Source organism: Pantoea sp. BAV 3049, from assembly GCF_009765445.1.
In the GTDB taxonomy this organism is placed as follows: Bacteria; Pseudomonadota; Gammaproteobacteria; order Enterobacterales; family Enterobacteriaceae; genus Erwinia.
This window is the reverse complement of record NZ_WHOY01000031.1, coordinates 1,287,645-1,345,315: the sequence shown is the minus strand read 5'-3', so window position 1 is coordinate 1,345,315 and position 57,671 is coordinate 1,287,645. Positions and strand designations below refer to the sequence as shown.

47 protein-coding genes and 1 riboswitch (2 of these 48 cut by a window edge) are annotated in these 57,671 nt (G+C 55.7%); of the genes, 28 read left to right on the top strand and 19 right to left on the bottom strand.

The genetic code is table 11. From position 1 onward, the window contains the following. The 3 genes from carA to GSQ70_RS06970 all read left to right on the top strand — a co-directional run. Positions 1-1,139, top strand: the 3' portion of a protein-coding gene (gene carA, locus GSQ70_RS06980; protein ID WP_158781878.1) for a glutamine-hydrolyzing carbamoyl-phosphate synthase small subunit. It extends 10 nt beyond the left edge of the window; the window shows 1,139 of its 1,149 coding nt (coding positions 11-1,149); its start codon lies beyond the left edge, outside the window; its stop codon occupies positions 1,137-1,139. Between the two features lie 14 nt (positions 1,140-1,153). Further along, on the top strand, positions 1,154-4,378 hold the full coding sequence (carB, locus tag GSQ70_RS06975; RefSeq protein ID WP_158781877.1) for a carbamoyl-phosphate synthase large subunit: 3,225 nt from the start codon (positions 1,154-1,156) through the stop codon (positions 4,376-4,378). 189 nt (positions 4,379-4,567) lie between these two features. Beyond that, on the top strand, positions 4,568-5,308 hold the full coding sequence (locus GSQ70_RS06970; protein ID WP_158781876.1) for a phosphatase PAP2 family protein: 741 nt from the start codon (positions 4,568-4,570) through the stop codon (positions 5,306-5,308). A 60-nt stretch (positions 5,309-5,368) separates the two neighbouring features. Here the strand turns inward: GSQ70_RS06970 and GSQ70_RS06965 are convergent, their stop codons facing one another. Further along, a complete protein-coding gene (locus GSQ70_RS06965) occupies positions 5,369-5,983 on the bottom strand; it encodes a LysE family transporter (RefSeq protein WP_158781875.1) in 615 nt (204 codons plus the stop codon). A 189-nt stretch (positions 5,984-6,172) separates the two neighbouring features. Here GSQ70_RS06965 and folA point away from each other — a divergent pair, with 189 nt between their 5' ends. Further along, positions 6,173-6,658, top strand: coding sequence for a type 3 dihydrofolate reductase (folA, locus tag GSQ70_RS06960; protein WP_158781874.1), 486 nt, complete (start codon positions 6,173-6,175; stop codon positions 6,656-6,658). A 59-nt stretch (positions 6,659-6,717) separates the two neighbouring features. Here the strand turns inward: folA and apaH are convergent, their stop codons facing one another. Genes apaH through lptD form a run of 6 tightly spaced genes read right to left on the bottom strand, consistent with a single transcriptional unit; the run spans position 6,718 to position 13,532 of the window. Continuing rightward, on the bottom strand, positions 6,718-7,548 hold the full coding sequence (apaH, locus tag GSQ70_RS06955) for a bis(5'-nucleosyl)-tetraphosphatase (symmetrical) ApaH (protein ID WP_158781873.1): 831 nt from the start codon (positions 7,546-7,548) through the stop codon (positions 6,718-6,720). A 54-nt stretch (positions 7,549-7,602) separates the two neighbouring features. Beyond that, a complete protein-coding gene (gene apaG, locus GSQ70_RS06950; protein WP_158781872.1) occupies positions 7,603-7,980 on the bottom strand; it encodes a Co2+/Mg2+ efflux protein ApaG in 378 nt (125 codons plus the stop codon). Positions 7,981-7,983: 3 nt separating this feature from the next. Beyond that, positions 7,984-8,805 (bottom strand): 16S rRNA (adenine(1518)-N(6)/adenine(1519)-N(6))-dimethyltransferase RsmA, encoded by an 822-nt coding sequence (rsmA, locus tag GSQ70_RS06945; RefSeq protein WP_158781871.1) that lies wholly within the window; start codon positions 8,803-8,805, stop codon positions 7,984-7,986. Beyond that, positions 8,798-9,790, bottom strand: coding sequence for a 4-hydroxythreonine-4-phosphate dehydrogenase PdxA (gene pdxA, locus GSQ70_RS06940; protein ID WP_158781870.1), 993 nt, complete (start codon positions 9,788-9,790; stop codon positions 8,798-8,800). The genes rsmA and pdxA overlap by 8 nt, the downstream gene beginning before the upstream one ends. Beyond that, positions 9,780-11,075: a peptidylprolyl isomerase SurA gene (gene surA / locus GSQ70_RS06935; protein ID WP_158781869.1), complete on the bottom strand. Its 1,296-nt coding sequence runs from the start codon at positions 11,073-11,075 to the stop codon at positions 9,780-9,782. Before surA ends, pdxA begins: the two co-directional genes overlap by 11 nt. A 54-nt stretch (positions 11,076-11,129) precedes the next feature. After that, the gene (gene lptD, locus GSQ70_RS06930) at positions 11,130-13,532 is read right to left on the bottom strand and encodes an LPS assembly protein LptD (RefSeq protein ID WP_158781868.1); all 2,403 of its coding nucleotides are present in this window, start codon (positions 13,530-13,532) and stop codon (positions 11,130-11,132) included. A gap of 192 nt (positions 13,533-13,724) precedes the next feature. Here lptD and djlA point away from each other — a divergent pair, with 192 nt between their 5' ends. The 5 genes from djlA (at position 13,725) to GSQ70_RS06905 (ending at position 18,813) form a co-directional block, all read left to right on the top strand. Beyond that, positions 13,725-14,552 (top strand): co-chaperone DjlA, encoded by an 828-nt coding sequence (gene djlA / locus GSQ70_RS06925; protein ID WP_158781867.1) that lies wholly within the window; start codon positions 13,725-13,727, stop codon positions 14,550-14,552. A 263-nt stretch (positions 14,553-14,815) separates the two neighbouring features. Next, positions 14,816-15,184, top strand: a complete 369-nt coding sequence (locus tag GSQ70_RS06920; protein ID WP_158781866.1) for a multidrug efflux SMR transporter — start codon at positions 14,816-14,818, stop codon at positions 15,182-15,184. Beyond that, positions 15,181-15,510, top strand: a complete 330-nt coding sequence (locus tag GSQ70_RS06915; protein ID WP_158781865.1) for a multidrug efflux SMR transporter — start codon at positions 15,181-15,183, stop codon at positions 15,508-15,510. Before GSQ70_RS06920 ends, GSQ70_RS06915 begins: the two co-directional genes overlap by 4 nt. After that, positions 15,507-17,897 (top strand): choline trimethylamine-lyase, encoded by a 2,391-nt coding sequence (gene cutC / locus GSQ70_RS06910; protein WP_158781864.1) that lies wholly within the window; start codon positions 15,507-15,509, stop codon positions 17,895-17,897. The genes GSQ70_RS06915 and cutC overlap by 4 nt, the downstream gene beginning before the upstream one ends. Before the next feature lie 7 nt (positions 17,898-17,904). After that, a complete protein-coding gene (locus tag GSQ70_RS06905) occupies positions 17,905-18,813 on the top strand; it encodes a glycyl-radical enzyme activating protein (protein WP_158781863.1) in 909 nt (302 codons plus the stop codon). Positions 18,814-18,825: 12 nt separating this feature from the next. Here GSQ70_RS06905 and rluA read toward each other — a convergent pair whose 3' ends face one another. The 3 genes from rluA to polB form a co-directional block, all read right to left on the bottom strand. Then, positions 18,826-19,479 (bottom strand): bifunctional tRNA pseudouridine(32) synthase/23S rRNA pseudouridine(746) synthase RluA, encoded by a 654-nt coding sequence (rluA, locus tag GSQ70_RS06900; protein ID WP_158781862.1) that lies wholly within the window; start codon positions 19,477-19,479, stop codon positions 18,826-18,828. A 41-nt stretch (positions 19,480-19,520) separates the two neighbouring features. Beyond that, positions 19,521-22,427, bottom strand: coding sequence for an RNA polymerase-associated protein RapA (rapA, locus tag GSQ70_RS06895; RefSeq protein WP_158781861.1), 2,907 nt, complete (start codon positions 22,425-22,427; stop codon positions 19,521-19,523). Between the two features lie 133 nt (positions 22,428-22,560). Then, positions 22,561-24,921: a DNA polymerase II gene (gene polB, locus GSQ70_RS06890; protein ID WP_158781860.1), complete on the bottom strand. Its 2,361-nt coding sequence runs from the start codon at positions 24,919-24,921 to the stop codon at positions 22,561-22,563. Between the two features lie 177 nt (positions 24,922-25,098). Here polB and GSQ70_RS06885 point away from each other — a divergent pair, with 177 nt between their 5' ends. Then, on the top strand, positions 25,099-25,866 hold the full coding sequence (locus GSQ70_RS06885) for a DedA family protein (RefSeq protein ID WP_158785249.1): 768 nt from the start codon (positions 25,099-25,101) through the stop codon (positions 25,864-25,866). On the opposite strand, the gene thiQ is transcribed toward GSQ70_RS06885, so the two are convergent. The 4 genes from thiQ to sgrR all read right to left on the bottom strand — a co-directional run bounded on the left by thiQ (position 25,853) and on the right by sgrR (position 30,959). After that, a complete protein-coding gene (gene thiQ, locus GSQ70_RS06880) occupies positions 25,853-26,554 on the bottom strand; it encodes a thiamine ABC transporter ATP-binding protein ThiQ (RefSeq protein ID WP_158781859.1) in 702 nt (233 codons plus the stop codon). The genes GSQ70_RS06885 and thiQ overlap by 14 nt on opposite strands. Continuing rightward, positions 26,538-28,148 (bottom strand): thiamine/thiamine pyrophosphate ABC transporter permease ThiP, encoded by a 1,611-nt coding sequence (gene thiP, locus GSQ70_RS06875; RefSeq protein WP_158781858.1) that lies wholly within the window; start codon positions 28,146-28,148, stop codon positions 26,538-26,540. The genes thiQ and thiP overlap by 17 nt, the downstream gene beginning before the upstream one ends. After that, entirely contained in the window at positions 28,124-29,110 is a 987-nt protein-coding gene (gene thiB, locus GSQ70_RS06870) for a thiamine ABC transporter substrate binding subunit (RefSeq protein ID WP_158781857.1), read from the bottom strand. Before thiB ends, thiP begins: the two co-directional genes overlap by 25 nt. Before the next feature lie 45 nt (positions 29,111-29,155). Continuing rightward, positions 29,156-29,262, bottom strand: a riboswitch (TPP riboswitch). Between the two features lie 35 nt (positions 29,263-29,297). After that, entirely contained in the window at positions 29,298-30,959 is a 1,662-nt protein-coding gene (gene sgrR, locus GSQ70_RS06865) for an HTH-type transcriptional regulator SgrR (RefSeq protein WP_158781856.1), read from the bottom strand. Between the two features lie 257 nt (positions 30,960-31,216). Between sgrR and GSQ70_RS06860 the strand changes: the two genes are divergently transcribed. Then, positions 31,217-32,395 carry a sugar efflux transporter gene (locus GSQ70_RS06860; protein ID WP_158781855.1) on the top strand — a complete coding sequence of 393 codons (1,179 nt, stop codon included), beginning with the start codon at positions 31,217-31,219 and terminating at the stop codon, positions 32,393-32,395. Positions 32,396-32,714: 319 nt separating this feature from the next. Here GSQ70_RS06860 and leuD read toward each other — a convergent pair whose 3' ends face one another. The 5 genes from leuD to leuL all read right to left on the bottom strand — a co-directional run bounded on the left by leuD (position 32,715) and on the right by leuL (position 37,594). Then, positions 32,715-33,320 carry a 3-isopropylmalate dehydratase small subunit gene (gene leuD, locus GSQ70_RS06855; protein WP_158781854.1) on the bottom strand — a complete coding sequence of 202 codons (606 nt, stop codon included), beginning with the start codon at positions 33,318-33,320 and terminating at the stop codon, positions 32,715-32,717. 9 nt (positions 33,321-33,329) lie between these two features. Further along, entirely contained in the window at positions 33,330-34,760 is a 1,431-nt protein-coding gene (gene leuC / locus GSQ70_RS06850; protein ID WP_158781853.1) for a 3-isopropylmalate dehydratase large subunit, read from the bottom strand. Positions 34,761-34,762: 2 nt separating this feature from the next. Beyond that, positions 34,763-35,851, bottom strand: coding sequence for a 3-isopropylmalate dehydrogenase (leuB, locus tag GSQ70_RS06845; protein ID WP_158781852.1), 1,089 nt, complete (start codon positions 35,849-35,851; stop codon positions 34,763-34,765). Then, positions 35,851-37,419 carry a 2-isopropylmalate synthase gene (gene leuA, locus GSQ70_RS06840; protein WP_158781851.1) on the bottom strand — a complete coding sequence of 523 codons (1,569 nt, stop codon included), beginning with the start codon at positions 37,417-37,419 and terminating at the stop codon, positions 35,851-35,853. Before leuA ends, leuB begins: the two co-directional genes overlap by 1 nt. Positions 37,420-37,510: 91 nt before the next feature. Beyond that, positions 37,511-37,594: a leu operon leader peptide gene (leuL, locus tag GSQ70_RS26350; RefSeq protein WP_158785248.1), complete on the bottom strand. Its 84-nt coding sequence runs from the start codon at positions 37,592-37,594 to the stop codon at positions 37,511-37,513. Positions 37,595-38,317: 723 nt separating this feature from the next. Between leuL and ilvI the strand changes: the two genes are divergently transcribed. The 17 genes from ilvI to ftsA all read left to right on the top strand — a co-directional run. Beyond that, complete coding sequence (gene ilvI / locus GSQ70_RS06830; protein WP_158781850.1) at positions 38,318-40,042, top strand: acetolactate synthase 3 large subunit; 1,725 nt, start codon at positions 38,318-38,320, stop codon at positions 40,040-40,042. Positions 40,043-40,044: 2 nt separating this feature from the next. After that, positions 40,045-40,536: an acetolactate synthase small subunit gene (ilvN, locus tag GSQ70_RS06825; protein ID WP_158781849.1), complete on the top strand. Its 492-nt coding sequence runs from the start codon at positions 40,045-40,047 to the stop codon at positions 40,534-40,536. Between the two features lie 194 nt (positions 40,537-40,730). Next, on the top strand, positions 40,731-41,741 hold the full coding sequence (gene cra / locus GSQ70_RS06820; RefSeq protein ID WP_158781848.1) for a catabolite repressor/activator: 1,011 nt from the start codon (positions 40,731-40,733) through the stop codon (positions 41,739-41,741). Between the two features lie 536 nt (positions 41,742-42,277). Then, positions 42,278-42,736 carry a division/cell wall cluster transcriptional repressor MraZ gene (mraZ, locus tag GSQ70_RS06815; RefSeq protein WP_158781847.1) on the top strand — a complete coding sequence of 153 codons (459 nt, stop codon included), beginning with the start codon at positions 42,278-42,280 and terminating at the stop codon, positions 42,734-42,736. 2 nt (positions 42,737-42,738) lie between these two features. After that, the gene (gene rsmH / locus GSQ70_RS06810; protein ID WP_158781846.1) at positions 42,739-43,680 is read left to right on the top strand and encodes a 16S rRNA (cytosine(1402)-N(4))-methyltransferase RsmH; all 942 of its coding nucleotides are present in this window, start codon (positions 42,739-42,741) and stop codon (positions 43,678-43,680) included. Beyond that, positions 43,677-43,997: a cell division protein FtsL gene (ftsL, locus tag GSQ70_RS06805; RefSeq protein WP_158781845.1), complete on the top strand. Its 321-nt coding sequence runs from the start codon at positions 43,677-43,679 to the stop codon at positions 43,995-43,997. Before rsmH ends, ftsL begins: the two co-directional genes overlap by 4 nt. An 8-nt stretch (positions 43,998-44,005) precedes the next feature. Further along, complete coding sequence (locus tag GSQ70_RS06800) at positions 44,006-45,775, top strand: peptidoglycan glycosyltransferase FtsI (RefSeq protein WP_158781844.1); 1,770 nt, start codon at positions 44,006-44,008, stop codon at positions 45,773-45,775. After that, positions 45,762-47,249: a UDP-N-acetylmuramoyl-L-alanyl-D-glutamate--2,6-diaminopimelate ligase gene (gene murE / locus GSQ70_RS06795; protein WP_158781843.1), complete on the top strand. Its 1,488-nt coding sequence runs from the start codon at positions 45,762-45,764 to the stop codon at positions 47,247-47,249. Before GSQ70_RS06800 ends, murE begins: the two co-directional genes overlap by 14 nt. Then, entirely contained in the window at positions 47,246-48,607 is a 1,362-nt protein-coding gene (gene murF, locus GSQ70_RS06790; RefSeq protein ID WP_158781842.1) for a UDP-N-acetylmuramoyl-tripeptide--D-alanyl-D-alanine ligase, read from the top strand. The genes murE and murF overlap by 4 nt, the downstream gene beginning before the upstream one ends. Beyond that, positions 48,601-49,683: a phospho-N-acetylmuramoyl-pentapeptide-transferase gene (gene mraY / locus GSQ70_RS06785; RefSeq protein ID WP_158781841.1), complete on the top strand. Its 1,083-nt coding sequence runs from the start codon at positions 48,601-48,603 to the stop codon at positions 49,681-49,683. Before murF ends, mraY begins: the two co-directional genes overlap by 7 nt. 2 nt (positions 49,684-49,685) lie before the next feature. Then, positions 49,686-51,002, top strand: a complete 1,317-nt coding sequence (gene murD / locus GSQ70_RS06780; protein WP_158781840.1) for a UDP-N-acetylmuramoyl-L-alanine--D-glutamate ligase — start codon at positions 49,686-49,688, stop codon at positions 51,000-51,002. Continuing rightward, the gene (gene ftsW, locus GSQ70_RS06775; protein ID WP_158781839.1) at positions 51,002-52,216 is read left to right on the top strand and encodes a cell division protein FtsW; all 1,215 of its coding nucleotides are present in this window, start codon (positions 51,002-51,004) and stop codon (positions 52,214-52,216) included. The genes murD and ftsW overlap by 1 nt, the downstream gene beginning before the upstream one ends. Continuing rightward, on the top strand, positions 52,213-53,271 hold the full coding sequence (murG, locus tag GSQ70_RS06770; protein WP_158781838.1) for an undecaprenyldiphospho-muramoylpentapeptide beta-N-acetylglucosaminyltransferase: 1,059 nt from the start codon (positions 52,213-52,215) through the stop codon (positions 53,269-53,271). Before ftsW ends, murG begins: the two co-directional genes overlap by 4 nt. Before the next feature lie 72 nt (positions 53,272-53,343). Continuing rightward, positions 53,344-54,819 carry a UDP-N-acetylmuramate--L-alanine ligase gene (gene murC, locus GSQ70_RS06765; protein ID WP_158781837.1) on the top strand — a complete coding sequence of 492 codons (1,476 nt, stop codon included), beginning with the start codon at positions 53,344-53,346 and terminating at the stop codon, positions 54,817-54,819. Next, positions 54,812-55,732, top strand: coding sequence for a D-alanine--D-alanine ligase (locus GSQ70_RS06760; RefSeq protein ID WP_158781836.1), 921 nt, complete (start codon positions 54,812-54,814; stop codon positions 55,730-55,732). Before murC ends, GSQ70_RS06760 begins: the two co-directional genes overlap by 8 nt. A 1-nt stretch (position 55,733) precedes the next feature. Continuing rightward, positions 55,734-56,573 carry a cell division protein FtsQ gene (ftsQ, locus tag GSQ70_RS06755; protein ID WP_158781835.1) on the top strand — a complete coding sequence of 280 codons (840 nt, stop codon included), beginning with the start codon at positions 55,734-55,736 and terminating at the stop codon, positions 56,571-56,573. Next, positions 56,570-57,671, top strand: partial view of a cell division protein FtsA gene (ftsA, locus tag GSQ70_RS06750; protein ID WP_158781834.1) — the 5' portion only. 155 nt of this gene lie beyond the right edge of the window; 1,102 of the gene's 1,257 nt are visible here — the first part of the coding sequence; it begins with the start codon at positions 56,570-56,572; the stop codon falls past the right edge of the window. The genes ftsQ and ftsA overlap by 4 nt, the downstream gene beginning before the upstream one ends.

Genomic DNA, 57,671 nt, shown 5'->3' with positions numbered 1-57,671 from the left:
CAGCGCTATTGGTTCTGGAAGACGGAACCCAATTCCACGGTCGGGCCATCGGGGCAACAGGATCGGCAGTGGGGGAAGTTGTTTTCAACACTTCGATGACCGGTTATCAAGAAATCCTCACTGATCCTTCCTATTCCCGCCAGATCGTTACTCTTACTTATCCTCATATCGGCAATGTCGGCACCAACTCCGCTGATGAAGAATCCTCTCAGGTACACGCACAGGGTCTGGTTATCCGCGATCTGCCGCTGATTGCCAGTAACTTCCGTAATGAAGAAGGGCTGTCGGCTTACCTGAAGCGCCACAATATTGTCGCTATTGCCGATATCGATACACGTAAGCTGACTCGTCTGCTGCGAGAAAAAGGGGCACAGAACGGCTGCATCATCGCCGGTGACGCACCCGATGCCGCACTGGCACTGCAGAAAGCACAGGCGTTCCCTGGCCTGAAAGGCATGGACCTGGCAAAAGAAGTGACCACTGAGGAAACCTACAGCTGGCTGCAGGGGAGCTGGACGCTGGATGGCGGCCTGCCCGCACCGAAAACCGAAGCCGAACTGCCTTTCCACGTGGTGGCTTACGATTACGGCGTGAAGCGGAATATCCTGCGTATGCTGGTGGATCGCGGCTGTCGCCTGACCATCGTTCCGGCGCAGACGCCAGCGGAAGATGTGCTCGCGCTTAATCCGGACGGGATTTTCCTGTCAAACGGACCGGGTGACCCGGAGCCTTGCGACTACGCTATCGCGGCTATAAAACGCTTCCTGGAAACTGATGTGCCGGTTTTCGGCATCTGTCTGGGTCACCAGCTGCTTGCCCTGGCCAGCGGAGCGAAAACCGTCAAGATGAAGCTGGGCCATCACGGCGGTAACCACCCGGTGAAAGATCTGGATAATAATACCGTGATGATCACTGCACAGAACCATGGTTTCGCCGTCGATGACAGCAACTTACCGGCGAATCTGCGGGTGACACACACCTCGCTGTTTGACCACACGGTGCAGGGTATCCATCGTACCGACAAGGCCGCGTTCAGCTTCCAGGGACACCCTGAAGCCAGCCCAGGCCCGCACGATGCTGCACCGCTGTTCGATCACTTTATCGAACTGATTGAAGCTTACCGTTCTACCGCAAAATAATCAGGAGCGAGAAAATGCCAAAACGTACCGACATAAAAAGTATCCTGATCCTTGGTGCTGGCCCGATTGTGATCGGTCAGGCCTGCGAATTCGACTACTCTGGTGCCCAGGCCTGTAAGGCGCTGCGCGAAGAGGGTTACCGCGTTATCCTGGTGAACTCCAACCCGGCCACCATCATGACCGATCCGGAAATGGCCGATGCCACCTACATCGAACCGATTCACTGGGAAGTGGTGCGCAAAATTATTGAGAAAGAGCGTCCGGATGCCGTACTGCCAACCATGGGCGGCCAGACTGCACTGAACTGTGCGCTGGAACTGGAACGTCAGGGCGTGCTGGAAGAGTTCGGCGTTACCATGATCGGTGCCACCGCAGACGCAATTGATAAGGCTGAAGATCGCCGCCGTTTCGACGTGGCAATGAAGAAAATCGGTCTGGAAACCGCGCGTTCTGGTATCGCACACAATATGGAAGAAGCGCTGGCGGTTGCAGCTGATGTTGGCTTCCCATGCATTATCCGTCCTTCCTTTACCATGGGCGGCACCGGCGGCGGTATTGCTTACAACCGCGAAGAGTTTGAAGAGATTTGTGAGCGCGGGCTGGACCTGTCGCCAACCAACGAGCTGCTGATTGATGAATCGCTGATCGGCTGGAAAGAGTATGAGATGGAAGTGGTGCGTGACAAAAACGACAACTGCATCATTGTCTGCTCGATCGAAAACTTCGACGCCATGGGTATCCATACCGGTGACTCGATCACCGTAGCGCCAGCCCAGACCCTTACCGATAAAGAATATCAGGTGATGCGTAACGCTTCGATGGCGGTGCTGCGTGAAATCGGCGTGGAAACCGGCGGGTCTAACGTGCAGTTCTCTGTTAACCCGGCGAACGGCCGTCTGATTATCATCGAGATGAACCCACGTGTTTCCCGCTCTTCCGCTCTGGCATCGAAAGCGACCGGTTTCCCGATTGCCAAAATCGCTGCCAAGCTGGCGGTAGGCTACACGCTGGATGAACTGATGAACGACATCACCGGCGGCCGCACTCCAGCGTCATTCGAGCCTTCCATCGACTACGTTGTGACGAAAATCCCTCGCTTCAACTTCGAGAAATTTTCCGGTGCTAACGACCGCCTGACCACCCAGATGAAATCTGTCGGTGAAGTGATGGCTATTGGCCGTACCCTGCAGGAATCAATGCAGAAAGCGCTGCGCGGCCTGGAAGTGGGTGCTCACGGGTTTGACCCGAAAGTGGACCTGAACGATGCGGAAGCGCTGACCACCATCCGCCGTGAACTGAAAGATGCCGGTTCAGACCGTATCTGGTACGTAGCCGATGCCTTCCGTGCAGGGATGTCGGTAGATGGCGTCTTCAACCTGACTAACATCGACCGCTGGTTCCTGGTGCAGATTGAAGAGCTGGTTCGTCTGGAAGAACAGGTAGCCCGCGAAGGTATCAACGGCCTGACGGCTGACTTCCTGCGTACCCTGAAGCGTAAGGGCTTCGCCGATGCGCGCCTGGCTGTGCTGGCGGGTGTTGCCGAATCTGAAGTGCGCAAGCTCCGTGAGCAGTACAATCTGCATCCGGTTTACAAACGTGTGGATACCTGTGCGGCTGAATTTTCCACCGACACGGCATATATGTACTCAACCTATGAAGAAGAGTGCGAAGCGAATCCGAACAGCGACCGTGAAAAAATTATGGTACTGGGCGGTGGCCCGAACCGTATCGGCCAGGGTATCGAATTTGACTACTGCTGTGTGCACGCCGCTCTGGCGCTGCGCGAAGACGGTTACGAGACCATCATGGTCAACTGTAACCCTGAGACGGTTTCTACTGATTATGACACTTCCGACCGCCTGTACTTCGAGCCGGTCACGCTGGAAGACGTGCTGGAAATCGTCCGTATTGAGAAGCCTAAAGGCGTGATCGTTCAGTACGGCGGACAAACTCCGCTGAAACTGGCCCGCGAACTGGAAGCCGCCGGCGTGCCGGTTATCGGCACCAGCCCGGATGCGATTGACCGTGCGGAAGATCGCGAACGCTTCCAGCAGGCGGTGGACCGCCTGGGCCTGAAGCAGCCAGAAAACGCCACCGTGACCGCGCTGGATCAGGCCGTTGAGCGTGCAACCAAAATCGGTTATCCGCTGGTGGTGCGTCCGTCTTACGTCCTGGGCGGCCGCGCGATGGAAATCGTTTACGATGAAATCGACCTGAAGCGTTACTTCCAGACTGCGGTTTCCGTTTCAAACGATGCTCCGGTGCTGCTGGATCGCTTCCTGGATGACGCGGTGGAAGTGGACGTTGATGCAATCTGCGACGGTGAGCGCGTGCTGATTGGCGGCATCATGGAACACATCGAGCAGGCTGGCGTTCACTCCGGTGACTCCGCTTGTTCTCTGCCAGCTTACACGCTGAGCAAAGAGATCCAGAACGTGATGCGTCAGCAGGTTGAGAAGCTCGCTTTCGAACTCTGCGTACGCGGCCTGATGAACGTGCAGTTCGCGGTGAAGGATAACGAAGTTTACCTGATTGAGGTGAACCCACGTGCTGCCCGTACCGTCCCGTTTGTTTCCAAGGCGACCGGTGTAGCGCTGGCTAAAGTGGCTGCCCGCGTGATGGCTGGTAAAACACTGGCCGAACAGGGGGTGACTGAAGAAGTTATCCCGCCATATTACTCGGTGAAAGAGGTTGTTCTGCCGTTTAACAAGTTCCAGGGCGTTGACCCCATCCTGGGTCCGGAAATGCGTTCTACCGGTGAAGTGATGGGCGTGGGCCGCACCTTCGCAGAAGCCTTTGCTAAAGCGATGCTGGGCGCGCAGAGCAACATGAAGAAAACAGGTCGTGCGCTGCTGTCAGTGCGTGAAGGTGATAAGAAGCGCATTGTGGATCTGGCAGCCAAGCTACAGAAACTGGGCTTTGAGCTGGACGCCACTCACGGTACCGCTGTGGTGCTGGGTGAGGCGGGAATCAATCCTCGCCTGGTGAACAAGGTGCATGAAGGTCGTCCGCACATTCAGGACCGGCTGAAAAACGGAGAGTATGCCTATATTGTTAACACCACGGCAGGTCGTCAGGCGATTGAGGACTCCAAACTGATTCGCCGCAGTGCGCTGCAGTACAAAGTGCACTATGACACCACCCTGAACGGCGGTTTTGCTACCGCGATGTCGCTCAATGCTGACCCGACCGAGAAAGTGATCTCCGTGCAGGAAATGCATGCGCAGATTAACGGCTAAGTCAGCCTGAAAAATTATCCCCGCTCCGGCGGGGATTTTTTTTGGCGCGGCGGCCATCCGGCTGAAAGATATGTGACCTTAACGGCAGAGTGTACAGAAACAATCCCTTACTATTCAGCCTGGTAACAGAGTTTACCTGCTGAGCGCGGACTAATTTGCGCACTGTTTATAATGATAAGGGAACGAATAATGAAAAAAATCTTACTGGTCACGCTGACCTGTGCGGTTGTCTGGCCTGCTTTTGCCACACCTGATGTCACCACCAATCCTGATGTCTTCTTCCTGAAAGAATCCCAGTCATTCGACAGTCTCGCCTTACTTCCCCCCCCACCGGCGGGCGACAGCATCGATTTTCTCAATGACAAAGCTCAATATGACGCGGCTAAATTAATGCGGGATACGCCGCGCGGTAAGCAAGCGTGGAAAGATGCGCACGTGGCAGGCGACGGCGTTGCAGAAGCTTTCTCAGAAGCTTTCGGGCATGCCATCACCAAAGAAAAAACGCCGGAAATTTATCGCCTGGTAAAAAAAATGCGTGAGGATGCAGGCGATCTGGCGACCCGAAGTGCAAAGCAACACTATATGCGTATCCGGCCCTTCGCTTATTACAATGAACCTACCTGCCGCTCTGATGAGGAGGCTACCCTCTCTAAAAATGGCTCATATCCTTCCGGGCATACCACGATAGGTTGGGCAACCGCGCTGGTGCTGGCGGAGATCAACCCGGCCAGGCAGGATACGATCCTCAAACGGGGTTACGATCTGGGGCAGAGCAGGGTGATCTGCGGTTATCACTGGCAGAGTGATGTCACGGCGGCACGGATTGTGGGCGGTGCTATTGTGGCCCGCTTGCATGCCGATGAAGGTTTTACTCAGCAGCTGCAGAAAGCCAAAGAGGAGTTTAAAAAGCTGCCAGCCACCTCGTCATAACGCATTGATAAAGGAGGCTTTCTGGCCGCCCCGGGTTTTGTGTCCGGGGCGACATGAGGATCAGGAGAGGGCGACTTTGATCCCCAGTGCAATCAGCACGCCGCCGAGCAGTTTGTCGATCAGCTTCTGGGCTTTCGCCAGGCCGCGACGCACAGGGGCGCTCTGGATCAGGAACACCAGCATCGGCCACCACAGGGATGAGAGGCCAAGAATAATTCCGGCATACCAGATTTTTTCTCCCAGACCAGAGTTGACGTTCAGCACCTGGGTAAACATCGCCAGGAAAAACAGCGTTGCTTTCGGGTTCAGCAAGTTGCACAGGTATCCCTGCATGAAAGCCTTCTTCAGTGAGGTGGATTCTGGCTCAACAGCGCTGAGATTCATTTTGCTGTTACCGCGTGACAGTAGCGCCTGCACGCCAACATAGATCAGATAGGCCGCACCGGCATATTTCAGCAGCATAAACAGCCACGGCGTGGTGGTGATCACCACCGCGAGGCCCGCCACGCAATATGCCATATGGGTAGCCACGGCGCAGTTCACGCCAAGTGCCGTCATCAGGGCCGCGCTCCGGCGATAGCGAGCGGCGTTTTTGATGATCAGAAAGAAGTCGGGCCCGGGCGAAAGCATCCCCAGGGCCGCGATGGTAGCGACGAATAAACTGGTTTCTAACATGGTATTTTCTGTATCAACTAAAATAGGGAAATTTAGCAGGAAGCTGTGTTTATTTTAGCGTGAAGTGCAGACAAAAGACATGTAAACACGCGCCTTAAGAACCTTTACGCTTTTCCGGAGCTTTGCTATCGACGAAACTTTCACCTTTCCGTATGATGGCGCCAATTTTACACCTGTTGAGTATTTCAGATGATAAGCCTTATTGCGGCGATGGCCGCCGACCGCGTTATTGGGATGGAAAATGCCATGCCGTGGCACCTGCCAGCCGACCTTGCCTGGTTTAAACGCCAGACGCTGAACAAGCCAGTCGTCATGGGCCGCCGCACTTTTGAATCGATCGGTCGCCCGTTACCGGGCCGTCTGAATATCGTGATCAGCAGCCAGAAAGGCGAAGCTGAGGGGGTGACCTGGGTGACCTCGATTGATGATGCCCTGCGCGCTGCGGGAGAGGTTGAAGAGATTATGGTGATTGGCGGTGGACGCATCTATGAACAGCTGTTGCCGCGTGCTGACCGGCTGTATCTGACCCACATTGATGTGGAAGTGGAAGGGGATACGACCTTTCCCGATTACGAGCCTGACGAGTGGCAGTCAACCTTCAGTGAATTCCGCGATGCGGATGAAAAGAACAGCCACAGCTGCTTCTGGGAAATCCTGGACCGCCGCGAGGCATAAAAAAACGGTACCTCAACTGACTGACCTCTTGAGGTGCCGTTCGTTATCTTGCCCACTGATTACTCTTCGACTGACCGTTCCCGGTTAGAGGGCTGAACAAACCACGCTTTATCTTCCCAGCGCAGCATGGTCATCGACCCTCCCCAGCAGCACCCCGTATCCAGCCCGAGAATGCCTTCCGGCGTCCCTTTGCCTTCCAGCGAGGCCCAGTGCCCGAATACGATAGTGTATTCACGGGAAACCGGTCCGGGAATGGTGAACCACGGCTTCAACGGCGGTGGCGCAGACTCCGGCGTATCTTTACAAATCATATCCAGCTGACCGTTGGGGAAGCAGTAGCGCATTCTGGTTAGTGCATTGGTACTGAAGCGCAGGCGAGCCAAGCCGCTGAGTTCAGGAGTCCAGTTGCTGGGCATATCGCCGTACATGGCATCCAGAAACAGAGGATAAGTATCGCTGGACAGCACGGCTTCCACTTCACGGGCGCAGGCCTGTGCCGTGTCCAGATCCCACTGTGGCGTGATCCCGGCATGGGCCATCACCAGCTTTTTCTCTTCATCAACCTGCAGCAAAGGCTGGCGACGGAGCCAGTTAATCAGCTCGTCAGCATCTTCAGCTTCAAGCAGCGTGGTCAGGCGATCTTTCGGTTTATTACGGCTGATCCCCGCAAAGACGGCCAGCAGATGCAGATCGTGATTACCCAGAACGATCTTCACCGCCTCGCCGAGTGAGCGAACAAAACGCAGGACTTCCAGTGAGCCAGGCCCGCGTGCGACCAGGTCGCCAGTCAGCCACAGCGTATCCTGCTCAGGATCGAAATCAACCTGCTTCAGCAGGGACTGCAGTTCATCGTAGCAACCATGAATGTCGCCAATCAGATAAGTACTCATCAATCTGTCCGGAGCTGAGCTGCAAGGCCGCAAAGGGCCAGCCGCTGGAGATAATTAGTGGATATGGCTGGCGATAGCCAGCCTGAACACCGGGATCTCAACCTGGAAGGTTTTTCCCTCGCTGTCGATCATTTCGTAATGACCCTGCATGGTGCCCATCGGCGTCTCGATCACCGCGCCGCTGGTGTACTGAAATTCGCCGCCGGGCTGGATGAGGGGCTGTTCGCCGACCACACCTTCTCCCTGCACTTCGGTTTCACGGCCGTTGCCGTTAGTGATCAGCCAGTAACGGCCCAGCAGCTGCACGGCGGTACGCCCCAGATTGCGGATTGTGATGGTGTAGGCAAAAACGTAGCGGTCTTCTTCCGGAACAGACTGTGACGGAATCCAGGCACTCTGCACCTGTACACAAACACGGGGCGTATCAATCATTCGTTAGTTCTCCTGCGGCTGTGGATGCGCAGTCAGCCAGTTAGCCAGCTGGCAGTATTGTGCCACGGAGATGTTTTCTGCCCGCAAAGTCGGGTCGATATTCATCTCCTGCAGGGCCTCCAGCGAGAACAGGTGGCCGAGGCTGTTGCGCAGCGTTTTGCGACGCTTACCAAAAGCTTCAGTAGTGATCCTGCTCAGGGTGCGAATATCCTGTACCGGATGAGGAATGTTGGCATGAGGTACCAGACGCACCACGGCGGAGTCCACTTTTGGCGCCGGGGTAAAGGATTCAGGCGGTACTTCCAGGACCGGGATCACCTGACAGTAGTACTGTGCCATTACCGTCAGGCGGCCATAGGCTTTGCTGCCTGGACCGGCAACCAGACGGTTAACCACCTCTTTCTGCAACATGAAGTGCATATCGCGGATCGCATCAGTATAGCTGAAAAGGTGGAACATCAACGGGGTAGAGATGTTGTAAGGCAGGTTACCAAACACGCGCAGGGACTGGCCTTTCTCTCGGGCTAATTCCGCGAAGTCAAAGGTCATGGCATCCTGCTGGAAAATGGTCAGCTTCGGCCCCAGAAAAGGGTGGGTCTGTAAACGGGCCGCCAGATCGCGGTCAAGTTCGATGACCGTCATGGCGTCCAGACGCTCGCCAACCGGTTCGGTTAACGCCCCCAGACCGGGACCGATCTCAACGACCGCCTCGCCGGACTGCGGATGAATAGCGGAGACGATGCTGTCGATAATGTACTGGTCGTTAAGGAAGTTCTGTCCGAAACGTTTGCGGGCAAAGTGGCCCTGATGGACGCGATTATTCATTACTGCTCTTGATCATGGTGATGGCGAGGTTAAGCGCCGTAACAAAGCTCCCCGCATCAGCGTGGCCCAGGCCAGCCAGCTCTAAGGCGGTGCCATGGTCAACGGAGGTGCGGATAAAGGGCAGGCCAAGGGTGATATTCACCGCGCGACCGAATCCCTGATATTTTAGCACCGGCAGGCCCTGGTCGTGATACATCGCCAGAACCGCATCGGCATGCTGCAAATATTTTGGCTGGAAAAGCGTGTCCGCAGGAAGAGGACCGGTCAGCTGCATCCCTTGCTGGCGCAGCTCATCCAGCGCAGGAATGATCACATCGATCTCTTCCCGGCCCATATGGCCGCCTTCTCCCGCATGGGGATTCAGGCCGCAGACAAAAATATGCGGTGTTGTGAGGCCAAATTTGCTCTTCAGGTCGGCATGCAGGATGCCGATCACTTCGTGCAGGCTCTCGCGGGTGATGCTGGCAGAAACATCCTTCAGCGGCAAATGCGTGGTTGCCAGCGCAACACGCAGTTCCTCTGTGGCGAGCATCATCACCACGCGCGAACAGCTGGCGCGATCGGCAAAGAATTCAGTATGACCGCTGAACGGGATACCGGCATCGTTGATCACGCCTTTATGGACCGGGCCGGTGATCAGCGCGGCAAATTCGCCGTTCAGGCAACCGTCACAGGCTCTGGCCAGCGTTTCCAGCACATAATGGCTGTTTGCCACGCACAGTTCACCGGCTTTGACCGGCTGCGGGGTGGCTACGGGCAACACCGTCAGCGTACCGGCCGCCTGAGGCTGGGCGGCAACGCCGGGCTGATATTCCCGTAGCGTCAGGGGTAAACCCAGCTTTGCCGCACGTTCGCGCAGCAAAACTGGATCGGCACAGATCACCAGTTCAACTGGCCAGTCGTCCTGGGCCAGTTGCAGGGTGACATCAGGACCAATCCCGGCAGGTTCGCCGGGAGTGATTACCACGCGCAGATTACTGAGCATTGACATCCAGAATTTTCACGTAGGCCGAGGCACGCTGTTCCTGCATCCAGGTCTGCGCTTCTTCAGCAAACTTACGATTGAACAGCAGGCGATAAGCGCGTTCTTTCTGCGCCGCATCTGTTTTATCAACCTGACGGGTATCCATCAGCTGAATCAGATGCCAGCCAAAGGAAGAGTGAACCGGGCTGCTCATCTGGCCTTTTTTCAGCTTCAGCAGGGCATCGCGGAAGGCCGGGTCAAAGACTTCCGGAGAGCTCCAGCCCAGATCGCCGCCCTGGTTCGCAGAGCCAGGATCCTGAGAGAGTTCTTTCGCCGCCTGAGCAAAGGTGGTTTTGCCGCTGTTGATATCAGCCGCAACCTGAGCCAGTTTCTGACGCGCCTGATCGTCGGTCATTACCGGCGATGGCTTCAGCAGAATGTGACGGGCATGAACTTCAGTCACCGAAATGCTCTGGTTGTCACCACGCACATCGTTAACTTTCAGAATATGGAAGCCAACGCCGGAACGAATTGGGCCGATGATATCGCCTTTTTTAGCGGTCACCAGCGCCTGAGCGAACAGGGAAGGCAGCTCCTGTATACGGCCCCAACCCATGTTGCCACCTTTCAGCGCCTGCGGATCGGCGGAGTAAGTGATCGCCAGTTTGCCGAAATCACCGCCGCTTTTCGCTTCGCTGACCAGTTGGTTAGCCAGTTTTTCCTGATCGTCGACCTGCTGCTGAGTCGGGTTTTCCGGCAGTGGCAGCAGAATGTGGCTGAGGTTCAGTTCGGTAGAAGCATTGTTCTGCGAAGAGACCTGCTTCGCCAGTGAATCCACTTCCTGCGGCAGAATGGTGATGCGGCGGCGCACTTCGTTGTTACGCACTTCGGCAATCGTCATCTCTTTGCGGATCTGCTCGCGATAGGTAGCATAATTCATGCCGTCGTAAGCCAGGCGGCTACGCAGCTGATCTACGGTCAATTTGTTTTGCTGGGCGATATTAGCAATCGCCTGGTCGACCTGAGCATCCTGAATCTGGATGCCGCCCTGCCGGGCCATCTGCAGCAGAATGTTATCCATCACCAGACGTTCAACCACCTGGTGGCGCAGGGTTTTATCATCAGGAAGCTGCTGGCCAGCTTCCTGAGCCTGACTTTTCACCGACTGCACCATGCCGTCGACGTCACTCTCTAATACCACGCCGTTGTTGACCACAGCGGCGACTTTATCAACTACCTGCGGGGCTGCAAACGCGGTGCTGGCTGTCAGCGCTGCACCAAGGATCAGCATTCTCCAGTTCTTCATACTTTTTCCATTCTTCTATCCGCACTGCGGGTTTGCATACTATTTATCACAACATCAGAAGGAGCGCTGATAAGGCAGGATGCCCTGACGCAGCATTTCACCGGTACCCAGGCTGTAAGACGGACTCAGGCCCCGAAGCTCAATGTTGAATGAGATTTTGTTGTCGTAATTACTTTTGCTGTTAAGGGTATCCCAACTGGTGATTTTACGTTCGTATCCCAGACGGATCGCATAACAGCAGGAACTGTACTGCAGGCCAAGCAGCTGATCGGCTGGCTGTTTCGCTTTGGTATCGTAATACCACGCGCCCACCACTGACCAGGAATCGGCAATCGGCCAGCTGGCTGTTGCACCCACCTGCGAGATCCCCTGTTGGTAGCCAGGGTTGGTAATCTGGCTCAGCGTCTGCTGAATGTATTCCGGGCTGGTGTAGCGGTAGTTCAGCTGCACCATACGGTCTGCATCACGACGATATTCCAGTACCGCACTTCCTTGCGACACTTCGTTCAGGCTCGTGTCGTACTGCACACCACCGCGGGCATTCCAGCGATCGCTAATCTTCCAGTAAGTGTCACCTGCCCACTCAATGCTGCCGCGATCGTCGGTGTCTGCGGTCTCCAGTCCGGTACGGGATGGAGTAAACGAGTAGATTTGACCCACAGAAGCATTAAAACGTTCAACCAGATCGTTATCAAATATTCGCGTGGTCACGCCGCTGGTGATCTGGTTGGCGGAAGCGATACGATCCAGACCACTGTAAGTGCGATCGCGGAACAGGCCGGTAAAGTCACTTTGCAGCAGAGTGGAGTCGTAAGCGCGGATATCACTCTGGTCGCGATAAGGGATATAGAGGTACTGCAAACGCGGTTCCAGCGTCTGCGTGTAGCCCGGTGACCAGTCCATATCACGGTCGAAGACCATCTTGCCGTCGACCTTGAACTGCGGCATGACGCGGTTAACACTGCTTTTCAGCTGGTTAACTTTGCTGGTGTCCACGTTCTCGTTCCAGTAGTCGATATCATCCTGCTGGTAATGAGTAGCCAGCAGTTTCGCTTCGGTATTCAGGCTGCCCCAACGGTTAGACAGCGGCAGGTTAATCGTCGGTTCCAGGTGCAGACGGGTGGCATCCGGATACTCTTCGTTAACGTTGGTGAATTTCACCGCCTGAGCGTACAGATGGGTATCGAAAGGACCGACATCGTTCTTGTAGTAGTTGAAGTCGAACTGCGGCTCAGCGCGATAAACATCGTTACTGGACTGGGTGGAGAAAATCTGGAACTGCTTGGTTGATAACGTTGCATCCCAGTTTTTCTCGGCATAGCCCACGCTGAATTTCTGCGTCACATAGCCATCGGTGGAGTTGGCATACGGCGAATCCAGGTCGGTGAAGTAATAAACATCACTGACCTTGGTGTAGTCGACGTTGAAACGCCAGTGTTGATCGTAGACGCCGGAGTGCCGCCAGAAGAACATCCAGCGGTCAGAATCTTTGTCGTTAGTGAGACCACGGGCGGCGGCATCTTTGGTGTACTGGTCATCTGATGGCAGATAATCAAACTCCATCAGGCCGGCACCGGCTTTGGTCAGATAGCGGAATTCGTTCTGCAGCTGCAGGCCACGATTACTCATGTAATGCGGCGTGATGGTGGCATCGGCCTGTGGCGCAATGTTCCAGTAATAGGGCAGTATGAACTCAAACCCGTTGGAACTGCCATATTTGGCATTTGGGATCAGAAAACCGGAGCGGCGACGGTCGCCAATGGGCAGTTGCAGATACGGGCTGTACAGCACCGGGACTGCGCCAATTTTAAAGCGGGCGTTCCAGATTTCGGCCACCTGCTCTTCGCGGTCTTCAATCACCTCTGTCCCCGCCACGCTCCAGCTGTTATCGCCAGGCAGACAGGAGGTAAAGGTACCGTTTTCCAGAATGGTGTAGCGGTTTTGCCCGCGTAGCTTCATCTGATCGCCAGTACCACGGCCCTGACGGCCAACCATTTGGTAATTGCCATCCCAGACGTTGGTGTCTTTGGTGTTGAGGTTTGACCAGCCTTTCGGACCTTTCAGGATGACCTGATTGTCGTCATAGTGCACATTACCTAGCGCGTCGACGGTGCGGACCGGCGTGGTTTCGCCCGGCTGCTGCTTCTGGTGCAGCTGCACTTCATCGGACTGCAGGCGGCTGTTGCCCTGTTCTATATCAACCTTGCCCGTGAATACGGCGTTATCAGGATAATTGCCTTTAGCGTTATCCGCGTTGATCGTTACCGGCAGCTGGTTAGTATTTTTTCCCTGTACCAGAGGACGGTTATAGCTTGGGACACCCAGCATACACTGCGATGCGAGGTCGTCGGCCAGACCCTGCTGGCTGTAAAGCGCTGTACCGATAAGCGTGGCCAGCAAAGTAGGTAATCGTTTTTTCATACGCGGTATCGAAAATTCCGTGATAGCTGGCATCATGCCGACAAACGGTCAGAGACTAACGTACTCAACTGCGTTGCGCTAGTGTTATACCCTTCATCTTTCAAATTGAAGATGTGAAAATGGTTGGGTAACGCCTGATGGTTTGACCGCGTTGCCGTTAGGCTCTGAGATAAATGACAGGTATGATAATGCAATTTTTAGCCTTCAGCATGGCGAATTGAGGAGTATATGCGCTATTGGGGAAAAGTAATTGGGCTTGTGCTGGGTTTGTTAAGCGGCACAGGCTTTTGGGGGTTAGCGTTTGGCCTGCTGATTGGCCACCTGATTGATAAGGCGCGGGCGGTCCAGGGGCAGGGCTATTTCACCAATCAACAAACCAGACAAACGCTGTTTTTCCGCACCACTTTTCAGGTTATGGGCCATCTGACCAAATCGAAAGGGCGGGTGACCGATGCGGATATACAGATGGCTTCCCTGCTGATGGATCGCATGCAGCTGCACGGTGAAGCCAGAACCTCGGCCCAGCGCGCGTTCCGCGAAGGTAAAGAGGGAGACTATCCGCTGCGCAATAAATTGCGGGAATTACGCAGCGCCTGTTTTGGTCGCTTTGATCTGATTAGGATGTTTCTGGAAATTCAGATCCAGGCCGCGTTTGCCGACGGCTCGCTGCATCCAAACGAGAGGCAGGTGCTGTACGTAATTGCCGAAGAGTTAGGGATTTCGCGCACTCAGTTCGATCAGTTCCTGCGGATGATGGAAGGCGGCCAGCAGTTTGGCGGCGGTGGGCAGTCCTGGGGCGGTAGCGGCTCGCAGGGAGGCTTCAATCCCGGGCAGCGTGGGCCGACTCTGGAAGATGCCTGCAGCGTGCTGGGCGTAAAAAGCAGTGACGATAGTGCCACCATTAAACGTGCCTACCGCAAGCTGATGAGTGAACATCACCCGGACAAGCTGGTGGCGAAAGGATTACCTCCGCAGATGATGGAGATGGCCAAGCAGAAAGCGCAGGAAATTCAGGCCGCTTATGACCTGATAAAGCGCGAAAAAGGGTTTAAATAGCTTTCGATTACTGAGAAGGAAGAGCCTCTCCCTTCTCTTTATATTTATGTGAATAATCAAACAGCCGTCATATTTTTATTGGCGGCTTTTTTTATTTTTATTGTCTGAGGTCATGAATTCTTTATCTTCAACTGTCGAATTTTACCTGGTTTAAAAAGGATTGACAGCCTTACTGATAAAGTTAATCGGGAAATAAATAACGCATAATATTTATAGTTCTTCGTTGAATGTTAATGCAATGTTTTAAATTGCTTGGGTGAAATATGGCTAATGATAGATACTCCTGGTTCCTGGTCTTTGCCGTAATAACGGAAATAACCGGGACTACACTGCTGGGGTTATCCAGCGGTATGACAAACTTACTGCCTGCCGTCGGAGCGCTGACTGCCTATATCTGCTCTTATTACCTGCTGACACGGTCCCTGAAAAAAATTCCGATTGGCCTTGCTTATGCATTATGGTCAGGCGCAGGCATTGTCGCCACTTCACTGATTAACCGGTTTCTGTTTGGTGCCGCGCTGAGCCTCGCAGGTGTTTGCGGCATGGTGCTGATTATTTCGGGCGTGTTAGTGATTAATTTGCTCGCAAAAAGTGAGGAAGACATCCCTTCTGCGCAGGAGAATAAATCATGAGCATTACTTTAGCGGGCTTCCTTTGGTTATTTTTGGCGATTGTATTAGAAGTCGTGGCTACCAGCTTGCTGCCAAAAACAAATGACTTCCGTCGCGTGGGGATGACGCTTGGCGTAATAGTCCTGTACTTCTTCTGTTTCCTTTCACTTTCAAAAGCGATGGTGGTGTTATCCATTGGCCTGACATACGCATTATGGTGTGGACTGGGGATTGTGCTCATTAGCCTGGTCGGGGTAATGATCTTCCGTCAGAAGATGGATAAATACGGCATGCTCGGCATCGCTTTAATCGTCGCTGGCTGTGTGATTATGGGGTTATATAAATGACTACGATTTCAGATACTTCTCTCCTGCCAAGAATTTCGAGCTTGCGTGAACGTTATTTACAGGCCAAACCTTTTATTTCCGCCTCACGTGCCCGTGCAGTAACCGAGATTTACCGCAATTATCCTGGAATGCCAACTTTGTTGTTGCGGGCTATGGCATTTCGTCGTGCCTGTCAAATTGCACCGCTGGTAATCGAGGATGATGAACTGATCATCAGTCATCCTGCCGGAGCTGCTCGTGGAGGAGAAGTCTCGCCGGAAATTGCCTGGCGCTGGGTAGCCGATGAGCTGGACAGCATGTCCACGCGGGCTCAGGATCCTTACGTAATCAGTGAAGACGTTAAACGTGAACTGCGTGAAGACATTTTTCCCTTCTGGCAGGGGCGTTCTCTGGATGAGATGGCCGAAACCCAACTTCGTCATGCCGGGCTGTGGGAGTGGAGCACCGATGACGGAATTTGCGATTTAAGCATCAAAACCCAAAATGGCGGCGGCGATACCTGCCCGGGTTACGACATTATTTTGCTGAAAAAAGGGTTGGGTGGCGTACGGGAGGAGGCGCGTGAGGCGCTGAGCCACCTGTCATCAACCTGTCCTGAGGATCAGGAAAAACAGTATTTTTACGAAGCCATTATTGAAACCTGTCAGGGCGTCACTGACTATGCGCACCGCTACGCAGACTATGCGCAGCAGCGGGCACAGCAGACCTCATCTGCACAGCGCAAAGCTGAACTGGAAGCACTATCGGCTATCTGCCGTCGCGTGCCTGAACACCCGCCGGCAAACTTTCACGAAGCTCTGCAGGCTATCTGGTTTGCCCAGTCACTGTTTATTCTTGAAGAGAATCAAACCGGCATCTCGCTTGGCCGCGTGGATCAATACTTGTGGCCTTTACTGGAAGCGGATCTGGCTGCGGGTCGCCTGACTCTGGAGCAGGCAGAAGAGCTGTTGTGCTGTTGGATGATCAAAATGTCCGAATGCCTGTGGATCTGCAGTGCTTCTTCGGCGATGTATTTTGCGGGCTATCAGCCTTTTGTCAACCTGGTGGTTGGTGGGCAAAAACGTGAGGGTGGCGATGCAACCAATCCTCTTTCGCTGCTGATTATGGACTGCTCACGCAAGCTGAAAATCTATCAGCCCAGCCTGGCGGTACGTATTCATAATCAGTCACCACAGCCGTTTATGCGTAAAATTGTGGAAGTGATCCGCGCGGGGATTGGTTTCCCGGCCTGCCATTTCGATGATGCCCACATCAAAATGATGTTGCGTAAAGGGTTCGATTACGAAGATGCCCGCGATTATTGCCTGATGGGCTGCGTGGAGCCACAGCGTTCCGGTCGCATCTATCAGTGGACCTCCGTTGGATATACCACCTTCACCTGTGCGATTGAACTTGCCCTGAATAACGGCAGGACCGCCAGTGGTTCTCAGGTTGGGCCGCAGAGCGGTGAGCCGCATATGCTGACCACTTATGACGCTTTTGAATCCGCTGTGAAACAGCAGCTCAGTCATGTTGTGCATCAGGCAGCCCGGGCGACACTGATAGTGCAGAAGCTGCACAAACGTCTGGCACCAAAACCCTTCATCTCCTGCCTGGTGGAAGGCTGCGTGGAACAGGGCAAAGATGTGATGCACGGCGGAGCGATGGTGAATAATGGTCCTGGCCTGATCTGGACCGGCATGGCGGATTATGCCAATGCGATGATGGCGATGCGTGAGCTGGTCTACCGCCAGCAGCAGGTCACTCCGGAGGAAATGGTACAGGCACTGAGCGATAATTTTGAGGGACATGAGGCGCTGCATTTAGCCTGTAAGAACGTGGCAAAATTCGGTAATGATATTGAAGAGGTTGATCTGATTGCCCGCGATCTGATCCGCTTCATTGAAAATGAACACCGGCAGTATCAAATGCTCTATGGGCCGTTTACCCACGGCACATTGTCAATTTCTAACAATACGCCTTGCGGCATGGCGACAGGTGCACTTCCCAGCGGACGTCTGGCTGGAATGCCGCTGGCGGATGGCATCAGTCCTTCTCAGCAAACGGACTTCGCCGGTCCGACAGCCATTGTGAATTCCGTTGGCCGCATCAATGTTGAAGAGATGGAAATCGGCATGGTGCATAACTTCAAGTTACTGCATGGCATTCTGGATACGATGGAAGGCGAGCAGGGGTTAATTACCCTGCTGCGCAGTGCCAGCATGTTGGGCAACGCCCAGATGCAGTTCAGCTATGTGGACAATGAGACGCTGCGCAAGGCCCAGGAAAACCCGGAGCAGTTTCGCAATCTGATGATCAGGGTGGCAGGTTACAGCGCTTTCTTCGTCGAACTCAGCCGCGAGGTTCAGGATGAAATTATCAGCCGCACCCAGCTTGGCCATTTCTGAGGCTGCTATGACCAAAGGTACGGTGTTTAATATTCAGCGTTTTTCCCTGCATGATGGCCCCGGTGTTCGCACCGTGGTCTTTCTGAAGGGGTGTCAGATGGCCTGCGCATGGTGTGCGAATCCAGAGAGCCTTGCGGTGCATCCCGAAGTCTTATTCGACAGCTCACGCTGTGAAAAAGTGCAGTGTTGGCAGGCTTGCCCGGGCAAACAAACCACCCAGCCTGACAGGAGCCTCTGCGCAGGCTGGCCTGTCGATGGGGCCTGTCCTGCTGCGGCAATACGTAACATTGGCAGCAAGCTTAGTGTTGAGGAAGTGATGCACGCGGTGACTGCCGATGAGCTTTACTATCGTACTTCCGGTGGCGGCATGACGCTCAGCGGCGGCGAAATGGCGATGCAGCCTGAGTTTTCACGGGCGCTGCTGCTGCGGGCGAGGCAGGAAGGTATCCACACGGCTGTGGAGACCTCCGGTTTTGCGCCCTGGTCTGCTGTGTGGCAGGCGTGCGAAGCCAGCCAGCTGATTCTGTATGATATTAAACTGGCCGATGAAACGCTGCACCAACGCTATACCGGCGTAAGTAATCGCAGCATCCTGAATAATCTGAAGAAGTTGTTACAGCAGGGCATACCGCTGCGCATCCGTATCCCGGTTATCCCGGAAGTGAATGACGGTGAGGAACAAGCTCACAAGATGATGGCGCTGATTGCGACGATGGTGAATGGGCACCGCAGCTTCCAGGGGATCGATCTGCTGCCTTATCATAACTTTGGAAATCGCAAATATTACTTATCAGGTAAGAGCTGCCGTTTTGAAGAGATGCACCCCGATCACGGTAAGCCACAAATGGAGAGGATGGTCAGTGCCGCGCATCACCACGGTTTACCGGCCAACACCTTATCTCACTGCATTGGCTGACGGCGCCCGGGTCTAAAAATCTGCAGGCTGCCGAAAGGTCATTGGCGTCTGGTACTGCGGATGGGTGATAGTCAGCATTTCGGCATGGAGTTGCAGGCGCGGGGCCATTGCACGGGCGCGGTCATGGGCGTAGAAGTTGTCGCCCAGAATCGGGTGGCCCAGCGCCAGCAGATGGACTCTGAGCTGATGGGAACGGCCGGTAATCGGCTTCAGCAGCACCCGGGCGCTATTGCCGGCTTCATACTCCAGCACTTCATACTCAGTCTGCGCGGCTTTGCCCGTCTCAAAACACACCTTTTGCTTTGGCCGGTTCGGCCAGTCGCAAATCAGCGGTAAATCAATCATCCCCTTATCTTTCTCAGGGTGTCCCCACACGCGCGCCACATAAGTTTTTTTGGGTTCGCGTTCACGGAACTGCCGTTTAAGCTCACGCTCGGCCGCTTTGGTCAGTGCCACCGCAATGACGCCACTGGTTGCCATATCCAGCCGGTGTACAGATTCCGCCGTGGGAAAGTCGCGCTGGATGCGTGTCATGACGCTGTCTTTGTGATCCTCAAGACGGCCTGGCACGGACAGCAGCCCGCTGGGCTTGTTGACCACGATAATATGTTCATCCTGATACAGAATATGTAGCCAGGGATCCTGCGGGGGGTTATAGGGTTCCATCTTCCTGCCTGTCAGGGGCGGACCAGCCGCCCCATGAATGTTTACTGATGCGTGACGACAATCAGACGCAGCGCATCCAGGCGCCATCCTGCATCGTTCAGCGCGGCCAGCACCTGCTCGCGGTTGCTTTCCAGCGCGTCAATCTCATCCTGGCGGATGTTCGGATTGACGGCGCGGAGGGCATCCAGCCGTGACAGCTCGGCGCTGAGCTTTTCATTCGCTTCCTGACGGGCGAGATCGATCAACTTGCGGGCTTCTTCCGCGGCCTGATCTTCCGCCAGTTTCAGAATGGCATGCACGTCCTGCTGCACCGCGTTGACCAGTTTGCTGCCGGTGTGACGGTTAACCGCATTCAACTGGCGGTTGAAGCTTTCAAACTCAACTTTACCGGCCAGGTTGGCGCCCTTGCGGTCAACCAGCATACGTACCGGCGTTGGCGGCAGGAAGCGGGTCAGCTGCAGGTGTTTAGGCGCTTGTGCTTCAACCACATAAATCAATTCTACCAGCAGGGTGCCCACCGGCAGCGCTTTGTTTTTTAGCAGCGAAAGTGCACAGCTCCCGGTATCGCCGGAGAGGATCAGATCCAGCCCGTTACGAATGATCGGATGCTCCCATGTCACATACTGGGCATCCTCACGGGAGAGCGCCTGGCCGCGATCGAAGGTGATTGTACAGCCATCTTCGGGCAGTCCCGGGAAGTCCGGCACCAGCATATGATCGCCCGGCGTCAGCACGATCAGGTTGTCGCTGCGATCTTCCTGATTGATGCCGACGATATCAAACAGGTTCAGCGCGAAATTGACCAGTTCGATGTTGTTATCCTGTTCGCCGATTTGTTCAGCAAGCTGTGAGGCTTTATCGCCGCCGTTGGAGTTCAGTTCCAGCAGGCGATCGCGGCCCTGCTCCAGCTGGCTTTTCAGCGCATCATGCTGTTTGCGGCATCCGACGATAAACTCGTCCAGGCCCTGAGGGTTTTCCGGCGCTGCCAGATACTCGATCAGCTGCGGATACACTTTGTCATAGACTGCGCGACCAGTCGGACAGGTATGCTCAAACGCATCCAGCCCTTCGTGATACCACTGCACCAGCACTGACTGGGCGGTTTTCTCCAGATACGGCACGTGGATCTGAATATCGTGCGCCTGACCGATACGATCGAGACGGCCAATACGCTGCTCCAGCAGATCCGGGTTAAAGGGCAGATCGAACATCACCATCTGGCTGGCGAACTGGAAGTTGCGGCCTTCGGAACCGATCTCCGAGCAGAGCAGAACCTGCGCGCCATCTTCTTCAGAGGCGAACCAGGCCGCCGCACGGTCACGTTCAATAATCGACAGGCCTTCATGGAATACGGCAGCACGGATGCCTTCGCGCTCGCGCAGCACCTGTTCCAGCTGCAGGGCCGTGGCGGCTTTAGCACATATCACCAGCACCTTGTGCTCGCGGTGGCTGGTCAGGAAGCCCATCAGCCACTCAACGCGCGGATCAAAGTTCCACCAGGTGCCGCTGTCGCCTTCAAATTCCTGATAAATCTGTTCCGGATAGAGCATATCGCGTGCGCGCTCATCGGCAGCTTTACGCGCGCCCATGATGCCTGAGACTTTGATCGCTGTCTGATACTGCGTTGGCAGCGGCAGGCGGATCTGGTGCAGCTCACGTTTCGGGAAGCCCTTCACGCCGTTACGGGTGTTACGGAACAGCACGCGGCTGGTGCCGTGTCGGTCCATCAGCATGCTGACCAGTTCCTGGCGGGCTTCCAGCTTACCTTCGCGATCGCTGTTAGCGGTCTGCAGCAGCGGTTCAATGTCCTGCTCGCCCACGAGGTCGTTGAGCAGGTTCATTTCCTGGTCGCTGATCGCTTTATCAGCCAGCAGGCCAGCTACCGCGTCTGCTACCGGGCGGAAATGCTGCTGCTCTTCAACAAAGGCAGCGAAGTCGTGAAAACGGTCCGGATCCAGCAGGCGCAGACGGGCGAAATGGCTCTCCATTCCCAGCTGCTCCGGCGTCGCGGTCAGTAACAGCACGCCGGGGATCTGTTCGGCCAGCTGCTCAATTACCTGATATTCACGGCTTGGCTGCCCCTCTTCCCATGCAAGGTGGTGCGCTTCATCGACGATCATCAGATCCCAGGAAGCATCGGCCAGCATTTCCAGGCGCTGTTTGTTACGACGGACGAAGTCCAGCGAGCAGATCGCCAGCTGTTCGGTTTCGAAGGCGTTGTCGCTGTCCAGCTGTGCCTGCGCATAGCGGTCGTCATCGAACAGTGCGAAGCGCAGGTTGAAGCGGCGCAGCATCTCAACCAGCCACTGGTGCTGCAGCGTTTCCGGCACGATAATCAGCACTCGATCGGCACGGCCTGCCAGCAGCTGCTGGTGGATAATCATTCCGGCTTCGATAGTTTTCCCGAGGCCAACTTCATCTGCCAGCAGAACGCGGGGAGCGTGGCGACGACCGACATCGTGGGCGATATGCAGCTGATGCGGGATCAGGCTGGTACGCATTCCGCGCAGGCCGCTGATCGGCAGGCGATACTGCTCGCTCTGATATTTGCGGGCGCGAAAGCGCAGAGCGAAACGATCCATACGATCCAACTGACCGGCGAACAGGCGATCCTGCGGCTTGCTGAACACCAGCTTGCTGTCGAGCATCACTTCACGCATCACCACGTCGGTCTCTTCAGTATCCAGACGGGTGCCCGTGTACGCCACCAGGCCATTTTCGTGACTGACATCGGCAACGATCAGCTGCCAGCCTTCATGGCAGGTAATGGTATCGCCCGGATTAAAGATCACACGGGTTATAGGAGAATCATTTTTAGCATAAAGACGGTTTTCGCCGGTGGCGGGGAAAAGCAATGTCACCATGCGCGTATCTACCGCGACCACGGTTCCCAATCCCAGTTCGCTTTCCGTATCGCTGATCCAGCGTTGACCAAGTGTAAAAGGCATAGATATTCGGCTCGATTCTCTCAGAGGTTGTAGCAGGCAATAGCACTTCCGCCCGGCAATGACTGCCCGGCAGGAAAATTCAGATCGTCAGGAAGGGCGCTATGGTACTGGAAGGCAACGCATTCGTCACCTGTCAAAAAAGCCCCAACTGACCTGTTACCAGTGTAGCAAAGTCATCCTGGAGGAAGGGGAGTATCCCGTCAGCAACCGGCTGAAGCTGTTTTGACAGGTAATGATCGTAGTCCAGCGGCGTGATGCGGGCCTCCAGCGGTTCGGGACCGCTTGTTGCCATCACATAGCGAATTTTCCCGCCATTCTGATACTGCAGCGGCCGGCCCAGTTTCTGATTTTGCTCATCGGCAATACGCGCAGCTCGCACGTGGGGTGGGACATTACGCTGATAATCATCCAGCGGACGGCGCAATCTTTTACCGTAGGTCAGCTGGCTGTCCAGCTCGCCATCCAGCAGTTTGCGCACCGTTTCGCGGATGAACTCCTGATAAGGCTGGTTTTTAAAAATCTTCAGATACAGCGCCTGCTGAAAGTTTTGCGCCAGCGGTGTCCAGTCAGTTCGCACCGTCTCCAGGCCTTTAAAGACCATCCGCTCTTTTTGGCCTTCGCGGATCAGCCCGGCGTACCGTTTTTTACTGCCCTGTTCCGCACCGCGGATCGTTGGCATCAGGAAACGGCTGAAGTGGGTTTCATATTCCAGCTCCAGCGCGCTTTCCAGCCCGTACTCCTGCTGCAAATGCTCGCGCCACCAGCTGTTGACCTTCTCCACCAGACGGCGACCAATGACGGCGGCGCTCTCTTCATCATGTGCGGTTTTCAGCCAGACAAAAGTGGAGTCGGTATCGCCGTAGATAACGTCATACCCTTCGGCCTCCACCAGCTCTTTGGTCTGGCGCATGATTTCGTGGCCGCGCAGGGTAATGGAGGACGCGAGCCGGGGATCGAAGAAGCGGCAGGCGCTGGTGCCCAGCACGCCATAGAAGGCGTTCATAATGATTTTCAGCGCCTGTGAAAGCGGCTTATTACCCTGTTTCCTGGCCGCTTCACGGCCCTGCCAGATCTGGCTGACAATTTCCGGCAGGCAGTGACGGGTTCGTGAGAAGCGTGCACCGCGAAAACCGCTGACCGAATCGGCATCATCAGGATGCGCCATGCCCTCGACCAGCCCGACCGGGTCGATCAGGAAAGTACGAATTATGGAGGGATAGAGGCTTTTGTAATCCAGCACCAGCACGGAGTCATACAGGCCGGGGCGGGAATCCATCACGTAACCACCCGGGCTGGCTTCCGGTGCAACTTCACCCAGCCCGGGCGCGACAAACCCGGCGCGGTGCATACGGGGCAGATAAAGATGGCCGAAAGCGGCAACCGACCCGCCGTGGCGATCTGCTGCCAGCCCGTTGACCGTGGCCCGCTCCAGCAGGAACGGCATCAGCTCGGTGTGCTGAAAAATGCGCGTAACCAGCTCGCAATCCTTCAGGTTATACAGAGCCAGTGCCGGTTTGTTTTCTGCAAAACGCTGGTCGATCTCCTGCATTCTGTCCCACGGATTATCGATGGCCTTACCTTCACCCAGCAATTCTCGTGAGACCGATTCCAGGCTGAATGAGTCAAAATTCCAGAAGGCGGATTTCAGCGCTTCAATGCCGTCGATAATCAGTCGGCCGGTAGCCTGAGCGAAGAACACACCGGGCTTGAAGCCATGCTCACGCCACTCCAGCACCGCATGATTGCGGCCAAGACGCAGCGGGATGCCGTAGCGATCCGCATGCTTTTGCAGCATCTTCAGGTCGAACTGCACCACATTCCAGCCAATCAGCACGTCAGGATCGTGCTGCTCAAACCACGTGTTAAGTTTTTCCAGCAGTTGCGGGCGACTGGAAACGTATTCCAGATTAAAATCCAGCCCGCTGGCGTCGCCATTTTCCGGGCCGAGCATATAGACATCGCGCTGGCCGCAGCCCTCCAACCCGATGCAGTACAGCTCGCCGTGGCGGGTGGTTTCAATATCCAGCGATACCCATTTCAGCGGCGGCCGGTACTCAGGATTAGGCTTGAGGCGGGCGTTGATCAGGCTGTGGCCGGCAGGCTGGCCGCTGAACCACACCGGAGAAGTGATAAAGCGTTCCATCAGAAAACGTTCCGGTGGGCGGATATCCGCCTCAAAGACCATCACGCCGTTTTCGCGCAGCAGCTTCTCCAACTTTTGCAACTGACGATACTGTTTGCAATAGAGACCCGCCACGGGACGCTGGCGAAAATCTTTCAGCTCAAGCGGGACCAGCCGGTAATGGCGCTCCTGTTTCAGCAGAGCTTTAACCTGCGGCAGAGACTCCTGGGGAATAAAGGCGACCGACTCCTGTGGCGGCACCACCACGCGCTGCGGACCGGCATCAGTCGCCAGCCACAACACCACTTCGGTGCCTGAAGGAGTATCCCGCCAGTGGCGGGTGAGCAGAAAGCCTGCGCGTGCGTCGTTCACCTGTGATCCTTATTGCCGTAATAATGCCCAATAATAGCATGTTTATTTATACAGTGTCTGTATTGACGGGCGCTGTCAGGTTGCCGCTCTTAACAGTATCCGCATACAAAACAGCGCTTGACGGATTCAGGGTGGCTCACGACAATCCGTCATCCTGATGAAAAGAATGTGGATAGTATGGAAGCCTGGCTGGAACATCTTATTACGCAATCACTTGCCTGGTCGCTGCTGGCTGTAGGGTTGATTACCTTTTTCGAGTCGCTGGCGCTGGTGGGATTGCTGCTGCCCGGAACGGTGCTGATGGCGTCGTTTGGCGCACTGATCGGCAGCGGGCAGATCGGGCTGTATCCTGCCTGGCTTGCGGGTACCGTCGGTTGCCTGGTAGGTGACTGGGCCTCCTATCTGATCGGCTGGCAGTTTAAAGGGCCGCTGCACCGCTGGTCCTTCATTAAAAAGCATCAGGCGCTGATGAACAAGACCGAGCATGCGTTACATCAGCACAGCATGTTCACCATCATTGTCGGCCGTTTTGTCGGGCCAACCCGACCGCTGATCCCGCTGGTGGCGGGGATGCTTGAGCTGCCGGTGAAGAAGTTTATTCCGCCGAATATTATCGGCTGCGTGCTGTGGCCGCCGCTCTACCTGCTGCCGGGGATCCTGGCCGGGGTGGCGATTGATGTGCCAAAGGACGCCAGCAGCGGCACGTTTAAATGGCTCCTGCTGGCGGTAGCGCTGCTGGTGTGGCTTGGCTGCTGGCTGTGCTGGCGCTGGCTTCGGGCGAAAAAACAGTCCGACTGGGCGACGCTGTATCTGCCGTCTTCCCGCCTGCGCTGGCTGGCACCGTTAATGATGGTGATTGCTGTCGCCAGCTTTGTCGCCCTTCAGTTTAACCCGATGATGCCGGTCTTCCGCCAGCTACTGTGGCAGGTCTTTATCGGACACTGATCCCCAACACCGCAGCTTCACTGACCTCGCCCTGCAGCAGAGCTGAAGTTCTGCCGTCCCAGTACACCCGGCCATCAACAATCAGCACGCTGCGCGGCGTAATGCGTGCAGCATCTTCAATACTGTGCGATACCATCAGCAGGGTGATATTGCGCTCCAGGCAAACTTCATCCACCAGTTGCAGCATCTCCTGACGCAGTGCCGGATCCAGCGCCGAGAAAGGTTCGTCCAGCAGCAGTACCGGCTGTTTCCGTACCAGGCAACGGGCGAGGGCGGCACGCTGGCGCTGACCGCCGGACAGTTCTCCAGGCCGGCGCGTCAGGTACTCTTCCAGCCCGACACGCTGCGCAATGCTTTGCAGCGCCTGCTTTTGCTGGTGATCCAGTTTTAGCCCCGGATCTAACCCCAGGCCAATGTTCTGCGCTACCGTCAGATGCGGAAACAGATTGTTCTCCTGAAACAGCATTGAGACCGGTCGCCTGGCGGGAGGCGTCTCGCTGTGCTCCTCGCCGTTAATCAGCAGGCTGCCGCTGTCCGCCGTCAGAAAACCAGCAATCAGGCTCAGCAGGGTACTTTTCCCCGCGCCGCTTGGCCCCAGCACGGCAAGCCTTTCCCCGACCTGCATATTGAGTGAAAAGCGCATCGGCAGGTGGTTATAGATCCAGGTAAGGTTAGTCAGCGTCAGCATAGCGGCCCGGCAGTTTTTCAATCAGGGTGAATAACAGGAAACACAGCAACAGCAGCAGCAGGGCGGTTACCGCACCGTCTTCACTGCGGTAAGAGCCAATTTGCTGGTAGAGGTAGAACGGCAGCGTACGGAAGTCTTCGTTGCCAAACAGCGCCACCACGCCGAAATCGCCAATTGACAGCACGCAGGCGAAAGCCAGCGCCTGAGCCAGCGGTCGCTTCAGCGCCCGCAGTTCAATCAGTCGCAGCCGGTTCCAGCCGCGGATATCCAGCGACAGGCACAGGCGGTTATAGCGTTCGGCAATGTCCCGCAGCGGGTTTTCCAGTACTTTCATGGCGTAAGGCACGGCCATCAGCGCATTGGTGAAAATCACAATGCCATCTGCCGATTGCGGCAAGCCAGTGGTCTGGTTGAGCAACAGGAAAAAGCCGGTCGCCAGCACGATGCCAGGCATAGCGAGGATCAGCATGCCGCTCATCTCCAGCGCTTGTCCGGCAAACTCACGCTGTTTAAGCCGGAGTTCCCGGCTGCTCCACAGTAGCATGGTCGTCAGGATCACACAGAGTACACCCGCAGCCACCGCAATACGGACTGAAGTGAACGTGGCCTGCCACAGCGCCGGTTGTTGCAGTACGGTGGGCAAGCCGCGATTGATACCGTCAACAATCACCGCCAGCAGTGGCGGCAGCAGCAGCAGCAGGGCCAGCGAGATCAGTACAGTATCCAGAGTTTTTGCCGACAGGCTGTCCTGCGGATTACGCCAGCCGCTGACGCTGGCCGTGCCGGACGGTATGGCTTTACTGAGGCGCTGGCTGAGCATCACCAGTCCCAGGCAGCACGCCATCTGAATCAGCGCCAGCAGTGCCGCGCGTCCCGGATCGTAATCAAAGCTTAGTGCCTGGAAAATGGCGAGTTCGATGGTGGTCGCTTTGGGACCGCCGCCCAGTGACAGCACGGTGGCAAAGCTGGCGAAGCACAGCATAAAGATCAGCGCACCGGCTGGCAGGATTTGGCGTCGCAGCCACGGCCATTCCACAATGCGGAAGTGATCCCAGCCTTTCATGCCCAGCTGAGCGGCCAGCTGGCGCTGCTCGCCGGGTATTTGCTCCAGCGCCTGCAACAGTAACCGGGACGCCAGCGGGAGGTTAAAGAAAACATGTGCCAGCAGGATGCCCTGCAGCCCGTAAGGAGTGAAATTGTAGTCGATTCCAAGCCCGGCACAGAGCGTGGCCAGCCAACCGGTGCGGCCGTAAACGCTGAGGATACCGAATACCGCCACCAGCACCGGCAACACCAGCGTCATGGCGCACAACCTCAGCAAGGCTTCTCTTCCCCGGAAGCGGCGTCGGTACAGCGCACGGGACAGCGGAATCGCGGGCACCACAGCCAGTACGGCGGAGAGAGAAGCCTGCAGGAATGAGAAGCGCAGCACGTGCCACAGATAATCATCATGCCAGACAGCGCTCCAGTCGATCTCTGGCGCGTTGTACCACAAAGCACAGAAAGCCAGCAGTGCCACGGCGACCAGCAGCATCGCTGCAAGGCCGCCGGGCACTAAAGCCGCGAGGATCAGCGGCTGACGGCGCGTTGCCATGCACAGATCCATTCGCTGCGATGACTGGCCACTTCCTGCGGGGTGTATTGCAGCGAAGTTGCCGGCACGGTCAGGGTATCAAACCCGGCTGGCAGCTGGCTTTTCACCACCGGATACATCCAGTTGCCGGTCGGGATGGTGTCCTGGAAGGGTTTATCCAGCATGAATTGCATAAACTTCTGCGCCAGCTGTGGCTGTTTGCTGGATTTCAGCTGCCCCGCAACTTCAACCTGCAGGTAGTGGCCTTCGCTGAAATTAGCTGCGGCATACTGCGACTTCTTCTCTTCGATCAGGTGGTACGCCGGAGAAGTGGTGTAACTGAGTACCATATCGCTCTCGCCCTTCAGGAACAACCCATAGGCTTCACTCCAGCCCTTGGTCACGGTGACCGTTTTCTTCGCCAGTTTCTGCCAGGCTTGCGGGGATTTATCGCCATAGACTTTCTGCATCCACAGCAGCAGGCCCAGGCCTGGCGTGCTGGTACGGGGATCTTCATAAATCACCTTCAGCGGGCGATCGGTCTCCACCAGTTCTTTCAGGCTTTTCGGCGGGTTTTGCAGCTTAGTGTTGTCATAAACAAAGGCGTACCAGCCATAGTCAAAAGGTACAAATGTGCTGTCTTTCCAGCCGCCAGGTACGGTGGTTTTGCTGGTGTCGACGTTGCTTTTGGCAAACAGATTGGTTTTTTCAGCGGCATCCAGCAGGTTGTTATCCAGCCCCAGTACCACGTCAGCCTTGCTGTTTTTACCTTCCATACGCACGCGATTAAGCAGCGAAACGCCGTCTTCCAGCGTGACGTACTTCAGTTCGCAGCCACAGTTGGCTTCAAAGGCTTTCTTGATAGCCGGGCCGGGGCCCCAGTCGGCAGAGAAGGAGTCGTAGGTGTAAACCGTAAGCTGAGGTTTGGCGGCAAAAGTAGGGAATGCACTGATAATTAGCAGAGGAAGGACTTTCTTTAACACTTTGCGTTTCCTTGACGGTTTAGGGTATCGCAAAGGATCTGAGCGGGCTAAAACACTCTCAAATCCCTACGCCGGTATAATCCGGATCAGGTTCGACGGGTCTGTCTCAGCGTAAGAAGTTAATAACCTGTTACGCACCCCGTTGAGAACGGCCTATTCTAGTGATTTCCCGGCGGTAGCGAAAGCGTCATGATTCGGGCGGGGCAAACCAGGCAGATTTAAAGTCAAACCAGCCCAAAGTGTTCATCCGCACGCCGCGCATGCTGCGTTCACCTTCCAGCAGCAGCCAGTGGTGGAACAAGGGATGCAGGCTGTAGGTGTTGATCAACTGTTTGCTCCATTCCGCCAGCGGTAACTTATGTTCACGCCACAGCTGTGCATCTTTTTCCCAGTCAATTTTCACGCAGTGGTGCACCAGCGGGACTTCATAAAGCAGGGCGAACAGCGAGAACTCCAGCGGCAGGGTAAAGTTAGCGCTGCCCAGCCAGATATCGCTTTCTGCCTCGCCACGGTGCCAGGTCTCATAGTCGACCTGCTGAGTCACCAGTTTCACTCCGTGCGCTGCCAGAATGGGTTCAAGCGCGTTGGCGATACCCTGATGTTCAATATGATCGTTGTACCAGGTGAGCGTCAGCGAGGTCAGTCCCACAGGTTTAGGAGTGACGGTCATATCTCGCCGGTGGTGCCAGCGTGGCAGCAGGCCATAGGCCGGGAACCAGTAGCGCTGATAGCCAATTCCCGCATTGCTGAGCAGGGCTATCGGATTGAAAATCATGCTCACCCAGCGCCGCAGTTGTTCATTGCGTCCCTGTTCAGAACGCTGGTCGAACAACAGGAAGTAACAGCCTTCTTCCAGGCGGCTCTCTTCTGATTTTTCGTCAACGCTGCCGCCCTGTAGCCTGACGCCGGAATAGACCAGTTCCTCGCTGATATCCGGCAGCACCCAGATGTTGACCTCATCGATCAGCGCACGGAAACCAAAATAGTCATCAAAAGCCTGGATCCGCAGCTGGGTCTGCTGATTTCGCACCACGGCATAGGGGCCAGTGCCAACCGGTTGACGTGAGAAGTCCGGCATCGAAGGCCACTCTTCTGGCAGGATCATGGTATTGACGCTACCCAGCAGCCACGGCAGCCAGCTGTCGGGATGGTGCAGGTGGATATCCAGTGTCCAGGGGGTGGAAGAGGCAATTTGCCGGAGGTTGGCGTACAGCGGCTGGCTTTTCAGTCTTTCGAGCGTGGCGATAACGTCGGCCATCTCCAGCTCGCGGCCATGATGGAAATGGATTGCGGGACGTAAATAAAAACGCCAGTGCAGTGGCGAGACCTGTTGCCAGTGGTGGGCAATATCGGCTTCTATTTCCCCATTTTCCTCATTTATCCGCGTCAGCCCGCTGAAGATTTGCCGGGCAAGATGCGTCTCCGAACGCCGGAGCGGGGTGCCGGGCAGCAGGTTGAGCAGCGATCGGTAATAGAGCACGCGCAGGATATGTTTGCCCTGGCGGAAGCTCCGTCCCAGATGGGAAATCAGCATCTGGCGGACGGTATTTTTATCTCCCACCAGCTGCACCAGCTGATCGATGCGATCCTGCTCCAGCAGGTCTTCCGCGCGCTGCTGCTGCAGCGCCAGCCCGGTATAGAGGAAGCTGAGCTTCGAGCGTTTTCCCCTGCCAGCTTCGGCCTGCCACTCCAGCCATCCCTGAGCCTGCATGGCATTCAGCAGGTTACGCATATGGCGACGGGAGCAGCTGAGTTGTATGGCCAGCGCGCTTAGGGTAGTCTCCTGAGACTGCCCTTCGCAGCATTGCCAGAGCCGGATGAACTGCTGTTGTAAGCGGGGTGAGGACATAAAAGGGGAACCCTTGCGGTAAAGCTGTCTGTTTTTCCTGCCTTATATTAGGCCAATAATAGGCACAGATGAAAGAGCGGGAGGCATTCTCTGAATGGCGCTCTGACATCGTGAACTATTTATATCTGAGTATGGTGCGACTTCACCAGCCAGCCGGTTTTTTTACCTGCTGGCTTTTTTCATTGGGCCGTTTTTTCTTCTATGCTTCCTCTTTGTCGTCTGCTTTGTGCAACGACATTTTTCTTGAAGGACCAGGTATGAAATCGGATCGATCGCCTCGCCGTCGTCTTAATCCTGTCTATCTTGCGTTTATGGCCGTCTCTTTTATGGTGGGCGTGGCGGGTGCGCTGCAGGCGCCGACGCTCAGCCTGTTCCTGACGCGCGAGGTGGTGGTGCGTCCGTTCTGGGTGGGACTGTTCTATACCGTCAACGCGATAGCGGGCATTGTGGTCAGCCTGTTGCTGGCCAAACGCTCCGATAACAGCGGCGACCGGAGAATGCTGATCCTGTTCTGCTGCCTGATGGCGGTGGGGAATGCACTGCTGTTTGCCTTTAATCGTCACTACCTGACGCTGATCACTTTTGGCGTACTGCTGTCCGCGCTGGCCAGCGTGTCGATGCCGCAGATTTTTGCGCTGGCCCGTGAATATGCCGACAGCTCGGCGCGGGAAGTGGTGATGTTCAGCTCGGTGATGCGTGCACAGCTTTCTCTCGCATGGGTTGTCGGGCCGCCGCTCTCTTTCGCACTGGCGCTCAATTACGGCTTCACCACCATGTTTCTGGTTGCTGCCGGGCTGTTTGTGGTGTGTATCGCGCTGATTTGGTTTGCGTTACCTTCCGTGCCCAGGGTTGAGCAGTCGCCGGAAGTGGTGATGACTCAGACCAGCGCGTGGAAGAATAAAGATGTCAGGCTGCTGTTTATTGCCTCGTTGCTGATGTGGACCTGCAACACCATGTATATCATTGATATGCCACTGTATATCAGCAGCGTGTTAGGCCTGCCTGACCGTCTGGCCGGGCTGCTGATGGGCGTGGCTGCCGGGCTGGAAATTCCAGCCATGCTGCTGGCAGGACATTACGTTAAGCGGTTTGGTAAGCGCAAAATGATGCTGTTCGCCGTAGCGGCGGGCGTGGTGTTTTACCTTGGGCTGGTGCTGTTCCACTCGCGGGTGGCGCTTATGGTGCTGCAGATCTTTAATGCGGTGTTTATCGGCATCGTGGCGGGGATTGGTATGCTCTATTTTCAGGATCTGATGCCGGGGCGGCCGGGAGCTGCCACCACGCTGTTCACCAACAGTATTATGACCGGGGTGATCCTGGCGGGAGTACTGCAGGGCGCGATGGCGGAGACATTCGGGCACTCTTCGGTGTACTGGGTGGCGCTGCTTCTCTCGCTGGTCTCGCTGGCGATGTCCGCGAAAGTGAAGGATGTCTGAGGACTGACGGAAACCTGGTTCAGGCGGCTTTGGTGATGTCGGAAGAAGTGGATGAGGGTGTTAGCACAAACTAACATTTTATCAGACGACACTGAAGCATGTGGTGCGGGGAACAGGTCAACTTCAAAAGCGTCATGATGCCTGCACGGGGAACACAGGCCGCTCATAAAGACGCAAAAAGCGTCGTCCCTGACTGCTCGACTCACGCCGTCCATGGCGTGAGACGCTTTATTCCCGGCCTGTGTTCCCCGAGCTTTAAACTTCTGAGTCGCTTGTGTAGGGCTTCTGCCACCTTCATTCGCCGGGCTATATACCGGGATTACCGTAAAAACGCAGGCTGTTTTTGTTCGTAAGCGCTGATATCCGCATCGTGCTGCAGCGTCAGACCAATGTTATCCAGCCCGTTAATCAGGCAGTGACGGCGGAAGCTGTCGATGCTGAACGGATAGCGCTTCTCACCGGCGATGACCTGCTGGTTTTCCAGATCGACCGTAAAACTCACGCCAGGCTCATTCGCCACTTTCCGGAACAGTTCGTCCACTTCCTCTTCGCTCAGCGTCACCAGCAACAGCTGATTATTGAAAGAGTTGTTGGCAAAGATGTCCGCGAAGTCGCTGCCGACAATCGCCTGAATGCCATAGTCGGTCAGCGCCCAGGGAGCATGTTCGCGGGAAGAGCCACAGCCAAAGTTCTCGCGCGTCAGCATAATGCTGGCACCGCTGAACGCCGGTTTGTTAAGCACAAAATCCGGGTTTGGGATCTGGCCTTCCGCATCGGTATAACGCCAGTCATAGAACAGGTTGCGGCCAAAACCGGTGCGCGTCACCATCTGCAAAAACTGCTTCGGGATGATGGCATCGGTGTCCACGTTGGCGGCATCCATTGGCACCACAATGCCGGTATGCTGCGTAAATTTCCTCGCCATGGTGGCTCCTTAATTGAGGGTCGCTGCGGACACTGGCTGCAAACTGTTCTGCTCGCGTATGTCAGCAAAGTGACCGGCTATTGCCGCCGCTGCCGCCATGGCCGGGCTGAGCAGATGAGTACGCCCTCCGCGCCCCTGGCGACCTTCAAAATTACGGTTGCTGGTGGAGGCACAACGCTCGCCCGGGTTAAGGCGGTCATTGTTCATCGCCAGGCACATCGAGCAGCCAGGCAAGCGCCATTCGAAACCGGCATCAAGGAAGATCTTGTCCAGACCTTCCGCTTCAGCCTGAGCTTTAACCGGGCCGGAGCCTGGCACCACATAAGCCTGCACCCCATCAGCGATTTTGTGTCCTTTAACGACTGCCGCAGCGGCCCGCAAATCTTCGATTCGCGAGTTGGTGCAGGATCCGATAAACACTTTATCGATCGAAACGTCAGTCAGCCTTATCCCGGGTTTGAGATCCATATAGGCCAGCGCTTTTTCCGCTGAAGCCCGCTCGTTAGGATCGCTGAACGAGGCGGGGTCAGGAATAAAGTCATTCACCGCAATCACCTGTCCCGGATTGGTTCCCCAGGTCACCTGTGGAGCAATATCGGCCGCATTCAGGGTAACCACTTTGTCGAACTTCGCGCCGCTGTCGGATTTCAGCGTGCGCCAGTAAGCCACCGCCTCGTCCCAGGCCTGAGCGTCGGGGGCAAACTGGCGGCCTTTAACATAGTTGAAGGTGGTGTCATCCGGTGCGACCAGGCCCGCTTTCGCCCCCAGTTCAATGGCCATATTACACAGCGTCATACGGCCTTCCATGCTCAGGGCTTCCACCGCCGGACCGCAAAACTCAACCACATGGCCGTTACCGCCGCCGCTGCCGGTTTTGCCAATAATCGCCAGCGCGATATCTTTGGCTGTTATCCCCGGTGCAGTCTGGCCGGACACTTCTATCTTCATGGTTTTGGCACGGGACTGTTTCAGCGTCTGCGTTGCCAGCACGTGTTCCACCTCGGAGGTGCCGATACCAAAGGCCAGCGCCCCGAAAGCACCGTGGGTGGAGGTGTGCGAGTCGCCGCAGACGATGGTCATGCCCGGCAGGGACATCCCCTGCTCAGGACCCATCACATGTACGATGCCCTGGAAAGGGTGTTTAAGGTCATACAAACGCACGCCAAACTCTTCGCAGTTCTTGATCAGCATCGACATCTGGATGCGGGCCATCTCGCCGCTGGCGTTAATATCACGAGTCTGGGTGGAGACATTGTGATCCATTGTTGCGAAGGTCTTTGACGGCTGGCGCACCGGTCGTCCGTGCGCCCGCAGGCCATCAAAGGCCTGCGCTGAGGTCACTTCATGCACCAGGTGGCGATCGATGTACAGCAGCGGCGTTTCATTTGGCGCTTCATACACGACGTGGGCATCAAACAGCTTCTCGTATAATGTTTTCATAATCAGGTTTCGCTGATAAATCGGGCAATAATCGAGCCCATTTCCCCGGTGCTGATGGCGTTGCCGTCACCGGCTAAATCTCCGGTGCGGTAGCCTTCCGCCAGCGCGCGGCTGACTGCCTGCTCAATGGCATCGGCAGCTTCGGCTGCGTCCAGGCTGTAGCGCAGCAGCAGTGAGAGGGAGAGGATCTGGGCAATCGGGTTGGCAATATTTTTACCGGCGATATCCGGGGCGGAGCCACCAGCTGGCTCAAACAGGCCGAAGCCCTGCTCATTGAGGCTGGCAGACGGCAGCATGCCCATCGAACCGGTGATCATCGCGCATTCGTCAGAGAGAATGTCGCCGAACAGGTTTGAACAAAGCATCACGTCGAACTGTGATGGCTCTTTGATTAGCTGCATGGTGGCGTTGTCGATATACATGTGGCTCAGTTCGACATCCGGATAATCTGACGCCACTTCATTCACAATCTGACGCCACAAAATCGAGGACTGCAGCACGTTAGCTTTATCGATTGAGGTGACTTTTTTGCGGCGCTTGCGGGCTGATTCAAAGGCGATACGGGCAATACGCTCAATCTCAAAACGGTGATACACCTCAGTATCGAAAGCGCGCTCGTGCTGGCCGCTGCCTTCACGACCTTTTGGCTGACCAAAATAGATGCCGCCGGTCAGCTCACGCACCACCAGGATATCAAAGCCTTTGGCCGCAATATCGCTGCGCAATGGGCAGAAGGCTTCAAGCCCCTGATGCAGGCTGGCCGGGCGCAGGTTGCTGAACAGCTTAAAGTGTTTACGCAAAGGCAGCAGGGCACCTCGCTCTGGCTGCTCCGCAGGAGGTAAATGTTCCCATTTCGGGCCACCTACCGAACCAAACAGAATGGCATCTGCCTGTTCGCAGCCTGCGACTGTTGCTGGTGGCAGCGGTTCGCCGTGACGGTCGATGGCCACGCCGCCGACATCATATTCGCTGGTGGTGATGCGCATACCAAAACGCTGACGTATGGCATCGAGCACTTTACCGGCCTGAGCCATAACTTCCGGGCCGATTCCGTCACCGGGTAACACTGCAATATGATAAGTCCTGGACATTACACCGCTTCCTTCTGGTCTTTGGCTTTAGATTTACGCTGCAGTTCCTGCTCAACCTGACGGGCGCGCCAGATGTTGTTCAGGGCATTGATCATCGCTTTGGCTGAGGATTCCACGATATCTGTTGCCAGACCCACACCGTGGAATTTACGGCCATTGTAGTTGACCACGATATCCACCTGACCCAGCGCATCTTTGCCGTGACCTTTGGCGGTCAGCTGATATTTCACCAGTTCGGCATCGAAATCGGTGATGCGGTTGATCGCCTGATAGACCGCGTCTACCGGGCCGTTACCGGTTGCCGCTTCGGATTTCACTTCTTCACCACAGCCCAGCTTCACGGAGGCAGTTGCCATCACGCTCGAGCCGGACTGCACGCTGAAGTAATCCAGGCGGAAGTGTTCAGGCTCTTCGTTCTGTTTGTTGATGAACGCCAGCGCTTCCAGATCGTAATCGAACACCTGGCCTTTTTTGTCCGCCAGCTTCAGGAAAGCGTCATACAGCGCATCCAGATTGTAGTCATTCTCTTTGTAACCCATTTCATCCATGCGGTGTTTTACTGCCGCACGGCCGGAGCGTGAGGTCAGGTTCAACTGCACCTGGTTCAGGCCGATCGACTCCGGGGTCATGATTTCGTAGTTTTCACGGTTCTTCAGCACGCCGTCCTGATGAATACCGGAGGAGTGGGCGAAGGCACCGGTACCGACCACCGCTTTGTTCGCCGGGATAGGCATATTACAAATCTGGCTGACCATCTGGCTGGTGCGGTAGATTTCGTTATGTTTGATGTTGGTGTGCAGGTTCATCAGCTGGCTGCGGACTTTGATCGCCATGATCACTTCTTCCAGCGCACAGTTACCGGCACGCTCGCCCAGACCGTTGATGGTTCCTTCTACCTGACGGGCACCGGCCTGCAGTGCAGCCAGAACGTTACCGGTCGCCATGCCCAAATCGTCATGGGTATGCACGGACAGAATGGCTTTATCAATGTTAGGTACGCGGTTGCGCAGCTGAGCGAAGATGTTGCTGTACTCGCCCGGCAGGGTGTAACCCACGGTATCCGGGATATTGATGGTGGTGGCACCGGCATTGATCGCCGCTTCCACCACGCGGCACAGATCATCAATAGGGGTACGGCCGCCATCTTCACAGGAGAATTCAACGTCGTTGGTGTAGTTACGGGCGCGTTTCACCATGGCCACTGCACGCTCAATCACTTCCGGCAGCGTGCTGCGCAATTTGGTGGCGATATGCATTGGCGAGGTTGCCAGGAAAGTATGAATACGGTAGGCCTCTGCCACTTTCAGGGCTTCATAGGCCGCGTCAATGTCCTTCTCAACGCAGCGCGCCAGGGCGCAAACACGGCTGTTTTTGACCTGACGGGCAATGGTTTGTACCGATTCAAAGTCACCAGGAGAGGAGATAGGGAAGCCAACTTCCATTACATCAACGCCCATACGCTCCAGTGCGAGTGCGATTTGCAGTTTTTCTTTAACGCTCAGACTAGCCTGTAACGCCTGTTCGCCGTCACGCAGAGTGGTATCGAAAATAATTACTTGTTCGCTCATCGGGTATTCCTTGTCGAGTTTGCTTTGCCAGAACTACGGGCATAAAAAAACCCGCGCAATGGCGCGGGTTTTCTAGGTTTGCAAGCCTGAATCAGTGATTCATTCCGCCCACAAGTCTACCGCGCACAGTGAATGCGTTTAGTAGTAGACCAAGTAGGAGGGTGGTACGAATCATTGAGTCAGACCTCGTAAATTTGCTGTTCCCTTATTGATACTTGAAAGCCGGGGGGGATGTCAACCCTGGCCGTAAGGTTATAACAGAGCGGTTAAGGGAAATTATTCTGAGGCCAGGGCAGGTTGCAGAAGAAAAAGGCACGGTGGCTGTTCTCAGAAATCTCTGCCCGGAGGATGAGAAAAAATATCCTCTAAAATCAGGCCTGAAACACCTGTTTAATCAATGTGTTGCATAGGTAAAACTTATGGGTTAACCCGGCTAATAATAACCCTGAGCTCAGTTAATTATTTTAAGAAATTAAATTCATTAAGAATATAAACCTAAAATAGTGACAAAATTTGAACAGGTACGCTTCAAATCTTGTTAACTTTGTTTTAATAACAAAACGATCGCGCTGTAAATTAATTTTCCGGCAGTATAAACCGCTTTTCTTCAGCCGTCTGGTCAGTGTATTTGTCGTTAAGTCCCCACCGGAAGTAGCGCCTTAACATCCACTGTCCTGCCCCGGTAACCTGGATGGCGTTTGCCTGCTAACTTTTCTGCGGTTATGGTATTTCCTCAACTAAAAGCAAAAACACCGGGGCGCTGCCCTGTACTGGATTTTGGAAACGATTTCCACCCCTTTACTAAATACAGGTTTTGACCTTATCCGCCCGCTCCCGCCCTACGTCCTTGCCGGAGGCGCTCGCAGATAAATCAGCACCTTAAAGCCTGGAGGCAAAAATGGAGATGTTGTCAGGAGCCGAGATGGTCGTCCGATCGTTGATCGATCAGGGCGTTAAACATGTATTCGGCTACCCCGGCGGGGCCGTACTGGATATCTACGATGCACTGCAGACTGTCGGCGGTATTGATCACGTGCTGGTCCGCCATGAGCAGGGTGCCGTGCATATGGCAGATGGCTATTCCCGTTCTACCGGTGAAGTGGGCGTGGTGCTGGTCACCTCCGGCCCGGGTGCAACCAATGCCATTACCGGCATTGCCACTGCTTACATGGATTCCATTCCGATGGTCGTGCTCTCCGGTCAGGTGCCTTCTTCGCTGATTGGTTATGATGCCTTCCAGGAGTGCGATATGGTCGGCATCTCCCGTCCGGTGGTGAAGCACAGCTTTATGGTCAGGCAGGCGGAAGATATTCCTGCGGTAATGAAAAAAGCGTTCTGGCTGGCCTCCAGCGGCCGTCCCGGACCGGTGGTAATCGACCTGCCGAAAGATGTGATGAGCCCGGCGAACAAGCTGCCTTACGTCTGGCCGGAATCTGTCAGCATGCGTTCTTATAACCCAACCACGCAGGGGCATAAGGGACAAATTAAGCGCGCGCTGCAAACTCTGCTGGCCGCCAAAAAACCGGTGATTTATGCCGGTGGCGGCGTGATTAACGCGGAGTGTCACGATGAGCTGCGCCAGATTGCTGAAAAACTGAATCTGCCGGTAACCTGCTCGCTGATGGGGCTGGGCGCGTTTCCGGGCACCCATCGGCAGAGCGTCGGAATGCTGGGGATGCACGGCACCTATGAAGCCAACATGACCATGCATAATGCTGATGTGATTTTTGCCGTCGGCGTGCGCTTTGATGATCGGACCACCAACAATCTCGCCAGGTATTGTCCGAACGCGACGGTGCTGCATATTGACATCGATCCGACGTCAATTTCGAAAACTGTGGCGGCAGATGTGCCGATCGTCGGTGATGCGAAACAGGTGCTGAGCCAGATGATCGAGCTAATGGCTCAGGGCGAAAATGAACAGAATTACGACAGCCTGCGCGACTGGTGGCAGAGCATCGAACAGTGGCGTGCCCGTCACTGCCTGGAGTTCGATCGCAGCAGCGAAAAGATCAAACCACAGGCTGTAATCGAAACCATCTGGCGCCTGACCAAAGGCGAGGCGTATGTGACCTCCGATGTGGGACAGCATCAGATGTTCGCCGCGCTTTACTATCAGTTTGACAAGCCGCGCCGTTGGATTAACTCAGGCGGTCTCGGCACCATGGGCTTTGGCCTGCCAGCCGCGCTGGGTGTTAAGCTGGCGCTGCCGGAAGAAACCGTGGTTTGCGTCACTGGCGACGGCAGTATCCAGATGAACATTCAGGAGCTGTCCACTGCGCTGCAGTATGATCTGCCAGTGCTGGTGCTGAGCCTCAACAACCGTTTCCTCGGTATGGTGAAGCAGTGGCAGGACATGATTTACTCCGGCCGCCATTCTCAGTCCTATATGGAATCGCTGCCTGATTTCGTCCGTCTGGCGGAGGCTTATGGCCATGTCGGGATCGGCATCAACCATCCTCATGAGCTGGAGCCGAAGCTGACCCAGGCGCTGGAAGAGTTGGGCAAAGGACGGCTGGTGTTTGTGGATGTCAACGTTGATGGCACCGAGCACGTATACCCAATGCAGATTCGCGGTGGTGGGATGGACGAAATGTGGCTGAGCAAAACGGAGAGGACTTAATTATGCGTCGTGTTTTATCGGTACTGCTGGAAAACGAATCCGGCGCATTGTCGCGCGTGGTGGGCCTGTTCTCCCAGCGCGGTTACAACATTGAAAGCCTGACCGTCGCGCCAACTGACGATCCAACGCTTTCGCGCATGACCATTCAGACCGTGGGTGATGAAAAGGTGCTGGAGCAGATCGAAAAGCAGCTGCATAAGCTGGTGGACGTGCTGCGTGTCAGTGAACTGGGGCAGGGCGCTTACGTTGAGCGTGAGATTATGCTGGTGAAAATCCAGGCCAGCGGTTACGGTCGTGAAGAGGTGAAGCGCAGCGCTGAAATTTTCCGCGGTCAGATCGTTGACGTCACGCCGTCGCTTTATACGGTTCAGCTCGCCGGGACCAGCGACAAGCTGGATGCCTTCCTGAGCACCGTGCGCGACGTGGCCGAAATTGTTGAAGTGGCCCGCTCCGGCATCGTTGGCGTCTCCAGAGGCGATCGCATTATGCGATAATTTCGCCCGTCAACAGGCTCTGTACTAGGCTAACCCGGCGTAATGCCGGGTTTTTTATTTTTGACAGAAAGCCCCCCCGCATAACTAAAAGCAGTTGCTCGCTAAACTAATCTGCTGTTAGATGTAACAAATGTCTTATCCATAGCCGCGATGTGGCTATTTTTTGCGCCGTTGCGGTGCCAGGTGGAGTTATTGTGAAACTGGATGAAATTGCGCGCCTTGCCGGAGTATCGCGCACGACGGCCAGCTACGTTATCAATGGTAAAGCCAAGCAGTATCGTGTCAGCGATAAAACCGTCGAGAAGGTGATGGCGGTAGTGCGTGAGCATAATTACCATCCTAACGCGGTTGCTGCAGGACTGCGTGCAGGGCGTACCCGCTCTATTGGCCTGGTTATTCCCGACCTTGAGAATACCAGCTACACCCGCATCGCTAACTATCTTGAACGTCAGGCTCGCCAGCGCGGCTATCAGCTGCTGATTGCCTGCTCTGAAGATCAGCCCGACAACGAGATGCGCTGCGTTGAGCATCTGCTGCAGCGTCAGGTTGATGCGATTATCGTTTCCACCGCTCTGCCGCCGGAACACCCCTTCTACCAGCGCTGGGCCAACGATCCGCTGCCGATCATTGCGCTGGACCGCGCGCTGGATCGTGAACACTTCACCAGCGTGGTGGGGGCAGACCAGGACGATTCAGAGATGCTGGCGGCTGAACTGCGTAAGCAGCCGGTTGAGTCTGTCCTGTTCCTCGGTGCGCTGCCAGAGTTGTCGGTCAGCTTCCTGCGTGAAATGGGGTTCCGCCAGGCGTGGAAAGACGATCCGCGTAAAATTGATTTTATTTACGCCAACAGTTTTGAACGGTCCGCCGCAGCAGCATTGTTTGAAACCTGGCTGGAAACCAATCCGATGCCGGATGCGCTGTTCACCACTTCGTTCGGTCTGTTGCAGGGCGTAATGGACGTGACGCTGAAGCATGAAGGACGCTTGCCGACCGATCTGGCAATTGCCACTTTCGGCGATCATGAGCTGCTGGATTTCCTCGAATGTCCGGTACTGGCCGTGGGCCAGCGTCACCGCGATGTGGCGGAACGGGTGTTGGAGCTGGTGCTGGCCAGCCTGGACGAACCGCGTAAACCCAAACCGGGATTAACCCGAATTCGCCGTAATCTCTACCGCCGTGGGCGATTAAGCCGCAAGACAACTTAACGTTTTACAAAAAAAGGCAGTCCAGCGCTGCCTTTATAACTTTTCCCACTGACATCCTCTCTCATCCATCCGTTTAAAAATGTTAACGTTAATCCTCTGCTTCATTACGTAAGTAAAAGTAAAGGCGAAGGAGCTTAACCTTATCTTTATATATTCCCTCACGTTTATTAGGAATCCACACATCTGCTTAAGCTGTAGCACAGGTGCAACGGGTGCAGACTGGGATTTTATTAAGAAATACCTTAAAATGCCGCCTGCGTCGCAAAGTTCTTCCGGAAATTTTTGCGGCCTGAAACTGGCATATTTTTGAGCAATGTAAAATTCTTCCAGAAATTCCTGCCACTATTCATTAGTTTATTTTTAAATTCCTGAGTGATCCGCGATTTTTTAACTCCTTTGCGTTTTTATCAGTAAAGAAATAATCCTAATCGGCGTCCGCTGCGGCTTGACAATGTTTTCCTCCGCTCCGTAAACTCCTTTGGTGGGAATTTGTGGTGGAAAGTGGTGAAAGAGGGTAACTGGAGGGTGAGGCTGGCATGTTCCGTGGGGCAACGTTAGTCAATCTCGACAGCAAAGGGCGGCTCGCCGTGCCTACGCGCTATCGCGAAACGCTGATCGGGGAATCACAGGGGCAAATGGTTTGTACCATTGACCTTCATCAGCCATGCCTGCTGCTTTATACCCTGCCCGAATGGGAAATTATTGAACGTAAGCTGGCGCGCTTATCAAGCATGAACCCCGCAGAACGCCGTGTTCAGCGTTTGTTACTCGGGCATGCCAGCGAATGCCAGATGGATAATGCAGGCCGTCTGCTGGTGGCGAACACGCTGCGCCAGCACGCGAACCTGACCAAAGAAGTGATGCTGGTTGGACAGTTCAACAAATTTGAGCTGTGGGATGAACAGACCTGGTATCAACAAGTCAGGGAGGATATTGACGCGGAGCAGTCGACTCAGGAGCCATTATCTGAGCGTTTGCAGGACTTGTCATTATAGCTATGCAGGAAAATTTCAGACATACCACGGTGCTGTTGGACGAGGCGGTAAACGCCCTCAATATCAGATCTGACGGCATCTATATTGATGGCACCTTTGGACGAGGTGGGCATTCACGCCTGATCCTCTCGCAGCTGGGAGAGAAGGGCCGCCTGTATGCCATCGATCGCGACCCACAAGCGATTGCAGCCGCAGCCGACATTACTGACCCGCGTTTCACCATTATTCACGGCCCCTTTTCCGCGCTGGCAGACTATGCCGAAGAGCGGGGACTGACCGGCAAGATTGATGGCATTCTGCTGGATTTGGGGGTCTCTTCCCCGCAGTTGGATGATGCCGAGCGGGGCTTCTCATTTATGCGCGACGGACCGCTGGACATGCGAATGGACCCGACCAAAGGATTGTCGGCCTCGCAATGGCTGCTTCAGGCTGAAGAGAACGATATCGCTTTCGTGCTGAAGACTTTTGGTGAAGAGCGGTTTGCCAGGCGTATCGCCCGCGCCATTGTTGTGCGCAACCGTGAACAGCCCATGACGCGCACCAAGGAGCTGGCGGATGTGATTTATGCCGCCACGCCAGTGAAGGACAAGTTTAAACACCCAGCGACCCGCAGTTTTCAGGCAATCCGTATCTGGGTGAACAGCGAGCTGGAAGAGATTGAGCAGGCACTGAAAGGTGCGTTATCCGCGCTGGCTCCGGAAGGACGTCTGTCAGTGATCAGCTTCCACTCACTGGAAGACCGCATTGTGAAGCGCTTTATGCGCGAGCAGAGCCGCGGTCCGCAGGTTCCGGCTGGTCTGCCAATGACCGAGGCGCAATTAAGCAAGTTAGGGGGGCGTCAGCTTAAGGCTCTGGGCAAGATGATGCCGGGCGAAGCTGAAGTGGCTGAAAACCCACGGGCGCGCAGCTCTGTTCTACGTATCGCTGAGAGGACCGCGTCATGATTGGCAACGAGCGACACAGTTTACCGGGAGTAATTGCAGGCGATCTGTTACGCCACGGCAAAATTCCGTTAATCCTTGCTGCCGGCGTGTTGGTCTCTTCGGTACTGGTGGTGACCACGGCGCATAAAACCCGCCTGCTTACCGCCCAGCGTGAACAGCTGGTACTGGAGCGTGATGCGCTGGATATCGAGTGGCGCAACCTGATCCTGGAAGAGAATGCCCTCGGCGATCACAGCCGGGTTGAGAGGACGGCAACGGAAAAACTGCAGATGCAGCATGTCGACCCATCGCAGGAAAACATCGTGGTACAACCGTAAGGGACTGAATGAAAGCCGCAACTAAAACGCAGAAGTTGAAACGCCCGGAAGATCAAGCCAGCTTTGTCAGCTGGCGTTTTGCGTTGCTTTGCGTCTGCATTTTGCTCGGCTTAGGAGGATTGCTGGCCCGCATGGCATACCTGCAGGTGATTAACCCCGACAAACTGGTGCGCGAAGGGGATATGCGTTCCCTGCGCGTGCAGGCTGTTCCCACTGCCCGCGGCATGATCACCGATCGTGCCGGACGCCCTCTGGCGGTCAGCGTCCCGGTTAATGCTATCTGGGCTGACCCGAAAGAACTTAACGATAAGGGCGGCATTACTATGGACAGCCGCTGGAAGGCGCTGTCTGATGCGCTCTCCATTCCGCTGGATCAGCTGTCAGCCCGCGTGAATGCCAATCCGAAGGGGCGCTTTGTGTATCTGGCCCGCCAGGTGAACCCTGCCATTGGCGACTACATCAAAAAGCTTAAGCTTCCCGGTATCAACCTGCGTGAAGAGTCACGCCGCTATTATCCTGCCGGACAGGTGACTTCCCATCTGATTGGTTTCACCAACATCGATGGTCAGGGCATTGAAGGCGTTGAGAAAAGCTTTGATAAATGGCTGACCGGGCAACCAGGTGAACGTACTGTCCGTAAAGACCGCAATGGCCGTGTGATTGAAGATATCTCCTCTGTCGACAGCCGTGCGGCTCACAACCTGGCGCTGAGTATTGATGAACGTTTACAGGCGCTGGTTTACCGTGAACTGAACAACGCCGTGGCCTTTAACAAGGCGGAATCAGGCACTGCGGTGTTGGTAGATGTGAATACCGGTGAGGTGCTGGCGATGGCGAACAGCCCGGCATACAACCCGAACAACCTGTCCGGCACCACTAAAGATGTGATGCGTAACCGCGCCATCACCGATATTTTCGAACCTGGTTCAACGGTGAAGCCGATGGTGGTGATGACTGCCCTGCAGCGCGGCGTGGTGAGAGAAAACAGCGTACTGAATACCGTTCCTTATCGTATTAACGGCCACGAGATCAAAGATGTGGCCCGCTACAGTGAGCTGACCCTGACCGGGGTTTTGCAGAAATCGAGTAACGTCGGTGTTTCAAGACTGGCGTTAGCGATGCCGTCCTCAGCGTTAGTAGACACTTACTCACGTTTTGGACTGGGAAAGGCGACCAATTTGGGGTTGGTCGGAGAAAGCAGTGGCTTATATCCTCAAAAACAACGGTGGTCTGACATAGAGAGGGCCACCTTCTCTTTCGGCTACGGGCTGATGGTAACGCCGTTACAGTTAGCGCGAGTCTACGCAACCATAGGCAGTTATGGCGTCTATCGCCCGCTGTCCATTACCAAAGTCGACCCGCCAGTGGCGGGTCAGCGCGTTTTTCCTGAAGAACTGGTGCGCACCGTGATGCACATGATGGAAAGCGTGGCGCTGCCCGGTGGCGGAGGCGTGAAAGCGGCCATCAAGGGTTACCGCATCGCCATTAAAACCGGTACCGCTAAAAAAGTCGGGCCGGATGGCAAATACGTCAACAAATACATCGCATACACCGCTGGCGTGGCACCAGCGAGTCGTCCCCGGTTTGCGCTGGTGGTGGTGATTAACGATCCACAGGCTGGCAAGTATTACGGTGGTGCAGTTTCTGCACCGGTATTCGGCGCCATTATGGGCGGTGTTCTGCGCACTATGAACATTGAGCCTGATGGCCTGCCGCCTGCGGGCGACAAAAACGAGATGGCAGAGAACAGAAGTGAGGGATCGAGTGACAGATCGTAACCTGCGCGATTTACTGGCTCCGTGGGTGCCTGGCGCACCGGAACGGATGCTTCGTGAAATGATACTGGACAGCCGTCTGGCGGCTTCCGGCGATCTGTTTGTGGCGGTGAAAGGCCATGAGGCGGATGGACGCCGCTTTATTCCTCAGGCTATTGCTCAGGGTGTGGCGGCAGTGATTGCCGACGCAGAGGGTGAAGCTGAAGATAGTGAAATCAAAGAGATGCATGGCGTGCCGGTGATCTACCTGGCCCAGCTTGCTCAACGTCTGTCTGCCCTGGCAGGACGTTTCTACCAGCAACCCGGCGAGAAGCTGCGCCTGATTGGCGTGACCGGGACTAACGGCAAAACCACCACCACGCAGCTGCTGGCGCAATGGGCCCAGCTGCTGGGTGAAACCGGTGCGGTAATGGGCACCGTCGGCAATGGCCTGTACGGACATCTGGCTCCGGCAGAAAACACCACTGGCTCGGCGGTAGATGTTCAGCACATGCTGAGTACGCTGGTTGAGCAGGGTGCCACGCTGGCGGCGATGGAGGTTTCCTCCCACGGTCTGGTGCAGCATCGTGTGGCTGCACTGCCTTTTGCCGCCGCAGCGTTTACCAATCTGAGCCGCGACCATCTTGATTATCACGGTGACATGGCGCGCTACGAAGCCGCGAAATGGCTGCTGTTCTCTGAGCATCAGGTGGGTCAGGCGATCGTTAATGCCGATGACGAAGTGGGACGCCGCTGGCTGGAAAAACTGCCGGATGCCGTGGCCGTGACAATGGAAAACAATTTACAGCCGGGCTGTCGTGGGCGCTGGCTGAAGGCGACTGCTGTCGACTATCACGACAACGGTGCGAAGGTGACGTTCGAATCCAGCTGGGGCAATGGCGAAATTGACAGCCGTCTGATGGGAGCATTTAACGTCAGCAACCTGCTGGTGGCGCTCGGCACACTGTTAGCTGTTGGCTACCCGCTGGCCTCGCTGATTGCGACTGGTAATCAGTTGCAGCCTGTCACCGGGCGGATGGAAGTGTTCACTGCAGCAGGCAAGCCAACGGTGGTGGTGGATTATGCTCATACGCCCGACGCGCTGGAAAAAGCGCTGCTGGCGGCACGCCTGCACTGTAAAGGGCAGTTGTGGTGCGTCTTCGGTTGTGGCGGGGATCGCGATAAAGGTAAGCGCCCACTAATGGGAGCGATTGCCGAGCAGTTTTCCGACGTGATGGTGATTACGGATGACAACCCGCGCAGTGAAGATCCTGCGGCGATTGTGGCAGATGTGCTGAGTGGGCTGCTTGATGCCGGTCGCGCCCGTATAATGCCGGGACGTGCGCAAGCGGTCACTAACACTGTCTTGCAGGCGAAAGAGGGCGATATCGTACTGGTCGCTGGCAAAGGCCATGAAGATTACCAGATCGTCGGTAACCGCCGTCTGGACTACTCCGACCGTGTAACGGTCGCCAGATTACTGGGGGTAGTGGCATGATCGCGCTTTCGTTACAGACTCTGGCTGAACTGACCGGCGGCAAGCTCTACGGTGGCGACCTGACTTTTGCTGAAGTGACTACCGACACACGCAAGGTCAGTGCCGGGTGCCTGTTTATCGCTCTGAAGGGCGAGCGTTTTGACGCGCATGATTTCGTCGGTGACGCGATTGCTGCCGGATCGGCAGCGTTGTTGGTGAGTAAGCACTTACCTGTTGCTGTTCCGCAGGTGGTGGTGGCCGACACCCGCATTGCGCTCGGACAGCTGGCTGGCTGGGTCCGCCTGCAATCCACAGCGCGCGTTGTGGCCCTGACCGGCTCTTCCGGAAAAACCTCGGTGAAAGAGATGACCGCTGCCATCCTGCGGGAATGTGGCGAGACGCTCTATACCGCAGGCAACCTGAACAATGATATTGGCGTACCTCTGACGCTGTTGCGCCTGACTGACGCACACCAGTACGCGGTGATTGAGCTGGGTGCGAACCATCAGGGCGAAATCGCTTATACCACCGACATTACCCGCCCCGAGACTGCGCTGGTGAACAACCTGGCTGCGGCCCATCTGGAAGGGTTTGGTTCGCTGGCCGGCGTGGCAAAAGCCAAAGGCGAAATTTTCCAGGGATTACCGGTCAAAGGCACAGCGATCCTCAATGCGGACAGCAACGACTGGCCGCACTGGCAGAGCATGCTGCACAGCAAAACGGTCTGGCGTTTCTCCACCCAGCCGCAGGCTGACAGTGACTTCTTTGCCACAGATATTCAGGTGACCAGCAGCGGCACGCACTTTGTGATGATGACTCCTGCGGGCAGCATCAACATTCAGCTGCCGCTGCCTGGCCGCCATAACGTGGCCAATGCGCTGGCAGCGGCTTCACTGGCGCTGTCTGTGGATGCGCCACTCAGCGCCATTCAGAAAGGTTTGTCCGGCCTGAAAGCCGTGCCTGGCCGTCTGTTCCCGATGCTGCTGGCAGAAGGGAAATTGCTGCTGGATGACAGCTATAACGCCAATGTTGGGTCGATGACCGCAGCTGCGCAGGTGCTGGCCGAAATGCCAGGCTATCGCGTGATGGTGGTGGGAGACATGGCGGAACTGGGTGATGAAGCCGAAGAGTGTCACCGTGAGGTGGGCAGGTCGGCGCGTCAGGCAGGGATTGATAAGGTCCTCAGCGTGGGAACTTTAAGCAAGGCAATCAGTGATGCCAGTGGGGTGGGTGAGCATTTCAGCGATAAATCTGCCGCCATAGCACGACTCAGAACGCTGCTGACACAGCAGCCAATTATTACCGTCTTAGTCAAAGGCTCGCGTAGTGCCGCCATGGAGCAGGTAGTGCAGAGCTTACAGGAGAAAGGAACATGTTAGTCTGGCTGGCCGAGCATCTGGTCACTTATTATTCTGGCTTCAACGTCTTTTCCTATCTGACGTTTCGCGCCATTGTCAGCCTGCTGACCGCTCTGTTTATCTCTTTGTGGATGGGCCCACGGATGATCGCCCGTCTGCAGGAAATGTCATTTGGCCAGGTCGTTCGCAACGACGGCCCTGAGTCGCACTTCAGCAAGCGCGGTACGCCGACGATGGGTGGGATTATGATCCTCTTCTCCATCACCGTTTCGGTACTGATGTGGGCCTATCCTTCCAATCCGTACGTCTGGTGCGTGCTGGTGGTGCTGGTGGGCTTTGGCATCATCGGCTTCGTTGATGACTACCGCAAAGTGGTGCGCAAAGATACCAAAGGGCTGATTGCCCGCTGGAAATATTTTTGGATGTCAGTGATTTCGCTGGGTGTTGCCTTCGCGTTATACGCCGCCGGTAACGGGACGCCAGCCACTGAGCTGGTCGTGCCGTTCTTTAAAGACATCATGCCGCAGCTGGGGCTGTTCTACGTTGTACTGGCTTACTTCGTGATCGTAGGGACCGGTAACGCTGTGAACCTGACCGACGGTCTGGATGGCCTGGCAATTATGCCGACCGTATTTGTTGCGGCTGGTTTTGCGCTGGTGGCGTGGGCTACCGGTAACGTCAAGTTTGCCGAATACCTGCATATCCCCTATCTGCGCCACGCCGGTGAGCTGGTGATTGTCTGTACCGCTATTGTCGGCGCGGGCCTGGGCTTCCTGTGGTTCAACACCTATCCGGCTCAGGTCTTTATGGGTGATGTTGGCTCTCTGGCTCTGGGTGGCGCGCTGGGCACTATCGCAGTGCTGCTGCGTCAGGAATTCCTGCTGGTGATTATGGGCGGAGTGTTCGTGGTGGAGACCCTGTCGGTGATCCTGCAGGTTGGTTCGTTCAAGCTGCGCGGTCAGCGCATCTTCCGCATGGCGCCGATCCATCATCACTATGAGCTGAAAGGCTGGCCGGAGCCGCGCGTCATCGTGCGCTTCTGGATTATTTCACTGATGCTGGTGCTGATTGGCCTGGCAACGCTGAAGGTGCGGTAACTATGGCTGACTATCAGGGTAAAAAAGTCGTCATCATTGGGTTGGGCCTGACCGGTCAGTCCTGTGTTGATTTCTTTTTAGCACGCGGCGTTACGCCACGTGTGATGGATACCCGTGTCGTCCCGCCAGGACTGAACAAGCTGCCTTCAGATGTGGAACGCTGGCTCGGTTCGCTGAATGACAGCTGGCTGCTTGAAGCGGATCTGATCGTGGCCAGCCCGGGAATGGCCCTTTCGCATCCTTCCCTGATGGATGCCGCCGATGCAGGCGTGGAAATTGTTGGCGATATCGAACTGTTCTGCCGTGAAGCGCAGGCACCGATTGTGGCGATCACCGGCTCAAACGGCAAAAGTACCGTCACCACTTTAGTGGGTGAGATGGCTGAAGCTGCGGGCTGGCAGGTTGGCGTGGGCGGCAATATTGGCCTGCCAGCGCTGATGCTGCTGGATCAGCCCGCTCAGCTTTACGTGCTGGAGCTGTCGAGCTTCCAACTGGAAACCACCAGCAGCCTGAAAGCTGCAGCCGCCACGATCCTCAACGTGACTGAGGATCATATGGATCGCTATCCACTGGGGATGCAGCAGTATCGTGCGGCCAAGCTGCGGGTGTACGAGCATGCGGCGGTCTGTGTGGTCAACGCCGATGACGGGATGACCATGCCGGTTCGCGGAGCGGACAAGCGCTGTGTGAGCTTTGGTGTTGACGTGGGTGACTATCATCTTAACCACCAGCAGGGCAGCATCTGGCTGCGGGTGAAGGGCGAGAAAGTGCTGAACACCGATGAGATGACACTGGTTGGTCAGCATAACTACACGAACGCGCTGGCAGCACTGGCGCTGGCGGATGCAGTCGGCTTGCCCCGGACATCCAGCCTGAAAGCCCTGACAACCTTCACCGGCCTGGCTCATCGCTTCCAGCTGGCTTATGACCATAACGGCGTGCGCTGGATCAATGACTCTAAAGCTACCAACGTCGGCAGCACCGAAGCCGCGCTGAACGGACTACAGGTGAAAGGCACGCTCTGGCTGCTGCTGGGCGGTGACGGCAAATCGGCTGACTTCAGCCCGCTAACCCGCTATCTGCAGGGCGATAACGTGCGGATTTACTGTTTCGGACGCGATGGTGCTGAACTTGTCGCGCTGTGCCCGGAGAAAGCCGTGCAAACGGACACTATGGCCGAAGCGATGGTGCAAATCGCAGCGAAAGTGCAGTCAGGCGACATGGTGTTGCTGTCGCCAGCCTGTGCCAGCCTCGATCAATTTAAAAACTTTGAGCAGCGCGGCGATGCGTTTACTCAACTGGCGAAGGAGCTGGGCTGATGCACTTGAAAGGACTGAGCCTTGCGGGTGGGCTATCCGATCGTCTGAAAGACTGGGTAATGGGACCGCGTGAAAGCGATACCAGCTCAATGGTGCTGTACGATCGTACCCTACTGTGGCTGACGCTGGGTCTGGCCATGCTAGGTTTTGTGATGGTGACTTCGGCCTCTATGCCGGTCGGGCAGCGTTTGTCAGATGATCCCTTCTATTTCGCCAAGCGTGATGCGTTCTATATCGCGCTGGCATTGGGCATGGCACTGGTTACTCTGCGTGTGCCGATGGACTTCTGGCAGCGTTACAGCAACATCATGCTGCTGGTTACGGTAGTGATGCTGCTGATTGTGCTGGTGGTGGGCAGTTCGGTCAACGGTGCATCCCGCTGGATTGCCCTTGGTCCGCTGCGTATTCAGCCTGCTGAGATGTCGAAACTGTCCCTGTTTTGCTATCTGGCCAGCTATCTGGTGCGTAAGGTTGATGAGGTTCGCAACAACTTCTGGGGCTTCTGTAAGCCGATGGGCGTGATGGTGGTGCTGGCCGTTCTTCTGCTGGCGCAGCCCGACCTGGGTACCGTGGTTGTGTTGTTTGTGACCACGCTGGCGATGTTGTTCCTTGCCGGGGCAAAATTATGGCAGTTCCTGGCAATTATCGGCTCCGGAATTTTCGCTGTTTGTCTGCTGATTGTCGCCGAACCGTACCGTATGCGCCGCGTAACGTCCTTCTGGAATCCATGGGAGGATCCGTTCGGCAGCGGTTACCAGTTAACCCAGTCACTGATGGCTTTTGGCCGTGGCGAATTCTGGGGGCAGGGGCTGGGGAATTCGGTACAGAAACTGGAGTATCTGCCGGAAGCCCATACCGATTTTATCTTCTCCATTATTGGTGAAGAACTGGGTTATATCGGTGTGGTTTTGGCGCTCTTAATGGTATTCTTCGTCGCTTTTCGCGCGATGTCCATTGGTCGGCGCGCTCTGGAACTTGACCAGCGTTTTTCCGGTTTTCTTGGCTGCTCCATCGGCGTGTGGTTCAGCTTCCAGGCGCTGGTTAACGTGGGGGCTGCAGCCGGTATGCTGCCGACCAAAGGTCTGACGCTGCCGCTGATCAGTTACGGCGGGTCCAGCCTGATCATTATGTCGACCGCCATCGTGTTTTTGTTACGCATAGATTATGAAACCCGACTGGCCAAAGCCCAGGCGTTTACGCGAGGTAGTCGATGAAAGGCAAGCGTTTGATGGTGATGGCTGGCGGAACTGGCGGACATGTGTTCCCCGGGCTGGCGGTAGCTCACCATCTGATGGAGCAGGGCTGGCAGGTGCGCTGGCTCGGCACGGCGGACCGTATGGAAGCCGATCTGGTCCCGAAAAATGGTATCGATATTGATTTTATCCGCATCAGTGGGCTGCGCGGCAAAGGGCTGAAGGCAATGATTACCGCTCCGCTGCGTATTTTCACCGCGGTACGCCAGGCCAGAGCGATTATGAAGGCTTATCAGCCGGACGTGGTGCTGGGCATGGGCGGTTATGTTTCCGGTCCTGGTGGCCTGGCCGCCTGGAGCTGCGGCATCCCGGTGGTGCTGCATGAGCAGAACGGCATTGCCGGGCTAACCAACAAATGGCTGGCGAAGATTGCCAAAAAAGTGATGCAGGCCTTCCCCGGTGCATTCCCGAATGCGGAAGTGGTGGGGAATCCGGTGAGAACCGATGTGCTGGCGCTGCCATTGCCTGAAGTGCGGATGGCGGATCGTTCTGGCCCGGTTCGGGTGCTGGTGATTGGTGGCAGTCAGGGCGCTCGCGTGCTGAACCAGACTATGCCGGAAGTGGCTGCGAAGCTTGGCGATAAAATCACGCTCTGGCATCAGGTAGGGAAGGGCGCGCTGGAAAGTGTGAATCAGGCTTACCAGCAAGTGAACCAAACTGGCCATAAAGTGACAGAGTTTATTGACGATATGGCAGCGGCCTATGCCTGGGCAGACGTGGTGGTTTGTCGCTCAGGGGCGCTGACCGTCAGCGAAGTGGCGGCGGCAGGTTTACCGGCCATCTTCGTTCCGTTCCAGCATAAGGATCGTCAGCAGTACTGGAACGCGCTGCCACTGGAAAAAGCAGGTGCAGCAAAAATTTACGAACAACCGCAGTTCACTGCGGAAGTCGTGGCGGAAACGCTGGCCGGATGGGATCGTCCGGCATTACTGAACATGGCAGAGAAAGCCCGTGCAGTGGCTATCCCGGATGCAACCGAAAGGGTGGCAGCGGAAGTCAGCAAAGCGGCACTGTAAAAAAATGAATTTCCTGGGACGAATTTATTCGTCTCATAACCGGTTACCGAAAGGCGCCGACAGGCAGAAGAGATGAATATACAACAACTGGCAAAACTGCGTTCTATCGTGCCCGAGATGCGTCGCGTCCGGCACATTCACTTTGTTGGCATCGGTGGTGCCGGCATGGGCGGTATTGCCGAAGTGTTGGCGAATGAAGGCTATGAAATCAGCGGTTCGGACCTGGCTCCAAATGCGGTGACCCAGCATCTGACTGCGCTGGGTGCGACCATCTATTTTAACCATCGCCCTGAGAACGTCAGCGATGCCAGCGTGGTGGTGGTTTCCACCGCAGTATCGCAGGACAACCCGGAAATTATCGCCGCTCGCGAAGCGCGTATCCCGGTAATCCGCCGTGCAGAGATGCTGGCCGAACTGATGCGTTTCCGCCACGGCATTGCCGTTGCAGGTACCCACGGTAAAACGACCACCACGGCGATGGTTTCCAGCATTTATGCAGAAGGCGGCCTGGATCCAACGTTTGTGAACGGCGGCCTGGTCAAGGCGGCAGGCACCCATGCCCGACTGGGCAGCAGCCGTTACCTGATTGCGGAAGCGGATGAGAGCGATGCCTCGTTCCTGCACCTGCAGCCGATGGTAGCGATTGTCACCAACATCGAAGCTGACCATATGGATACATACCAGGGCGACTTTGAGAACCTGAAGCAGACGTTCATTAACTTCCTGCACAATTTGCCGTTTTATGGCCGTGCGGTGCTTTGTGTTGATGATGCCGTTATCCGCGACTTAATCCCTCGCGTCGGGCGTCAGATCACCACTTATGGTTTCAGCGAAGACGCTGATGTACGCATTGCCAGCTATGAGCAGCATGGCGCTCAGGGGCACTTTACTCTGGCCCGTCAGGACAAACCGCTAATGCGCGTTACGTTGAATGCGCCTGGTCGTCACAACGCGCTGAACGCCGCTGCTGCGGTTGCTGTGGCAACAGAAGAAGGCATTGATGATGAAGAGATCCTCAGTGCGTTGGAAAGCTTCCAAGGTACCGGTCGCCGTTTTGATTTCCTTGGCGAATATCCGCTGCAGGAAGTGAACGGTGTGCAGGGCACGGCAATGCTGGTTGATGACTATGGCCACCATCCAACGGAAGTGGATGTGACGATTAAGGCCGCGCGCGCTGGCTGGCCTGACCGTCAGTTGGTAATGATTTTCCAGCCGCACCGCTACACGCGAACCCGTGATCTGTATGACGACTTTGCCAACGTCCTGTCGCAGGTGGATGTGCTGGTGATGCTGGATGTCTACCCGGCCGGTGAAACACCGATTCCGGGAGCGGACAGCCGTTCGCTGTGCCGCACCATTCGCAGCCGTGGCAAAGTCGACCCGATTCTGGTCTCAGACCATGATTCAGTGCTGGAAATGCTGGCACCTGCGCTTTCCGGCAACGATTTAATCCTGGTGCAGGGCGCAGGCAATGTGGGGCGTGTCGCCCGCAAGCTGGCCGACCAGAAGTTACAACCGCAGACGAAAGAAGAGGATCATCATGGCTGAGAAAGTAGCGGTATTGCTGGGTGGCACTTCTGCTGAGCGTGAAGTTTCGCTGATGTCCGGTAACGCAGTGCTGGCCGGGCTGAAAGAAGCCGGTATTGATGCTCATGCGGTGGATATTCGTGATTTCCCGGTAATGCGTCTGAAAGAAGAGGGGTTCGATAAAGCCTTTATCGCGCTGCATGGTCGTGGTGGTGAAGATGGTACGCTGCAGGGCGTGCTGGAATTCCTGCAGATCCCTTATACCGGTAGCGGCGTGATGGCATCGGCCATCACTATGGACAAGCTGCGCACCAAATGCCTGTGGCAAGGCTGTGGTTTGCCGGTTTTCCCTTATGTGGCTATCACCCGTAAGGAGATGGATGCGGGTCTTAGCGCAGAAACCCAGGCGCGCATTGCTGCTTTAGGGCTGCCGCTGTTCGTCAAGCCAAGCAATGAAGGCTCCAGCGTCGGGATCACCCGCGTGAATCAGGCTGACTCGCTTCAGGCTGCGGTTGATGAGGCTTTCCGTCACGATGATGACGTGCTGATTGAGGCTTTTTTGAGCGGTCCGGAATATACCGTTGGCGTGATCGGTAATGACATTCTACCGTCTATACGAATTCAGGTCGTTTCTGAATTCTATGACTATGAAGCTAAATACTTTTCTGACGATACTGAATACTTCTGCCCGAGCGGATTGTCTGCTGAAAAAGAAGCTGAACTGAGCGACATCGTGCTGAAGGCCTGGCGCGCTCTGGGCTGCAGCGGCTGGGGACGAGTGGACGTGATGATGGGCGGCGATGGCGAGTTTTATCTGCTGGAGGTAAATACCTCGCCAGGCATGACCAGCCACAGCCTGGTGCCGATGGCAGGCAAGCAGGCCGGAATGACCTTCCCGCAGCTGGTCGCCCGCATTCTGGAGCTGGCCGACTGATATGTCACAGGCCGCTCTGAATGTCCGAAACCGTGAGGCGCAGGAAAAAGCGCGTACCGGCCGCAGTAATGGCTCCAGGCTGGCGGGCATCATCTTTCTGCTGATGGTGCTGGGTGTAATGCTGGCTGGTGGATTAGTGGTGGTGAAGTGGATGAACGATGCTTCCCGCCTGCCGCTGTCCAGGCTGGTGGTGACAGGGCAGATGCACTACACCACCCATGATGATATTCGCCAGGCTATTTTGTCGCTTGGCGCGCCTGGAACCTTCATGTCGCAGGACGTGGATGTTATCCAGCAGCAGATTGAACGCCTGCCGTGGATCCAGCAGGTGAGCGTGCGTAAGCAGTGGCCGGACGAATTAAAGATTCATCTGGTTGAATATGTGCCCGTAGCCCGCTGGAATGACCTGCACATGGTTGATGCCGAAGGAAAATCCTTCAGCGTGCCGGCCAACCACATTGGTAAAGAAGCGTTGCCAATGCTTTACGGTCCGGAAGGCAGCGAGTCAGAGGTTCTGACCGGGTATCACCAGATGAGTGACCTGCTGGCCGCCAGCAAGTTTAAGTTGAAGGCGGCCTCAATGACCGCGCGGCGGTCATGGCAACTGGTGTTGAGCGATGATGTGCGTCTGGAGTTAGGGCGCAACGAGGATATGAAGAGGCTGAAGCGCTTCATCCAACTCTCCCCAACGCTGCAGCAGCAGGCACAAACGGAAAACAAGCGGATCAGTTACGTGGACCTGCGATATGACTCTGGCGCGGCAGTAGGATGGGCACCGCCATTAATTCAGACCACTGACGGTAACAAGCAACAGAATCAGGCACAGGCTAAACAACAATGATCAAGGCGACGGACAGAAAACTGGTAGTTGGACTCGAAATCGGCACCGCGAAGGTCGCCGCTTTGGTAGGGGAAATTCTGCCCGATGGCATGGTCAACATCATCGGGGTGGGCAGCTGTCCCTCCCGCGGGATGGATAAAGGCGGCGTGAACGATCTGGAGTCCGTCGTGAAGTGCGTACAGCGTGCGATTGACCAGGCAGAGCTGATGGCAGACTGTCAGATTTCTTCGGTATACCTTGCATTATCGGGGAAACACATCAGTTGCCAGAACGAAATAGGGATGGTTCCTATTTCCGAAGAGGAAGTGACCCAGGAAGATGTGGAAAACGTGGTCCACACCGCGAAATCCGTTCGTGTTCGTGATGAACACCGCATCCTCCATGTTATTCCGCAAGAATATGCGATCGACTATCAGGAAGGGATCAAGAACCCGGTCGGTTTGTCCGGCGTGCGTATGCAGGCAAAGGTGCACCTGATCACATGCCACAACGATATGGCAAAAAACATTGTCAAAGCGGTTGAACGATGTGGCCTGAAAGTTGACCAACTGATTTTTGCCGGTCTGGCTTCCAGCTTTGCCGTGCTGACTGAAGATGAACGTGAGCTGGGCGTCTGCGTGGTGGACGTAGGCGGCGGTACCATGGATATCGCGGTCTATACCGGTGGGGCACTGCGCCACACCAAAGTGATTCCCTACGCTGGTAACGTGGTTACCAGCGACATCGCTTATGCATTCGGCACTCCGCCAACCGATGCGGAAGCGATTAAAGTTCGTCACGGCTGTGCGCTGGGCTCCATTGTGGGCAAAGACGAAAACGTTGAAGTGCCGAGCGTGGGCGGCCGACCACCAAGAAGCCTGCAGCGACAGACGCTGGCTGAAGTGATTGAACCTCGTTACACCGAGCTGCTGAACCTGGTGAACGATGAAATCCTGCAATTGCAGGAGCAGCTGCGCACCCAGGGCGTTAAGCACCACCTGGCGGCAGGTATTGTCCTGACCGGCGGCGCGGCACAGATTGAAGGATTGGCGGCTTGCGCCCAGCGTGTGTTCCACACGCAGGTGCGTATCGGACAGCCGCTGAACATTACTGGATTAA

What these genes read in the sequence shown, in the direction of transcription:
- murC (WP_158781837.1), top strand. Translation starts at nt 53,344, where the DNA reads ATGAATATACAACAACTGGCAAAACTGCGTTCTATCGTGCCCGAGATG.
- apaG (WP_158781872.1), bottom strand. Translation starts at nt 7,980, where the DNA reads ATGATTGATACGCCCCGTGTTTGTGTACAGGTGCAGAGTGCCTGGATT.
- lptD (WP_158781868.1), bottom strand. Translation starts at nt 13,532, where the DNA reads ATGATGCCAGCTATCACGGAATTTTCGATACCGCGTATGAAAAAACGA.
- ftsW (WP_158781839.1), top strand. Translation starts at nt 51,002, where the DNA reads ATGCACTTGAAAGGACTGAGCCTTGCGGGTGGGCTATCCGATCGTCTG.
- mraY (WP_158781841.1), top strand. Translation starts at nt 48,601, where the DNA reads ATGTTAGTCTGGCTGGCCGAGCATCTGGTCACTTATTATTCTGGCTTC.
- GSQ70_RS06860 (WP_158781855.1), top strand. Translation starts at nt 31,217, where the DNA reads ATGAAATCGGATCGATCGCCTCGCCGTCGTCTTAATCCTGTCTATCTT.
- cutC (WP_158781864.1), top strand. Translation starts at nt 15,507, where the DNA reads ATGACTACGATTTCAGATACTTCTCTCCTGCCAAGAATTTCGAGCTTG.
- rsmA (WP_158781871.1), bottom strand. Translation starts at nt 8,805, where the DNA reads ATGAATAATCGCGTCCATCAGGGCCACTTTGCCCGCAAACGTTTCGGA.
- murF (WP_158781842.1), top strand. Translation starts at nt 47,246, where the DNA reads ATGATCGCGCTTTCGTTACAGACTCTGGCTGAACTGACCGGCGGCAAG.
- GSQ70_RS06915 (WP_158781865.1), top strand. Translation starts at nt 15,181, where the DNA reads ATGAGCATTACTTTAGCGGGCTTCCTTTGGTTATTTTTGGCGATTGTA.
- GSQ70_RS06920 (WP_158781866.1), top strand. Translation starts at nt 14,816, where the DNA reads ATGGCTAATGATAGATACTCCTGGTTCCTGGTCTTTGCCGTAATAACG.
- folA (WP_158781874.1), top strand. Translation starts at nt 6,173, where the DNA reads ATGATAAGCCTTATTGCGGCGATGGCCGCCGACCGCGTTATTGGGATG.
- ilvN (WP_158781849.1), top strand. Translation starts at nt 40,045, where the DNA reads ATGCGTCGTGTTTTATCGGTACTGCTGGAAAACGAATCCGGCGCATTG.
- carB (WP_158781877.1), top strand. Translation starts at nt 1,154, where the DNA reads ATGCCAAAACGTACCGACATAAAAAGTATCCTGATCCTTGGTGCTGGC.
- leuC (WP_158781853.1), bottom strand. Translation starts at nt 34,760, where the DNA reads ATGAAAACATTATACGAGAAGCTGTTTGATGCCCACGTCGTGTATGAA.
- ftsL (WP_158781845.1), top strand. Translation starts at nt 43,677, where the DNA reads ATGATTGGCAACGAGCGACACAGTTTACCGGGAGTAATTGCAGGCGAT.
- leuD (WP_158781854.1), bottom strand. Translation starts at nt 33,320, where the DNA reads ATGGCGAGGAAATTTACGCAGCATACCGGCATTGTGGTGCCAATGGAT.
- murG (WP_158781838.1), top strand. Translation starts at nt 52,213, where the DNA reads ATGAAAGGCAAGCGTTTGATGGTGATGGCTGGCGGAACTGGCGGACAT.
- GSQ70_RS06965 (WP_158781875.1), bottom strand. Translation starts at nt 5,983, where the DNA reads ATGTTAGAAACCAGTTTATTCGTCGCTACCATCGCGGCCCTGGGGATG.
- thiP (WP_158781858.1), bottom strand. Translation starts at nt 28,148, where the DNA reads ATGGCAACGCGCCGTCAGCCGCTGATCCTCGCGGCTTTAGTGCCCGGC.
- apaH (WP_158781873.1), bottom strand. Translation starts at nt 7,548, where the DNA reads ATGAGTACTTATCTGATTGGCGACATTCATGGTTGCTACGATGAACTG.
- GSQ70_RS06800 (WP_158781844.1), top strand. Translation starts at nt 44,006, where the DNA reads ATGAAAGCCGCAACTAAAACGCAGAAGTTGAAACGCCCGGAAGATCAA.
- rapA (WP_158781861.1), bottom strand. Translation starts at nt 22,427, where the DNA reads ATGCCTTTTACACTTGGTCAACGCTGGATCAGCGATACGGAAAGCGAA.
- leuA (WP_158781851.1), bottom strand. Translation starts at nt 37,419, where the DNA reads ATGAGCGAACAAGTAATTATTTTCGATACCACTCTGCGTGACGGCGAA.
- ilvI (WP_158781850.1), top strand. Translation starts at nt 38,318, where the DNA reads ATGGAGATGTTGTCAGGAGCCGAGATGGTCGTCCGATCGTTGATCGAT.
- rsmH (WP_158781846.1), top strand. Translation starts at nt 42,739, where the DNA reads ATGCAGGAAAATTTCAGACATACCACGGTGCTGTTGGACGAGGCGGTA.
- GSQ70_RS06760 (WP_158781836.1), top strand. Translation starts at nt 54,812, where the DNA reads ATGGCTGAGAAAGTAGCGGTATTGCTGGGTGGCACTTCTGCTGAGCGT.
- leuL (WP_158785248.1), bottom strand. Translation starts at nt 37,594, where the DNA reads ATGATTCGTACCACCCTCCTACTTGGTCTACTACTAAACGCATTCACT.
- mraZ (WP_158781847.1), top strand. Translation starts at nt 42,278, where the DNA reads ATGTTCCGTGGGGCAACGTTAGTCAATCTCGACAGCAAAGGGCGGCTC.
- thiQ (WP_158781859.1), bottom strand. Translation starts at nt 26,554, where the DNA reads ATGCTGACGCTGACTAACCTTACCTGGATCTATAACCACCTGCCGATG.
- djlA (WP_158781867.1), top strand. Translation starts at nt 13,725, where the DNA reads ATGCGCTATTGGGGAAAAGTAATTGGGCTTGTGCTGGGTTTGTTAAGC.
- pdxA (WP_158781870.1), bottom strand. Translation starts at nt 9,790, where the DNA reads ATGCTCAGTAATCTGCGCGTGGTAATCACTCCCGGCGAACCTGCCGGG.
- surA (WP_158781869.1), bottom strand. Translation starts at nt 11,075, where the DNA reads ATGAAGAACTGGAGAATGCTGATCCTTGGTGCAGCGCTGACAGCCAGC.
- ftsQ (WP_158781835.1), top strand. Translation starts at nt 55,734, where the DNA reads ATGTCACAGGCCGCTCTGAATGTCCGAAACCGTGAGGCGCAGGAAAAA.
- leuB (WP_158781852.1), bottom strand. Translation starts at nt 35,851, where the DNA reads ATGTCCAGGACTTATCATATTGCAGTGTTACCCGGTGACGGAATCGGC.
- GSQ70_RS06885 (WP_158785249.1), top strand. Translation starts at nt 25,099, where the DNA reads ATGGAAGCCTGGCTGGAACATCTTATTACGCAATCACTTGCCTGGTCG.
- GSQ70_RS06970 (WP_158781876.1), top strand. Translation starts at nt 4,568, where the DNA reads ATGAAAAAAATCTTACTGGTCACGCTGACCTGTGCGGTTGTCTGGCCT.
- sgrR (WP_158781856.1), bottom strand. Translation starts at nt 30,959, where the DNA reads ATGTCCTCACCCCGCTTACAACAGCAGTTCATCCGGCTCTGGCAATGC.
- rluA (WP_158781862.1), bottom strand. Translation starts at nt 19,479, where the DNA reads ATGGAACCCTATAACCCCCCGCAGGATCCCTGGCTACATATTCTGTAT.
- murD (WP_158781840.1), top strand. Translation starts at nt 49,686, where the DNA reads ATGGCTGACTATCAGGGTAAAAAAGTCGTCATCATTGGGTTGGGCCTG.
- GSQ70_RS06905 (WP_158781863.1), top strand. Translation starts at nt 17,905, where the DNA reads ATGACCAAAGGTACGGTGTTTAATATTCAGCGTTTTTCCCTGCATGAT.